Source organism: Komarekiella delphini-convector SJRDD-AB1, assembly GCF_014831675.1.
GTDB lineage: Bacteria > Cyanobacteriota > Cyanobacteriia > Cyanobacteriales > Nostocaceae > Komarekiella.
The window spans coordinates 57,672-115,342 of record NZ_VJXY01000020.1; the positions used below are offsets into that span (position 1 = coordinate 57,672).

General features: G+C 41.8%; 43 protein-coding genes, 1 tRNA gene and 1 pseudogene (2 of these 45 cut by a window edge). 23 read left to right on the forward strand and 22 right to left on the reverse strand.

Features of this window, described 5'->3' with window-relative positions; genetic code table 11:
* A protein-coding gene (locus FNW02_RS18800) for an RNA-guided endonuclease InsQ/TnpB family protein (protein ID WP_225225758.1) crosses the window boundary here: on the reverse strand, positions 1 to 1,225 show its 5' portion. 11 nt of this gene lie to the left of the window's left edge; only the first 1,225 of its 1,236 coding nucleotides appear in the window; its start codon is at positions 1,223 to 1,225; the stop codon falls past the left edge of the window.
* 40 nt (positions 1,226 to 1,265) lie between these two features.
* On the opposite strand from FNW02_RS18800, the gene tnpA reads away from it, so the two are divergent.
* On the forward strand, positions 1,266 to 1,673 hold the full coding sequence (gene tnpA / locus FNW02_RS18805) for an IS200/IS605 family transposase (RefSeq protein WP_191759031.1): 408 nt from the start codon (positions 1,266 to 1,268) through the stop codon (positions 1,671 to 1,673).
* Between the two features lie 268 nt (positions 1,674 to 1,941).
* On the opposite strand, the gene FNW02_RS18810 is transcribed toward tnpA, so the two are convergent.
* Positions 1,942 to 2,820, reverse strand: coding sequence for a shikimate dehydrogenase (locus FNW02_RS18810; RefSeq protein WP_191759032.1), 879 nt, complete (start codon positions 2,818 to 2,820; stop codon positions 1,942 to 1,944).
* Positions 2,821 to 3,018: 198 nt separating this feature from the next.
* Here FNW02_RS18810 and FNW02_RS18815 point away from each other — a divergent pair, with 198 nt between their 5' ends.
* Positions 3,019 to 3,957: an alpha/beta fold hydrolase gene (locus FNW02_RS18815; RefSeq protein ID WP_191759033.1), complete on the forward strand. Its 939-nt coding sequence runs from the start codon at positions 3,019 to 3,021 to the stop codon at positions 3,955 to 3,957.
* 76 nt (positions 3,958 to 4,033) lie between these two features.
* Here FNW02_RS18815 and FNW02_RS18820 read toward each other — a convergent pair whose 3' ends face one another.
* On the reverse strand, positions 4,034 to 6,307 hold the full coding sequence (locus FNW02_RS18820) for an IMS domain-containing protein (protein WP_191759034.1): 2,274 nt from the start codon (positions 6,305 to 6,307) through the stop codon (positions 4,034 to 4,036).
* Positions 6,308 to 7,066: 759 nt separating this feature from the next.
* On the opposite strand from FNW02_RS18820, the gene pdhA reads away from it, so the two are divergent.
* From pdhA to fba, 5 genes are all read left to right on the forward strand, one after another.
* Positions 7,067 to 8,101, forward strand: a complete 1,035-nt coding sequence (pdhA, locus tag FNW02_RS18825) for a pyruvate dehydrogenase (acetyl-transferring) E1 component subunit alpha (RefSeq protein WP_191759035.1) — start codon at positions 7,067 to 7,069, stop codon at positions 8,099 to 8,101.
* A gap of 356 nt (positions 8,102 to 8,457) precedes the next feature.
* On the forward strand, positions 8,458 to 9,327 hold the full coding sequence (locus FNW02_RS18830) for an aldose epimerase family protein (protein WP_191759036.1): 870 nt from the start codon (positions 8,458 to 8,460) through the stop codon (positions 9,325 to 9,327).
* Positions 9,328 to 9,388: 61 nt separating this feature from the next.
* A tRNA-Lys gene (locus FNW02_RS18835) sits at positions 9,389 to 9,460 on the forward strand.
* A gap of 210 nt (positions 9,461 to 9,670) precedes the next feature.
* Complete coding sequence (locus FNW02_RS18840) at positions 9,671 to 10,363, forward strand: Uma2 family endonuclease (RefSeq protein ID WP_191759037.1); 693 nt, start codon at positions 9,671 to 9,673, stop codon at positions 10,361 to 10,363.
* A 235-nt stretch (positions 10,364 to 10,598) separates the two neighbouring features.
* Positions 10,599 to 11,678, forward strand: a complete 1,080-nt coding sequence (gene fba, locus FNW02_RS18845) for a class II fructose-bisphosphate aldolase (RefSeq protein ID WP_191759038.1) — start codon at positions 10,599 to 10,601, stop codon at positions 11,676 to 11,678.
* Positions 11,679 to 11,921: 243 nt separating this feature from the next.
* Here the strand turns inward: fba and FNW02_RS18850 are convergent, their stop codons facing one another.
* Complete coding sequence (locus tag FNW02_RS18850) at positions 11,922 to 12,734, reverse strand: carbon-nitrogen hydrolase family protein (protein ID WP_191759039.1); 813 nt, start codon at positions 12,732 to 12,734, stop codon at positions 11,922 to 11,924.
* Positions 12,735 to 13,085: 351 nt separating this feature from the next.
* Here FNW02_RS18850 and FNW02_RS18855 point away from each other — a divergent pair, with 351 nt between their 5' ends.
* Positions 13,086 to 13,679, forward strand: coding sequence for a MarC family protein (locus FNW02_RS18855; RefSeq protein WP_162399294.1), 594 nt, complete (start codon positions 13,086 to 13,088; stop codon positions 13,677 to 13,679).
* A 661-nt stretch (positions 13,680 to 14,340) separates the two neighbouring features.
* Here FNW02_RS18855 and FNW02_RS39610 read toward each other — a convergent pair.
* Positions 14,341 to 17,289: a pentapeptide repeat-containing protein gene (locus tag FNW02_RS39610; protein WP_191759040.1), complete on the reverse strand. Its 2,949-nt coding sequence runs from the start codon at positions 17,287 to 17,289 to the stop codon at positions 14,341 to 14,343.
* Between the two features lie 358 nt (positions 17,290 to 17,647).
* Positions 17,648 to 19,408, reverse strand: a complete 1,761-nt coding sequence (locus FNW02_RS18865) for a pentapeptide repeat-containing protein (RefSeq protein WP_191759041.1) — start codon at positions 19,406 to 19,408, stop codon at positions 17,648 to 17,650.
* Between the two features lie 556 nt (positions 19,409 to 19,964).
* On the opposite strand from FNW02_RS18865, the gene FNW02_RS18870 reads away from it, so the two are divergent.
* The 4 genes and pseudogenes from FNW02_RS18870 to FNW02_RS18885 all read left to right on the forward strand — a co-directional run bounded on the left by FNW02_RS18870 (position 19,965) and on the right by FNW02_RS18885 (position 24,997).
* The gene (locus tag FNW02_RS18870) at positions 19,965 to 22,967 is read left to right on the forward strand and encodes a zinc-dependent metalloprotease (RefSeq protein WP_191759042.1); all 3,003 of its coding nucleotides are present in this window, start codon (positions 19,965 to 19,967) and stop codon (positions 22,965 to 22,967) included.
* A 124-nt stretch (positions 22,968 to 23,091) separates the two neighbouring features.
* Positions 23,092 to 23,511 (forward strand): annotated as a pseudogene (locus FNW02_RS18875) (XisH family protein).
* Positions 23,499 to 23,834, forward strand: a complete 336-nt coding sequence (locus FNW02_RS18880) for a XisI protein (protein WP_191759043.1) — start codon at positions 23,499 to 23,501, stop codon at positions 23,832 to 23,834. Before FNW02_RS18875 ends, FNW02_RS18880 begins: the two are co-directional and overlap by 13 nt.
* Before the next feature lie 521 nt (positions 23,835 to 24,355).
* On the forward strand, positions 24,356 to 24,997 hold the full coding sequence (locus FNW02_RS18885) for a glutathione S-transferase family protein (protein ID WP_191759044.1): 642 nt from the start codon (positions 24,356 to 24,358) through the stop codon (positions 24,995 to 24,997).
* Positions 24,998 to 25,154: 157 nt separating this feature from the next.
* Here FNW02_RS18885 and FNW02_RS18890 read toward each other — a convergent pair whose 3' ends face one another.
* Complete coding sequence (locus FNW02_RS18890; RefSeq protein WP_191759045.1) at positions 25,155 to 25,886, reverse strand: DUF1995 family protein; 732 nt, start codon at positions 25,884 to 25,886, stop codon at positions 25,155 to 25,157.
* Positions 25,887 to 25,930: 44 nt separating this feature from the next.
* Positions 25,931 to 27,343, reverse strand: coding sequence for an isochorismate synthase (locus FNW02_RS18895; protein WP_191759046.1), 1,413 nt, complete (start codon positions 27,341 to 27,343; stop codon positions 25,931 to 25,933).
* Positions 27,344 to 27,649: 306 nt separating this feature from the next.
* On the opposite strand from FNW02_RS18895, the gene menA reads away from it, so the two are divergent.
* The 3 genes from menA to FNW02_RS18910 all read left to right on the forward strand — a co-directional run bounded on the left by menA (position 27,650) and on the right by FNW02_RS18910 (position 31,134).
* Entirely contained in the window at positions 27,650 to 28,546 is an 897-nt protein-coding gene (gene menA, locus FNW02_RS18900) for a 2-carboxy-1,4-naphthoquinone phytyltransferase (RefSeq protein WP_191759047.1), read from the forward strand.
* A gap of 108 nt (positions 28,547 to 28,654) precedes the next feature.
* On the forward strand, positions 28,655 to 29,692 hold the full coding sequence (locus FNW02_RS18905) for an o-succinylbenzoate synthase (protein ID WP_191759048.1): 1,038 nt from the start codon (positions 28,655 to 28,657) through the stop codon (positions 29,690 to 29,692).
* Positions 29,677 to 31,134, forward strand: coding sequence for a 2-succinylbenzoate--CoA ligase (locus tag FNW02_RS18910; protein ID WP_191759049.1), 1,458 nt, complete (start codon positions 29,677 to 29,679; stop codon positions 31,132 to 31,134). Before FNW02_RS18905 ends, FNW02_RS18910 begins: the two co-directional genes overlap by 16 nt.
* On the opposite strand, the gene FNW02_RS18915 is transcribed toward FNW02_RS18910, so the two are convergent.
* The 4 genes from FNW02_RS18915 to FNW02_RS18930 form a co-directional block, all read right to left on the reverse strand.
* Entirely contained in the window at positions 31,117 to 31,563 is a 447-nt protein-coding gene (locus tag FNW02_RS18915; RefSeq protein WP_191759050.1) for an acyl-CoA thioesterase, read from the reverse strand. The genes FNW02_RS18910 and FNW02_RS18915 overlap by 18 nt on opposite strands.
* Before the next feature lie 264 nt (positions 31,564 to 31,827).
* Positions 31,828 to 32,916: a T3SS effector HopA1 family protein gene (locus FNW02_RS18920; RefSeq protein WP_191759051.1), complete on the reverse strand. Its 1,089-nt coding sequence runs from the start codon at positions 32,914 to 32,916 to the stop codon at positions 31,828 to 31,830.
* 263 nt (positions 32,917 to 33,179) lie between these two features.
* Positions 33,180 to 34,412, reverse strand: a complete 1,233-nt coding sequence (locus tag FNW02_RS18925; RefSeq protein ID WP_191759052.1) for a phosphotransferase family protein — start codon at positions 34,410 to 34,412, stop codon at positions 33,180 to 33,182.
* A gap of 894 nt (positions 34,413 to 35,306) precedes the next feature.
* A complete protein-coding gene (locus FNW02_RS18930; RefSeq protein ID WP_191759053.1) occupies positions 35,307 to 35,627 on the reverse strand; it encodes a TMEM14 family protein in 321 nt (106 codons plus the stop codon).
* Positions 35,628 to 35,714: 87 nt separating this feature from the next.
* Here FNW02_RS18930 and FNW02_RS18935 point away from each other — a divergent pair, with 87 nt between their 5' ends.
* The 6 genes from FNW02_RS18935 (at position 35,715) to FNW02_RS18960 (ending at position 43,858) form a co-directional block, all read left to right on the forward strand.
* Positions 35,715 to 37,076 carry an ATP-binding protein gene (locus tag FNW02_RS18935; protein WP_191759054.1) on the forward strand — a complete coding sequence of 454 codons (1,362 nt, stop codon included), beginning with the start codon at positions 35,715 to 35,717 and terminating at the stop codon, positions 37,074 to 37,076.
* 147 nt (positions 37,077 to 37,223) lie between these two features.
* Complete coding sequence (locus tag FNW02_RS18940; protein WP_191759055.1) at positions 37,224 to 38,513, forward strand: tellurite resistance TerB C-terminal domain-containing protein; 1,290 nt, start codon at positions 37,224 to 37,226, stop codon at positions 38,511 to 38,513.
* Positions 38,514 to 38,609: 96 nt separating this feature from the next.
* Positions 38,610 to 39,932: an ATP-binding protein gene (locus tag FNW02_RS18945; RefSeq protein ID WP_191759056.1), complete on the forward strand. Its 1,323-nt coding sequence runs from the start codon at positions 38,610 to 38,612 to the stop codon at positions 39,930 to 39,932.
* 195 nt (positions 39,933 to 40,127) lie between these two features.
* Positions 40,128 to 41,099 (forward strand): phosphate/phosphite/phosphonate ABC transporter substrate-binding protein, encoded by a 972-nt coding sequence (gene phnD, locus FNW02_RS18950; RefSeq protein WP_191759057.1) that lies wholly within the window; start codon positions 40,128 to 40,130, stop codon positions 41,097 to 41,099.
* The gene (locus FNW02_RS18955; RefSeq protein ID WP_191759058.1) at positions 41,096 to 42,874 is read left to right on the forward strand and encodes a sensor histidine kinase; all 1,779 of its coding nucleotides are present in this window, start codon (positions 41,096 to 41,098) and stop codon (positions 42,872 to 42,874) included. Before phnD ends, FNW02_RS18955 begins: the two co-directional genes overlap by 4 nt.
* Before the next feature lie 210 nt (positions 42,875 to 43,084).
* A complete protein-coding gene (locus FNW02_RS18960) occupies positions 43,085 to 43,858 on the forward strand; it encodes an FHA domain-containing protein (RefSeq protein WP_191759059.1) in 774 nt (257 codons plus the stop codon).
* Between the two features lie 33 nt (positions 43,859 to 43,891).
* On the opposite strand, the gene dacB is transcribed toward FNW02_RS18960, so the two are convergent.
* Positions 43,892 to 45,364, reverse strand: a complete 1,473-nt coding sequence (gene dacB / locus FNW02_RS18965) for a D-alanyl-D-alanine carboxypeptidase/D-alanyl-D-alanine endopeptidase (protein ID WP_348535419.1) — start codon at positions 45,362 to 45,364, stop codon at positions 43,892 to 43,894.
* Between the two features lie 192 nt (positions 45,365 to 45,556).
* Between dacB and FNW02_RS18970 the strand changes: the two genes are divergently transcribed.
* Positions 45,557 to 46,174 (forward strand): hypothetical protein, encoded by a 618-nt coding sequence (locus FNW02_RS18970; protein ID WP_191759060.1) that lies wholly within the window; start codon positions 45,557 to 45,559, stop codon positions 46,172 to 46,174.
* Between the two features lie 58 nt (positions 46,175 to 46,232).
* Here the strand turns inward: FNW02_RS18970 and FNW02_RS18975 are convergent, their stop codons facing one another.
* The 9 genes from FNW02_RS18975 to FNW02_RS19020 form a co-directional block, all read right to left on the reverse strand.
* Positions 46,233 to 46,517, reverse strand: coding sequence for a tellurite resistance TerB family protein (locus FNW02_RS18975; protein WP_191759061.1), 285 nt, complete (start codon positions 46,515 to 46,517; stop codon positions 46,233 to 46,235).
* Positions 46,518 to 46,793: 276 nt separating this feature from the next.
* Positions 46,794 to 49,334, reverse strand: a complete 2,541-nt coding sequence (locus tag FNW02_RS18980; RefSeq protein WP_191759062.1) for a penicillin acylase family protein — start codon at positions 49,332 to 49,334, stop codon at positions 46,794 to 46,796.
* A 287-nt stretch (positions 49,335 to 49,621) separates the two neighbouring features.
* Entirely contained in the window at positions 49,622 to 50,032 is a 411-nt protein-coding gene (locus tag FNW02_RS18985; RefSeq protein ID WP_191759063.1) for a response regulator, read from the reverse strand.
* A 153-nt stretch (positions 50,033 to 50,185) separates the two neighbouring features.
* Positions 50,186 to 50,920 carry a Crp/Fnr family transcriptional regulator gene (locus FNW02_RS18990; protein WP_191759064.1) on the reverse strand — a complete coding sequence of 245 codons (735 nt, stop codon included), beginning with the start codon at positions 50,918 to 50,920 and terminating at the stop codon, positions 50,186 to 50,188.
* A 283-nt stretch (positions 50,921 to 51,203) separates the two neighbouring features.
* The gene (locus FNW02_RS18995) at positions 51,204 to 52,217 is read right to left on the reverse strand and encodes a zinc-dependent alcohol dehydrogenase family protein (protein WP_191759065.1); all 1,014 of its coding nucleotides are present in this window, start codon (positions 52,215 to 52,217) and stop codon (positions 51,204 to 51,206) included.
* A gap of 97 nt (positions 52,218 to 52,314) precedes the next feature.
* Entirely contained in the window at positions 52,315 to 53,337 is a 1,023-nt protein-coding gene (locus FNW02_RS19000; RefSeq protein ID WP_191759066.1) for a tetratricopeptide repeat protein, read from the reverse strand.
* Between the two features lie 438 nt (positions 53,338 to 53,775).
* Positions 53,776 to 54,528 (reverse strand): PEP-CTERM sorting domain-containing protein, encoded by a 753-nt coding sequence (locus FNW02_RS19005; RefSeq protein WP_225225760.1) that lies wholly within the window; start codon positions 54,526 to 54,528, stop codon positions 53,776 to 53,778.
* A gap of 1,057 nt (positions 54,529 to 55,585) precedes the next feature.
* Positions 55,586 to 56,122 carry a GNAT family N-acetyltransferase gene (locus FNW02_RS19015; RefSeq protein ID WP_191759068.1) on the reverse strand — a complete coding sequence of 179 codons (537 nt, stop codon included), beginning with the start codon at positions 56,120 to 56,122 and terminating at the stop codon, positions 55,586 to 55,588.
* Between the two features lie 18 nt (positions 56,123 to 56,140).
* Positions 56,141 to 56,692, reverse strand: a complete 552-nt coding sequence (locus FNW02_RS19020) for a GNAT family N-acetyltransferase (protein ID WP_191759069.1) — start codon at positions 56,690 to 56,692, stop codon at positions 56,141 to 56,143.
* 105 nt (positions 56,693 to 56,797) lie between these two features.
* Between FNW02_RS19020 and FNW02_RS19025 the strand changes: the two genes are divergently transcribed.
* Positions 56,798 to 57,671 carry the start of an ABC transporter ATP-binding protein gene (locus tag FNW02_RS19025; RefSeq protein ID WP_191759070.1) on the forward strand. It continues 1,007 nt past the right edge of the window, so the window shows 874 of its 1,881 coding nt (coding positions 1–874); it begins with the start codon at positions 56,798 to 56,800; its stop codon lies off the right edge, out of view.

Below are 57,671 nucleotides of genomic sequence, written 5' to 3' on the forward strand. Positions count from 1 at the left end.
AACCCCAAGACCGGACTGGCTCCCCAAGACCGCACTGCCTCTTTTTGGCACAAGTACCAACGAGTCTTACTGCTTCTCCACAAGCTTGGATTTCTGCGTGTCCCGCAGTATTTGTTGACAGTATTCTTATCCCCTCTGACCTCAAGTTCCGTGAAGCATTTTCATCTCTGTCATGGGGTGTTTGACAACTCGGACAAATCCACTCACGGATGCTTAAATTCAGAAAATCGTTTTTATGACCGCAAAACGAACAAAGCTTTGAACTGGGAAAGAATCTGTCAACTTGAACAAATTTCCCTGCTTCTGTCTCCAGTTTGTAGCTGATGAAATTAAGCAGCATACCAAAACCAGCATCATGTATTGACTTGGCTAACTTGGTACGAGCTAATCCCCTAACGCAAAGGTTTTCAGCTACTATGACTTGGTTATCATCACATAACTTTCGTGAGAGTTTATGGAGAAAATCTGTACGAGTGTTTGATATTTTTTCGTGAACTTTAGCAACTACTCTAACTGCTTTACGTCTATTGTTAGACCCCTTAACTTTACGAGATAAAGCTTTCTGCCTAATTCGTAGTCGTTTAGCATATTTTCTAGTAGGTTTGATTGGGTCAACCTTGTAACAGATTTCACCATCAAACACAGTTACTAGACTATTTAACCCTAAATCAATTCCTGATATTTTTCCTTGCTTAGTGTTTGTTAAATCTTTTGTCTCAAATAAGATTGCAGCAAAATATTTATCTGTACTTGTCTTAGAAACAGTTACAGATTTAATCTTGTCATTAATATTTTTTGAAAGACTAGCTTTAACAATGCCGAGCTGAGGTAGTTTTAATCCACTATCTTTAATAGAACAACTTTCAGGGAATCGGATTGACTGTTTGGAGTGCTTACTTTTGAATTTGGGGAATCCAGTACGTTTAGAAAAAAAGTTTTTAAACGCAGATTCCAAATTCTTGAGTGACTGTTGTAGAACAGCAGCAGTTGGTTCTTGTAGCCATTCATAATTAGTTAGTTTCTTCAATTGGGTAAGGTCTTTAGCCATCTGACAGTAAGTCATACCTTTACCCGTTTCTTCGTATTGAGTATTAGTTTTATTGAGGTAGAAATTCCAAACAAAACGAGAACATCCAAAGCTTTTAGTTAAGGATATCTCTTGCTCTTTGTTGGGATAAATTCTGACCTTCAGGACATCCAACATCAATACGACATTGAGAAACAACTATGGTAATATACTACTTACCGCTATTTATTGTCAATCCATGTATAATCATGGTTTTAGGTCTGTTTACAGACTTAACGCTCATATCGTCTTCGTTGTAAAGTACCGCAGAAAAGCTATTAATGCAGAAATACTAAACAGGCTAAAAGAAATAATCACAGACACCCTAAAAAAATGGGACTGTGAATTACTGGAGTTCAATGGGGAAGTAGACCATGTACATCTATTAATTGACTACAAACCAGATAAAACACTCTCAACACTGATTGGAAATATCAAGACAGTGAGTAGTAGATTGATTCGCAAAGAGTTCCCTTGGTTAGCTAAAAAATACTTTTACAACAAGCCTTACTTTTGGACTGGTGCATATTTTGTTGCTAGTTGTGGAGGTGTCACAGTTGAGCAACTAAAAAATTACGTTGACAACCAAGAACAACCAAAACAATGATTCGCTGCACTCAGTTTTATTTGGTCGCAATTCATCATCCCGTTACAGTCGCAGACTTAACGGGAGTCCTCTTGCTCCATTTAAGATAGACCTCTTGCACGAATATTTGAAAATAATAATTTTAACTAGTTCCGTGGGTTTAAGTCCCCCGGTTCTATAACCAGCAAGCTTTGTATTAGGGTTAAATCCCCATTACAAAACTTAATTACGAATTACGAATTACGAATTACGAATTTTTTAACAGACACATCTGTATCCTGAGTTCCCATCACCTTAAGCCTAGGTGATTTTGCAATGCTTGGCGCATTACTTCCACAGGCAAAGTTTCTGACTGCAACCAGATTTTTAATGCTGCTACTCCTTGTTGAACGAGCATTTCTAATCCATCGATCGCAATTGCGCCTTGTGATTGTGCTTGTTGAAGAAATTGTGTCGGTTTAGGAATATATATTAAATCATAGGCGATCGCACCCGATGCTAAATTTGTTATTTCCTCTACACTCAAAGGTGACTCATTTATCTTGGGATACATCCCAATGGGAGTTGTATTTACCAACAAATTAGCTTGCGGAATGAGTTTTATGAGTGTGTCCCATGTATGGACTTGCAAACTCTCAGCTAGTGGTGAATTACCCCAACTATTGCGGAATTCTTGTAATTTGTGCATGTTGCGCCCAACAACATGAATTTTGGCAAAACCTAGTTGATGACAACCTGCAACAACAGCCCTCGCAGCGCCACCATTACCTAAAATTACCGCCGTTTTCTGACTCCAATCCTGTTTATACGTTGTTTGCAAAGGGGCAATAAATCCTTCTATATCTGTATTTGTACCCACCCATCGATGATTTTGACGGCTAACAGTATTCACTGCTCCTATAGCTTGAGCGATGGGCGTAATTTCGGATAATAAGGGCAATATTGTCTGTTTGTGAGGGATTGTCACACTAAAGCCGACAACATCAATGGCGGCAAATCCGGCGATTGCTATCTCTAAATTCTCTGGTTTTATCGGAAAGGGGAGATAAATATAATCTAAGCCCAATTGAGCGATCGCAGCATTATGCATCACTGGTGAGAGCGAATGTTCCACCGGATGTCCAATGACTCCTAGCAGTTTAGTTTTGCCTGTAATTTCATTAGTCATTAGTCATTAGTCATTAGTCATTAGTCATTAGTCAAGAGTCAATAGTCAATAGTCAGTATTTATTGCCCCTCTGCCCCTCTGCTCCCCTGCTCCCCCTGCTTCCCTGCTCCCCCATTCCCCTATTCTGAATCAGTCGAGTGTTCGTAATTTGACGGCTAGCCTACAATTATTAGAAGTTACTTAATATTTCTTTATATCATGCAGGCAACCACAGCTCCCTCTACAAGCCCAATCCCTGGCAAATATTGGCAGTGGCGAGGACACAACATTTATTATGTGCGTGCGGGAGAGAGACAATCACAACGTCCACCTTTGCTACTAGTACATGGATTTGGTGCTTCCACAGACCACTGGCGCAAGAATATCACAGGATTGTGCCAAGATTTTGAAGTATTTGCGATCGACCTTTTGGGGTTCGGACGCTCAGCAAAAGCGAAATTGCAGTACAGCGGTGACTTGTGGCGCGACCAGCTCAACGATTTTATCAGTGAAGTCATTGGTCAAAAAGCAGTCTTAGCAGGAAACTCCCTTGGTGGCTATGCTTGCTTGTGTGTTGCAGCACAACATCCTGACAGTGTAGCTGGTTTAGTTTTGCTCAATAGTGCAGGGCCCTTTAGCGAAAGTCAGGCTATACCTGAACCTGAAGCTTTACAATCAGAAATTCAGGCTCCCAAACAACCTGATCCTTTGCAGAAACTCCTAGGTGATAGTGTTAAGTGGATTTTGCAACAACCTTTAGCTCAATTTTTGTTATTTCAATACGTGCGACAGCGTTGGGTAATTCGCCAAACTTTAGAGAAAGTTTATCTTGACAAGAGCGCGATTACAGACCAATTGGTAGAGGAAATTTATCGCCCTGCTTACGATTCGGGTGCAATGGAAGTGTTTGTTTCGGTCTTTAGCACTCCTCAAGGAGAAAAAGTTGATGTGCTACTAAAGCAATTAACTTGTCCTCTATTAATTTTGTGGGGAGAAGCTGACCCTTGGATGAATGCTAGAGAACGTTCCCAGAAATTTCGACAATATTATCCTGAACTCACAGAACATTTCCTAACGGCGGGTCATTGTCCTCATGACGAAGTACCCCATAGAGTTAACCCACTTTTACGTGATTGGGTTTTGTCTATTGCTCTGTAATATAGCCCTAAATACCAAGATTCCCGACTTCTTTAAAGAAGTCGGGAATCTGAGGCCTTTCAATTACAAACAGGTTCTAACTAATAACTGACATATTCTGGATTCGCCACGCACCTTTTAGACGAATCAAATTATACCGAACTCGCAAACTTTCCTCAGAAGACTTTTTAAACTGACCATTTTCATAGAACTGGGTAACTTCCTTCACTGTAGCTACTACAGCAGCACGATCCGGGTCAAACTCAATGTTATTTACAGATTCTACCTTGAGGTTATGGTTGTACTTACGGTAGCGGTTATCTAACCTATCCTGCTGGGTAACTAGTCGCCATTGAGTTAGAGCTGAACCAACTAAAATCTGGTCTAAATTACTAATCTCATGATTTGGCCCTAAAGCTGCGGCCTTGGTAGAGAGCCAAGCCTGAATAACTTCCTGTGCCGTTGTATCTGTGAGAGTTCCTTCTGGCGGTTGGGGGTTGCTGTTTTTGTCAGGAATCGGTATTGGTGGTTGATTGAGTTGGACAAATAATTGTTGACCTTGTAAAGACGGTGTAGGGAAAAATAGATTTTTTAGCCATCCAAAAGCTGTTGTAACTACCACCCAGAAAACTAATAGACCCACTAGAGAAATAAATACCCTCCACACAAGCCGCGTTTTCCCTTCTAGGGTGCTAGCAAAAGTTCGCCGCCGCCGCCGAGGATAAGGATGATTATCTAATACACGCTCACGAGGCGGCACTTGAGTCGGCTTTCGCCTCCTTCGCTTTCGATTCTGACCCGTTGTAGCAGCCTTAGCTGAACCATTTAAGTTGCTATTAGGGCCTCTGGCTATTCGTTCAGCAGTAGGAATCTGTGCCCCAGGTACTTCTGATTTTGAACTCCCAGATGTATTCCATGTAGGTGGCGAGAATGCATATTCAGATCTTTCTCTTATGAGTGTTTCTGGTAACTCTGGGTCAGGTGTTATGTTGTAATTGAATTGCCGAGACCCAGTTGAATTACTGTGGCGACGGGAATTATTTGTCTGTGCCTGGGGAAAGGGTTGGCGGTTAATTACAGCCCATTCATCAGTTGTTTCTGCATCCGTTGGTAGTGCTTCTAGATAAGCTTGAACCTGTTGGTCGGCAAAGTAATTTTTTAGGGAAGCTTGCTGTTTTGCCAAATCTCGGAAGTGCGGAAACACCTCATGTTGTAACCATTGTTCTCCATATAGACACAGCCCTGGTAATAAGTCTGGAGAATCTTGAGATTTTTCTCGAATAAAAGCCAGGGCTTCGTACTCTTGACTGAGTTCTAAAACACGGGTTGCTTCTTCGGTTTGCCCCAGTAGTAATGCACATAGCGATTGTTCTAAATGTACATCTTGGCGCTTGCCCAGACGGATCAGCATTTGCCTTGCTTGACTAATTAAAGCTGGTTGACGCTGAGCAAATCCTCGTGCTATCAAGGCATAGACAGCCAAGTAGGTAGCAACAGCAGAGGGACGTTTACTTTCAGCTTCAAATAGCTTGTGCTGTTCTGCAACTGTTAAGTGGTTGCGTAACTGCTGGATGAATCGCAGAAAATCATCTATGTTTAAACCAGATAGATCATTGCCAGTACCATCAATACCACCACGGTCTTCTAAGATATTTTGCAATAATCCTAAACCTTGACGCCGTTCGGTGGTTTTCTCTAGAGGTAGTGCCAGTAACTCTAAAATTCTATATGGTCGCAATTTGCAAAGATCCGCCTGAATTTCAACCTGGACGCTGGGGAATAAGCTTTCGCGTGATAGCAACTCCTCACCTGTTTCTAGGGATATGGCAGCATTTTCGTAGTGGCCTTGCTGCCATTGCTCGCGTCCTAATTCTAAGCAGGCAAGAGCAACGGTGAGAATAACATCTGGACGTTCTGCACTTTCGTGGATTTCTTCGCTTGCGAGATTATTGTCTTTGCTGCCACTATTTTTCACCAGGTACGGACGACCCAGTTTCAGTACGAGTTCGTATTCTCCTAGCTCTTGCAGAATCAATAAAGCGCCAACTAATTCGTCTTGGACAATTTCGATGCTAAGACTTTGCGCGTCAAAACCCTTTTTGTGGCTTTCCGTGCGGTTTTCCACTGCGGCGGCGCTATCAGGGTCATAGGCGTGAGCAAGATAAAGCTGATCGTAGGTGCTACGTTCTTTTTGATCTGATAAAACCACGTAAGCTTCTTCTATGAGTTGTTTGCGAGAAGAAATTGCTGCCTGAGAATACTCGCGTCGCGGCAATTGTACAATGCGATCACTATATGCTTGCCGCAATTGTTCATTACTTGCCGCTAACGGTAGTCCTAAAATTCGGTAGTAATCTAGTGGAATTCGCACAGCCTACTTCCCCTGCACCGTGATCAGCGTAATTTACCTAGAGCGTTCCAGGCATGTAAAACCGTGCCATAATAATGCCGTGTAGAATTTACACTACAAGTGTATATTGCAACAACTTGTTTTGTACCTTCCCGAAATTTTGAGTCACATTCTAGTATTAATTTCTGCCTTCGCCTAGAAAGCGTCAGCTTTTTGTCTTAATTCTTAGTATTTTTCGTTTAACACAACTGCTATTTGCATTCGATACCGTAATGTAAAACTACCACTTTTAGTGACGGCATAAATGTTGTACTTGCAAGAATCTATATTATTTTCCTTTAAGTACACCCTGCGTATGCGGTAATAGAAATACTGCTTTCGAGGGTTGAACCTGATAACGATACGGGAGAAGAATATCATATCATGGTTAGATTTTAATTACAATTACTTAACTAGGTATATGATTTTGAAGTCCATTTTTCCTAAATTGTTAATGGATATGCAGAAAGCAGTCTATCCTGATTGCTAGCCTATGAGGGGGAGTAAGCAGAGAGTGCTGAGTAGGGAGTGCTGAGTCGTGAGTAACTAAGAATAATACTCATGACGCAAAACCGAGAACTCAGAACTAATGAACTATTCCATAAAATCCTTTTTGGTGCATAAATAAATTTGATTGTTGACTCTTGCAAACGCCAGCTTGCTATGAAGCTAAAGCGTTCTGAGAGCAACTTAATTTAAGACCGTAACTTTTAAGTTGTACAACAGGGACACTCAAAAATCATGGTTCACGAACGCACATTACCCAAATTTAATGCTGCTACTACCCACATCACCAAAGAAGAAGGATTGCGGTTGTACGAAGACATGGTACTGGGGCGCTTGTTTGAAGACAAGTGTGCCGAAATGTACTACAGGGGTAAAATGTTTGGCTTTGTCCACCTGTACAACGGTCAAGAAGCCGTTTCCACTGGTGTTATCCAAGCAATGCGACCGGGTGAAGATTTTGTTTCTAGCACCTACCGCGACCACGTTCATGCTCTGAGTGCAGGCGTACCAGCAAGAGAGGTAATGGCAGAGTTATTTGGTAAAGCCACAGGTTGCAGCAAAGGGCGTGGTGGTTCCATGCACATGTTTTCTGCTGAACATCGCTTGCTAGGTGGCTATGCTTTTGTGGCTGAGGGAATTCCTGTAGCAGCTGGAGCAGCTTTTCAAAGCAAATATCGCCGCGAAGTGCTGGGAGATAACAGCGCTGACCAAGTGACAGCTTGCTTTTTTGGCGATGGTGCTGCTAACAATGGTCAGTTTTTTGAGACGTTGAACATGGCAGCTTTATGGAAACTGCCAATTATTTTTGTGGTAGAAAATAACAAGTGGGCAATTGGTATGGCTCACGAGCGAGCAACTTCCCAGCCAGAGATTTATAAAAAAGCCAGTGTATTTAACATGGTGGGTGTGGAAGTAGATGGTATGGATGTATTAGCGGTGCGAGCCGTAGCACAAGAAGCTGTAAGTCGCGCTCGTGCAGGTGAAGGCCCGACATTAATTGAAGCACTTACTTACCGCTTCCGTGGTCACTCTCTGGCAGACCCAGATGAAATGCGAAGCAAAGCTGAGAAAGAATTTTGGTTTGCTCGTGACCCAATTAAGAAGTTGGCAGCTTATTTAGTTGAGCAAAACTTGGCAGACCAGCAAGAACTCAAAGCCATTGATCGTAAAATTCAGGATGTAATCGACGAAGCAGTTAAGTTCGCCGAAAGCAGCCCTGAACCAGACCCCAGCGAGTTATATCGCTTTGTGTTTGCAGAAGACGAGTAAGTTAGGGACTGGGGACTGGGGACTGGGGAACAGGAAAAGAATAACAATGCCCCATGCCCAATACTTCTCTACGAGAGGCTGCGCCCTAAGAGGTTGTTTGAAAAGTAGTTACCTGTGATTTTAGGCACTTGTTGATCCCCCCTAGCCCCCCTTAAAAAGGGGGGAAACCGGAATTAAAGTCCCCCTTTTTAAGGGGGATTTAGGAGGATCTAGAACGTTTTGCTACCAACAAGAGGACTTTTCAAACATCCTCTAAGCGTAGCTATGCCGCAGGCTTTACAGCTACGCTCAGTACAAATGCCCCATGCCCCATACCCCAGTCCCCAATGCCCAATTCCCCATTAGGACTAAAATTTGTGTTTAACATTACAGTTCAAGAGCAACAGTATAAGACCTACATTCTTTCAGATGAAACCGCTGGTTCTCAACTGGAAGTCGTACCAGAACGCGGTGGGATTATCACCCGTTGGCGCATTCAAGGGCAAGAAATTTTCTACCTGGATACTGAACGCTTTACTCATCCTGATTTGAGTGTCAGGGGTGGAAATCCAATTTTGTTTCCTATTTGTGGCAATCTACCAGATAATACTTATACTCACAACGGGCAAAAATATACTCTCAAACAACACGGTTTTGCCCGTGAATTGCCGTGGAAAGCAACAGAACAAAAAACTGAACATAAAGCTAGTCTGACTGTCGTTCTTGATAGCAATGAGCAAACCAAGGCAGTTTATCCTTTTGATTTTCAGCTGACTTTCACCTACGAACTTCAAGGTAATACCCTAGAAGTCCGTCAGCAGTATAAAAACTTGTCATCCACACCAATGCCCTTTTCGGCTGGTTTCCATCCCTACTTTCTGTGCGGTGATAAAACTCAGTTAGAGTTTGAAATTCCCTCTAAGCAGTATCAAGACAATCAAACTAAGGAAATTCACTCTTTTGATGGCAATTTTGACTTTAGCCGTGATGAAATTGATTTTGCCTTTGGACAGTTAACGAGCAAATCGGCTACTGCGATAGATCGCAGCCGTAAGTTAAAACTCACCTTGGATTATGATGATTTCTTTACCTGGCTGGTGTTTTGGACAGTCAAAGGCAAGGAATTCTACTGTCTAGAACCGTGGAGTGCCACCCGTAACTCTCTTAATACTGGCGATAACCTGACTGTGCTAGCACCAGGAGCTAGCCACTCAGCATCCGTAAGATTGACTGCTAATTTTTTCTAAACCTGTTTACAAATCTACAGATATCTATGCTATGATGGCAAAGTTGCGAAATACAGCGAAAGGGTCGCTAACTCAACGGTAGAGTACTCGGCTTTTAACCGATTAGTTCCGGGTTCGAATCCCGGGCGACCCATATCAAAGAAAAAACCTTGCTGATGCTTTAGAAATAGAAAGTTGAGGCGAGGTTGATTTTTAATGGAAAATTTGCGGACGCGATCGCCCTGGAACATAAAATACTCTAGAGCGATGGCTTATCGTTGAGAAAATGCGATCGCCAATTCCCTTACAATAAATATCCTCAATTCGGTAGGATAGGCACAGGCTGATCCCAGATGCGATCGTTATGGTAAAAACACCCCCGCAGCATTTAACAATTCCCCGTTTGGAAAATGGCGACAAACTCACCCGTTATGAATTTGAGCGGCGCTACAACGCCATGCCCAACTTGAAAAAAGCCGAATTGATCGAAGGAATTGTCTATATCATGCCTGCTGCTTTGCGTTTTAGAAGTCACGGTCAACCTCATGGATGGATTCTCACATGGCTTGGTACGTATGAAGCCGCTACACCAGGAGTCGCTTTAGGAGTTGAACCGACTGTACGCCTAGACTTAGATAACGAACCTCAACCGGATGCCGTTCTTCTCATCGCACCAGAAGCAGGTGGTCAAGCAAAGCTAAGTGATGATGATTACATCGAAGGAGCGCCTGAGCTAGTTGTCGAAATTGCTGCTAGTAGCGCCGCCATTGACCTTCATGCCAAAAAGCAAGCCTATCGCCGGAATGGAGTCAAAGAATATATTGTCTGGCAAGTTCTCGATCAGAAATTGACTTGGTATTATCTGGAACAAGGTGATTATCTAGAATTAGCCACTGATAGTAATGGAATTGGGCGAAGTCTAGTTTTTCCTGGGTTGTGGTTAGGGGTAACAGAGTTATTAGCGGGAAATATGCAATCCGTGTTGACTATTTTACAGGCAGGTTTGCAATCTTCTGAACACACAGCATTTGTTCAGAAATTAGCCAGTAAATCATAGCTCTAAACTATTTGGGATACAAAGCTACCAAAGCCTCTAAATGTCGAGTAGCTTACCCTACAGTAGAATAGGTCAAGTGTAAGGCATGTTTATGAATGATGGCATAAACTTTTTCAACATAGACACACGACAGTAGTTATAATTTCCTATAAGTTGAAAAAACTCTTAAGATTTAGCGTAAATATTACGCTTCTCTCACACAGACTAGCTGATAACCACATTAGGAGGACTATCTATGGCGCTTGTACCATTGCGGCTGCTGTTGGATCACGCGGCTGAAAACGGTTATGGCATCCCAGCTTTCAATGTTAACAATTTGGAGCAGATTCAGGCGATCCTGAAAGCTGCTGTAGAAACAGATAGCCCCGTAATTTTGCAAGCTTCTCGTGGCGCTCGTAATTATGCAGGAGAAAATTTCTTGCGCCACCTGATTTTGGCAGCGGTAGAAACCTATCCTCAGATTCCCATTGTCATGCACCAAGATCATGGGAATGCGCCTGCTACCTGCTACTCAGCAATTAAGAACAACTTCACCAGCGTGATGATGGATGGTTCTTTAGAAGCTGATGCTAAGACCCCTGCTAGCTTCGAGTACAACGTTAATGTCACTCGCGAAGTGGTGAATGTAGCTCATGCTCTGGGCGTCAGCGTTGAAGGTGAACTCGGCTGCTTGGGTTCTTTAGAAACTGGTGCTGGTGAAGCTGAAGATGGTCACGGGTTTGAGGGTACACTCGACCACTCTCAACTACTGACTGACCCAGATCAAGCAGTTGACTTCGTAGAACAAACCCAAGTAGATGCTTTGGCAGTTGCCATTGGTACTAGCCACGGTGCTTACAAGTTTACCCGCAAGCCGACTGGGGAAATTTTGGCAATCAGCCGGATTGAAGAAATTCACCGCCGTTTACCTAACACCCACTTGGTAATGCATGGTTCTTCTTCTGTGCCAGAAGATTTACTGGCGCTAATTAACCAATATGGTGGCGCAATTCCAGAAACCTACGGTGTACCTGTAGAAGAAATTCAAAAAGGCATCAAGAGCGGTGTACGTAAAGTAAATATTGACACCGATAACCGTTTGGCTATTACCGCTGCGGTACGTGAAGCTTTAGCAAAAAATCCCAAGGAATTTGACCCCCGTCACTTCCTCAAGCCTTCTATTACATACATGCAGAAGGTTTGTGCTGATCGCTATAAGCAATTTGGCACAGCTGGCAATGCTAGCAAGATTAAGCAGATTTCTCTGGAAGATTTTGCAGCTAAGTACGCAAAAGGCGAACTCAATGTTGTCACCAAGAAAACTGCTAACGTTTAATTTTGCCAGTGAATAAATAGGGGCACGGTACTGCTATGCTCCTAAAAGACTAAGAATTCTAAATATTTGGATAAATAAACCGGGTAGCTTTTAATCTACTCGGTTTTTTGTTTTGTTCATGAGGTTGGAACTGGGGATTGAGGCATTGAGCATTATTATTCTTTTCCCGTTTCCCAGTCCCCAGTCCCCAGTCCCCAGTCCCCAGTCCCCAGTCCCCAGTCCCCAGTCCCCAGTCCCCAGTCCCTAAAATACTCGGTGTTGCAGCGAGGGCATTTGACGGCGGACTTGTTCGAGCCTGGTAGGTTTGATTTCAGCGATCGCAATTCCCGGTTGTTCGCCAGCATCGGCTAAAATTACACCCCAAGGGTCGATAATCATGGCGTGTCCGTGGGTTTGGCGACGGGCGTAGTTAGTGCCGGTTTGGGCAGCAGCAATAATATAGCAGGTATTCTCAATGGCTCTTGCTTGTAGTAGTACTTGCCAGTGGTCTTTGCCTGTAAAGGCGGTGAAGGCGGCGGGAATAAATACGACATCGGCTCCTTTATCTGCTAGATGACGATATAGTTCGGGGAAGCGGACATCGTAGCAAACAGAGAGTCCTAAATTACCGAGTGTTTCTGAGAAATATACGGGAGGTAGTTGCTTACCAGCTAGGACAGTACTGGATTCTCTATAGGTATTGCCGTCGGGGACGTTGACATCAAATAGATGCACTTTGTAGTAACGGGCAAGTTCTTGACCATTGGGGTCAATGAGGATGGTGGTGTTGTAAACTTTGCCTGTATTGTCTACAGGAATGGGAAAACTGCCGCCCAGAATCGTAATTTGAAAGCGCTGAGCCATTTTTTTGAGAAACTTTTCCGTTTCACGGGCAATCACTTCGGCTTGGCCGAGTTTGTCTTTTTCTTCTCCCATAAAAGAAAAGTTTTCTGGTAAACTTACCAATTCAGCACCTTGACGTACGGCAAGATCTATTAATTCTTCTGCCTGTGCCAAATTTTTTTGGAGATCGGGCACACTGGTCAATTGAATAGCGGCGGCTAAATAAGACTTCATAGATTCAATAAGGAGCAGTCGAGTTAAGCAAGATAGATTCTCAAAATATATCGCTAGTTCAACCCCAGTGGGATTAATTAGAAATATCTAAACGTTGCTTTTCTTTAACAGTTATCAGTTATCAGTTAGCAGTTATCAGTTTTTTAGTAGCAAGTGAGAGTCTGCGACGAATCTAAGTGAGCGGTGTAGATGGGGGCTAAATTCCTGCCGGAAATCTTAGTAACTGTTGACTGTTCACTGATTTCAGGGTTAGCTATCCTTATTAGTCTATTTTAATATTCCTATGGATTCTGGAAAACGAAACCAGATTCAGATTAGGTTGTTATCAAACCCTGATAAAAGCTGTCTGTTGTGGATACTTCTGTTCTGATTCAAACGTTTATCGCGGTGTTTGTCCTGGCGGATGCTGTGGGCAATATACCAATTGTTTTAATTTTGACTAAAGGCAAGACGCCAGAGGAAAGAAATAAAGTCATAGATAAAGCGATTATCGTAGCGATCGCAGTTCTATTACTTTTTGCCTTTACTGGTCAAATAATTTTGAATTATTTGGAAATCAGCATGGGGTCTTTACGAGTAGCTGGGGGACTTTTGTTGCTGTTAATTGCTTTACAAATGCTCCGTGGAGAATTAGACACGCCCATTATTGAGGAAGGACGGGATGTCGCAATTACTCCACTAGCTTTACCGCTACTAGCTGGGCCAGGTACGCTCACGACAGTGATGTTATTAATGTCAAAAACTCAAAGTCCGCATATTAGCGTATTGGTAGGCATTGTGGGGGCTATGCTCGTCACATGGTTGATTTTACGCTTCTGCAACTACATCGACAAGTGGATTGGTGCAGAAGGTGAAGTGATTATTACCCAGCTTTTGGGTTTTATATTAGCGGCGCTGGCGGTGGAAATTGGTAGTGTGGGAATTCGGGAATTGTTTTTGCGGTAGGAGGGGCTGGGGAATTCGGGGCCCCCTTTGGGGATAAAGGGCAATGGGGACTAGAGCATCAATTCAGTAATCGCAAAAACCCAATTTCTTTTCGGTAAAACGACCAATTTTCGTTAACTGTAAAGACGTTGCAATGCAACGTCTTTACGAAATAATCGGTTTTTTTCGCCCCCATCTTGAATACTGATACTATTTAACTTTAAAAATAATACAAATACGTTGGTAGGGGCACGGCAATGCCATGCCCCTACGAGAAATCTATATGTATCAAGATTTTCGTGAATTGGTATGAATTGGTGTTCTAGGGAATGGGGAATGGGGAACACGTGGCGCTCTCTGGGGATAAGGGGCAATGGGGATTGGGTAAAAACGGAAAAATTATGGAATTGGTTCTAAACCACTAGTTTTAACAACCGCCTCAGAATTCATTCTGAGGCTTATAGCTAAAGTCTTTTAAAAAAGACTGAGTAAAGGTTGTATGTAGTCCGCTTGAGTAGACTTGCGCTATTAACTAGAGAATTTGTTCTATGGTTGAATATTGGGCAGGTGCAAGATATAGCTTAATGAGTATTTGATATTCGTAAACAAATATTGAAACCTCGCCTTTAAAAAAATTACCAATTATATTTACAAATTATTCTCTTTCATGCTCCTTATTTATTCAACTCAGCCCCAACTGTTGCTTTAAGGCTTCTGGCACATTCTTTGCTGTATCCAACCCTTGCACATTCTCCCAGTTTGTATTTTCATCCCAGTGAATATCTCCAAAAACTTCATCACTGAGGTGTGCGCCGCTGAGGTGTGCGCCGCTGAGGTCTGCGCCGCTAAGGTTAGTACCACTGAGGTATGCGCCCCTGAGGTCTGCGCGGCTGAGGTCTGCGCACTTGAGGTATGCGCCGCAGAGGACTGCGCCCCTGAGGTATGCGCCCCTGAGGTCTGCGCGGCTGAGGTCTGCGCGCTTGAGGTCTGCGCCCCTGAGGTCTGCGCGGCCGAGGTCTGCGCCGCTGAGGTCTGCGCGGGTGAGGTCTGCGTCGCTGAGGTCTGCGCGGCTGAGGTCTGCGTCGCTGAGGTCTGCGCGGGTGAGGTATGCGCGGGTGAGGTCTGCGCGGCTGAGGACTGCGCGGCTGAGGTCTGCGCCGCTAAGGTTAGTACCACTGAGGTCTGCGCCCCTAAGGAATTGCCCAACTACATTATTAAAAGTCCCAAACTGAAAACAATCACTGTAATTGATAATGCGAAGCAGTTGGGTTGAGGAGATGGAATTTTCTTCTGATTTACCAGATGGATAGAAGATAATTTGTTTTTTGAGATCATCTCGCTGTTGAGCATAGCGGTGCAACTCTAAGAGCAAAATCATCACATTCAACCCAGCATAAATATCTACCTGACGCTGACCCTGTTTAATTCCTTGCTCTTGCAGTAACCGCATCTTTTTCTGGGGAAAGTTTTCTGGCGGGGTGTCCATAAATTCCCCATCGCACCAACGAAGATAGAAACTTTCTAGCCGCTGAAATAACTCAACTGGTGGAAATTCAGCACTGGTAACTAGCAAGCCCATGAGATATTCGACAATTTCTGGTGTTAATCCGCCATATCCGAATAAATCATAAATGTCCCAGTGTAGTTGCTGCTCATCAACATTGAAAGTTTTACCCCGTCTACCTGGTTCCGTCCATTCCTCCAAGCTTTGTTTGAGTCGTTCAGCACAGAGAAATTCACGAAAACTCTTGTGGAAAAACTCAACACCACCATCATCATTAGACTTGAGGTAAAAAGCACTTAATGCCGTTTTTAGTGATTCTTCTCTCAGTTCTTTCTCAGCTTTGGCTATGAGTTCTTTCGCTTCATCATCTTGCTGTAAGCGTGCTTTCACCATCTGCATCGAAGCACTTTCTCCCCCTGACTGCACTACGCACACCGCTGCTTCTGCTAATATTCGCTGTAATGCTTCTGGGTTTTGTCGAGTAAGTTCGTAATTTAAATCTGGGTGACGAGAGTCGGAACGCTGTTTGGTGAGTACCCAATCTAATGCTTGTTCGTAAACTAAAATTTTTGCTGCTGTCCCAGTGGCTTGCTCAAATTTGCTAATGTCTAACTTGTCGTCTCGGTGCATTGCTGTCAACATATACAGCAATAGTGGCTCTTTAGCTAACTCCTTAACTTGGTATGGACAGGATTGAGCATTTTGCAAAAACTCTTGAAATGCTGTTGTTTTATCAGTGGGAAATTGCTGACGCCAATTATTAAACCATTGGTTTTGCAATTCGGTATCCATTTCGGCAATTTCCACCCTTTCCAGATTCGCTGGTAGACGGTCAATGCCATGCAAAGCCATTGCTCGTCCTGTGATTATTACTCGATGTTTTTGAGCATAGTCTTCTTGAAATGTCCCTACTTGTCTAATAAATCTTTCTACACTTGGGTTATTGCTGCGCTCAATTCGTAACTCATCAAAGCCATCTAAAATAAACAAGAACCGTATATGAGGATCAATCAGCCAGTCATCTCTTAAGGCAAAATGGCACTTTGACTTCAACCTAGAGCGTAAAGTTTCTTCTAAACTCGGCTGAAATACCTCAATATCCCGCAGGCGAATTAAGATAGGTGTCCACCTGCGATATAAATCCAGGCGCACCAAATCAGCAAACATCCGACAAAAAATACTTTTACCTCTTCCTGGGCCTCCTTGAATAAATATCACTTTTCTTTGTATATTAAGATCTTTGTCAAAAAGAGTGTTTTTAACCCAATTCTCCAAATCTATTAATTTTGATGAATCATTAATATTTCCATTAGGATCTATTTTCCTCGCTTGGGGCTTTACATAAATATCTTTATATGTAAAAGATTCACTAAATACATTTTCTTTAGGTTTGGATTCGATTTCTTGTTCTAGATAATCTTGAATACTTCCATATTTTTTTATTACTTCTATCCCCCCATTGCTATACAAGTCAGCTAGAGGTTGGACAGAATTACGAGCCGCTGCTAAGGCTTGCAAAAAGTAGATTTCGGTATTCCGAGCGACTGATGCTGTAAAATCCTCGGCTTCTGGTTGAGTCAGTCCTGCTTGTTGTAATCTTGCCGATAATACTTTATTAAAGTGTTTAACTAACTGTGACTCAGGAAAAGATGCGATGGCTCTTTTTGCCGCATCAGCATCTAATTCAAAATCGTCTAGTTCTTTGAGTGCCTTTTTGAGTGCTTGATCACTATGCTGTTGACTATTCCAACTAGCCAATAATTGCTGGTGGTCAGCGATGATTTCTGTAAAACTTTCTAGATATGCTGCTTGGCTAATGAGCACTACACAATCTTCTAAGGTTGGTTCAGTGTGAGTCTTTTCGCGGTAAAACTTGAGAAGTGCGATCGCAATTGATACAAAAGGCAACCCTGCACCCACAACTTGCGCTACAGGTGAACACAACACATCTAACAGCGAGTCTGACTGTTCTACCAGAGGTTTCAAAAGTTCTAGTTTTGTACCTTGTTCTTGCAAGGTTGTTCCCAATTCCAAGACTGCTTTGCTAGACTCAGCTGTTGTTTCCAGCATCTCTGATGAAAAGGGGGCGACCAAACGCTTCCAAAATTGCGATAAGGGCTTGTTCATTCGCCTAGACTCGTTTAATTACTGGTAATTTAGAGCATAACGCCAAATTTACGCGTCTACAGTCGTTTTCAATTGAATAGACCACACACGTAGAGACGTTACATGTAACGTCTCTACAGGATTTCGGGTTTTATTTATTTACTGACATACCCGTTAGTTGATGTTCGGAATGCGTTAGTTGATGTTCGGCACGCGTTAGTTGATGTTCGGAATGCGTTAGTTAATGTCCGGCATGCGTTAGTTAATGTCCGGCACGCGTTAGTTGATGTTCGGCATGCGTTAGTTGATGTCCGGCATGCGTTAGTTAATGTTTTGAATACTACATCCAGTCTTTGCACATACTCCCAAGCTTCCCTTCCTAATTTAGTCCGAGTTGTTCTTTTAAAGCTTCTGGCACATTAACTGCTGTCTCTAATCCTCGTACTCCTTCCCACTGCTGCTTTTCACCCCAAGTCATTTCTTCTAAATTGGCATCGCTGAGGTCAGCACCACTAAGAATGGCGTAGCTAAGGTTACTGTGGCTGAGATCCGCACCATTGAGGATAGCACCGCTGAGGTTACTGCCACAGAGGTTGGTATTATTGAGGTTGGCATAGCTGAGGTCTGTGCCGAAAAGTACAGCATCGGAGAGGTCAGCACCGCTAAGGTCGGCATCGTTGAGAGTTACCCCGCTGAGATCGGCATCGTTGAGAGATACTCTGCTGAGGTCTGTGCCGCTTAGGTCAGCGCCTAGGAACATTGCACCGTTGAGTCTGGCGTCGTTGAGCTTTGCGCCGTTGAGTTTGGCGTAACTAAGGTCTGCTGCGACCAGGATGGCGTCGCTGAGGTTGGTACTAAAAAGAATTGTGTCACTGAGGTTAGTGCCGTTGAGGATAGCGTGGCACAATTCAGCACCGCTGAGGTCGGCGCGGCAAAGATCGGCATGACTAAAGTTAACGCTGATGAGGTTGGCGTCGCTGAGATTAGCACCGAAAAGGATAGCGTTGCTGAGGTCGGCGCGACTGAGTTCGCTATTTTTGAGGTTAGCGCTGCTGAGGTCAGCGTGGCTGAGGTTAGCATTGCTGAGGTTGGTGCTGTTGAGGTCAGCATGGGTGAGATTGGCACGACTAAGGTTAGCACCGATCAGATTAGCGCCGCTGAGGTTGGTACTACCAAGATCAGTACGGCTGAGGTTAGCACCCCTGAGATTAGCGCCGCTGAGATTAGCATCACCGAGGTTAGCACCGCTGAGGTTAGCACTGCTGAAGTTGACGCCAGTAAGGTTGGCATCACCGAGATAAACACCGCTAAGGTCAGCACCGCTGAAGTTGACGCCAGTGAGATTCGCATCACCTAGATAAGCACCTCTAAAGTTGCCACCTCTGAGAAATTCCCCAACAATAGTACTAAAATTGCCAATTTCCAGAGCATCACTATAGTTAATAATCTGAAGCAATTGGCATGTGAAAAAATTTTCTGTATCTGGTTGAGCAGATGGATAAAAAGTAATTTGTTGCTTGAGTTCATCTTGCTCTTGTGCGTAGCGATGTAACTCTAAGAGTAAAATCAGTACGTTAAGCCCTGTATATATATCTACTTGTCTGAGTCCGATGGTAATATTTTGTGCTGCCAGCTTTAACATTTTTTGCTGAGGCAGGTTAGATTCCGGTGTAGCGTCAATAAATTCTCCCTGACACCAGCGACGATAAAAATCTTCTAGCCGCTGAAAAAGCATTTCTGGGCGAATTTTTTGACTAGCTACAAGGAATTCCATTAATTGCTCGACTATTTCTGGTTTCAGCGCACCGTTGCCTAGTAAATCGTAAATCTCTTCATACAATTGGCGATCGCCTAGATTTCCTCCAGGCGACTTCTCGTAAAGCAGTGTGTCTGGCTTCAATGTCAAGCTGCTGCCTGATATTGTCCATTCTTCCAAGCTTTTTTGCAGTCTTTGAAACCATAAATAATCCTGTAAATGATCTGGAGCAAATTTAACACTTTTGTCTAATTCTTTAATTATTTTTCCGGGAGGCACAGCCGCTTCAGCTTCCAGAGATGTTGTCTTTGGCATCTGTTTTAACCTTGTACCCCTCACATAATTTCTCAACAGCTTCCAGACCTGAGATAAATATGTTGACATTGTTGTGCCTGTTAATACTACAAAATTACTGCTGTGATAAACTGTATGTAAAGATATTTCCTTGGTAGTAAGCTTTTCAATCAAAAAATATATTCGTAAAATAAATACTAAGTAACTAAGTAATAGTGCGTTAGCGATCGCGTTACTCGAAGGAGTTGCCAGTTAAGGGTAGCGTGTCAGATGGCATCTCGCTAAACCTTGAGGAACCTGGCGCTTTTGCTCACAATGGAGCTAAAGTGTCAGATCTAAAACTCTTTTATTTCTGAGAGAGCTCTAACATTTTGCTTAAGTTGTTCTACTTCTGTTCCAGCATCTTCACTAGTCTGAGGCAAAAATAATACGTACTGTTTGCTACAGACGTAGTTATTAGGAAGAATACTACAGTAAAACAGTTCAACAAAGCTAAAAATTAGAGATGAAACCTAAACTGAAATGTTAGTTGCTTGATAACAGATAGCTAGAAGAATTTTTAGATTGACTCAATTAGTAGAGGTAAGACTGGGTAGCTTTGCATAAATTAAAAATTAACTGGTCATAGTTGTCAGGGATGAATTAGATGAACAGATTAACCTTTTGTATAATTTTGTTAAATGGTTTGTTTTTAGGAATAGCAACTACTAACGCTAAGTCACTGCCTGTTACTGGAGTTGATCAAAAGGTGGGTATAGCAACTCAGGACTTGTATATAGATGAGCGTCGCTCCACTACTACAGGAATTAAAAACAGTCGGCAGGAAAATTCTTCGACTCTGCTTTCAGCTTCATCTCCAAACGCCAAGATCTCTGAGAAAGTAAGGCTGCCATCAAACCAAGTTTGGGTAGTTAATCAGAACAAAGATGCACAGCGTCAACCTTTTATTTGGGTAGTTAAAGATCTTAAAAAAACAGGACAGCAGCCATTTTTGCAAGTACAAAAAACTCCAGAGAAGCCGAATGAAAAGCCTAATTCTAGTACTAAACCCCCAAAAAAGGATGACTTAGAACCATTTGATGAAGTAGTCAAGGACACTAAAAAATCAGGGGGATTATTCACCCTTTATCGGAATCAAGAAAAGAATAAAATCTATCTAGAAATTAAACCAGAGCAACTAAATAAAAATTACTTAGCTACGGCAACTTTGGAATCAGGCATTGGGGAAAGAGGCATTTATAGTGGTATGCCTTTGCAAGATTTTTTGTTTTATTTCCAGCGAGTAGGTAAAAATCTACACTTTGTTGTTCGTAATGTCAATTTTCGGACTCGTGATGGAGATCCCCAGGCGCGATCGCTTGCCCGGTCTTTCAGCGACTCTGTTCTTTATACCATCACTATTAAAAGTATTCATCCAGAACGTAAAACTATTCTGATTGATTTAGGAGATTTACTACTAACAGACTTAGCGGGATTATCTGTAAGTTTGGGATTACCCGGAAGCACAGACAAATCTTATTTTGGCACTGCTAAAGTCTTCCCGCAAAACTTAGAAATTGAGTCAGTTTTAAATTTCTCCAGTAGCGGTAAAAGCAGCGAAAATGAAATGCGGAATTTTACGGCGCTCCCTGACAACCGTGGCTTCACCCTCCGCGTCCACTATAGTCTGTCTCAACTACCAGACCAAAATTACCGACCACGTTTGGCTGACGAACGTGTAGGCTATTTCATCACCGCTTATCAAGACTTATCCAAAGACGATCGCGGCGATCCCTTTGTCCGCTACATCAATCGCTGGGATTTAGAAAAACAAGACCCCAAAGCAGCAATTTCTCCACCCAAAAAACCGATTGTCTTCTGGATTGATAATGCCACGCCCTTCGAGTATCGCGATGCCATTAAAGAAGGCGTATTAATGTGGAACAAGGCCTTTTTAAAAGCAGGATTTAAGGATGCAATTGAAGTACGGCAAATGCCAGATGATGCCACATGGGATCCAGCAGATATTCGCTACAACACGATTCGCTGGATTAATACGGTAGATGGATATTTTGCGCTGGGGCCATCCCGCGTTAACCCGCTGACTGGGGAAATTTTGGATGCAGATATTTTGGTAGATGCTAGCTTTGTACGGGCACTCAAGAATGATTATCGCAAAATCGTCCAACCCAGCCAAACAGAACGTACTTCTTTATCAGCATTGATGCAAAATCGCCTACTTTGCGCCAACGGTTTAAATGCCAACAACGATGATCCTACGCAGATGCAGGGAAAACAAGAGTTTTTGAATCGTTTATCTAAACTCGCAGGCGAATACGATCTGTGTTATGGCATGGAAGCTGCTAACCAGTTTGCCTTTGGTTCACTGGCGATGTCACTGCTGCAAGATACTGTACCTAATCAAGATCAACTCAAAGAATATACCAATCAATATTTACGTTTAATCATTGCTCACGAAGTTGGACATACTCTTGGTTTGCGTCACAACTTCCGTGGTAGTACCCTGCTACCAGCAGAAGAGATGAATAATACGGAAATCACCCGCACCAAAGGTTTGACAGCATCGGTGATGGATTATGTTCCCCCAAACATCGCCCCTCAAGGCACAAAGCAGGGAGATTATTTCCCTACTATGGTGGGCCCGTATGATGAATGGGCAATTAAATACGGCTATACACAAATTCAGGCAGCATCTCCCATAGCGGAAAAGCCGATTTTAGAGGAAATTGCTCAGCAATCCTATAAACCGGAGTTAAGTTATTCCACAGATGAGGATGTGTATGGCCTCGACCCCACTGCCGATGCTTGGGACAACAGCAGCGATGTGTTACTTTATTCACAGTGGCAGTTGAATAATTCTCGTGTAATGTGGGAGCGTCTCAATAAGCGTTACCCAATGGATGGAGAGAGTTACAGCGATTTGAGTGAACGTTTTAGTACAGTCTTAGGTAACTATTTTCAGCAAGTATATTATACAAGTAAGTATATTGGTGGACAGTCTTTCTACAGAGTTAAAGCAAGCGAAACGCTAGCCGATCGCGATCGCCGCTTACCATTTGCACCAGTGCCAGTTGCACAACAACGGCAAGCATTAGAAACGCTACAAAAGTACGTATTCGCAGAGGATGCCCTTAGCTTCTCACCAGAACTGTTGAATAAATTAGCACCTTCACGTTGGCGACATTGGGGTAGTAATCCGCTGGTTGGCCGTTTGGATTATCCAATTCATGACTCGGTTTTGTTCATGCAAAGTGCGGTATTGCGGGATTTACTTTCACGCGATCGCCTCTCGCGCCTCAAAGACATCGAACTCAAAACCCAGGCAGGAGAAGCACTGACTCTACCAGAATTATTTGATACTTTACAAACAGGTGTCTGGACGGAAGTATTAAAACCAGCAAGCAAACCGTTAAAGATTGCCAGTTTGCGGCGAGGCTTACAGCGGGAGTATTTAAACATTTTGACTGCTATGGTGTTGCGGAAAGAATATGTACCTGAAGATGCTCGTACTCTAGCTTGGTATAAACTCAGACAATTAAACGACGAACTTAAGCAGGTGAATTCCAACGATGAATACACCAAAGCGCACATCCTAGAAACACGCGATCGGATCGAAAAAGTCTTAAATGCCCCGTTGCAAGGGAATTAGTAGAAGAAATGGGGAGTGGAAGAATAATTTTGAATCGTTATTTCCCCTCTCCTTATCCTCCTTTTCCACCAGCACTTTGGCAAAATATATTTAGAATGCTTATGCAGGCTGGGAAAACAGTCTTATGTCAGCTAAAGATAAATTTCACAATGTTGTGAAATCGGCATTATAAAAGGACGGGTGGCGAATTACTCATGATCCCTTACTAATTCGCATAGAAGGCATTACTGATATGTACATTGACTTGGGAGCAGAGAGAATGATTGCCGCAGAAAGAGAGGGACAAACAATAGCAATTGAAGTTAAAAGTTTCATCGGCACTTCAACTATTTCCGAGTTTCATACTGCCGTTGGGCAGTTTATTAATTATCGCTATGCTTTAGAAGAAATAGGTTCTGAGTGAGTTTTGTATTTAGCAGTACCATTAAACACTTATAACGATTTTTTAATTAAACCGTTTATTCAAACTATTATCCAGCGTAATCAAATCAATCTCATAGTTTATGACGTAGAAACGGAGGAAATTATCCGATGGCAGATTTAAAGAAATATCGAGAGTGTATTCGGCAATTAATTACAGAATATGCTGAGCGTGTCGCATCTAATAATGAAATTGAAGCCCAAACAATTTTTGATGTAGAAAAAGATCATTATCAACTGATATATATTGGTTGGCAAAATAAACGTAGGGTTTTTGGCCCTGTAATGCATTTTGATATCAAAGACGGTAAGATTTGGATTCAATGGAATGGTACAGAAGAGGATGTAGGTGAGCAACTAGTAGCGATGGGAGTACCAAAACAGGATATCGTAGTTGGGTTTCATCCACCCTATGTGCGACAGTATACAGATTATGCTGTGGGTTAAAAAAAGTTTGAGGCCAGTCTAGAATTGCTGGATCATCTACTTCTCGTAAACCAACATCCTGAACGCGAAGTAAGTCAAGATTTGGTTGACGCAGAAATAACTAATTTCTGCTGGAGTAACAACAATCGTAACTGAACTCAAATGCGATCGCATCAAAGGTTATGGGTCGCGCAAATTGTCTTAATGGTTTTTTACGCGCCCTATATGCGGCAATATACAGATTATGCTGTGGGTTAAAGACCGAAGAACGTTTATCTATAAAAATAGGACTTACGCATTGACAGGAAAGCTCAAACATGGATGATTTGAAAAACCACATCTGTCGTAGGGGCAATACCCTGCGGGAAGCCGCTTTGCGTCTACATGAATTGCCCCTACAGTAATGGTCTATTTACCATCAAAGAATGATTGTTATTTACGTTGATACACAACATAATTCTTTTGTGCAGTGTGTAAGTCCTAAAAAAGTTAAAGACTAGTTGAGTTCGGATAACAATGAGCCGCCAGAGGAGAAAATTTTTATGATCGTTGTGCATCATCTTAACAACTCGCGATCGCAGCGCGTGCTATGGCTGCTTGAGGAATTGGGTATCGAATACGAGATCAAGTACTACGAACGCGATGCGAAGACGATGCTAGCACCGGAGTCGCTGCGCCAAGTTCATCCGCTCGGCAAGTCACCGGTGATCACAGATGCAGATCTTACGGTGGCGGAGTCGGGCGCGATTATTGAATACATAATAGATCGCTACGGTAATGGTCGGCTAGTCCCGCCATCGGGTACACCAGAGCGTCTGCGTTACACGTATTGGCTGCATTACGCCGAAGGTTCTGCAATGCCACTGCTGGTGATGAACCTCATTTTCAACCGTTTTGGAATAGCGGATAGCAGCGCGATGGATGCATTCATCGCGCCCCAGATTAAGCTTCACTTTGACTACATAGAAAGCGAACTTGGTAAGAGTACGTGGTTTGTAGGCGAAGAATTCACCGCCGCCGATATCCAAATGAGCTTTCCTCTCGAAATGATCGCCACGCTTCCCGAACAGATTGAGAGCCGACCAAAAATCAAGGAATTTTTAGAGCGCATTCATGCACGCCCTGCTTACAAACGCGCCCTCGAACGTGGAGGTAAATACGACTTCGCTAACAGTATTCAATAATTCTTGTACCCTGATTTTAGATTTCAGATTCAATAGCCTATAACCTCGCTCCGAGACGTTGCATTGCAACGTCTCTACACGTATGAAATCTGTGCTTCTGCCGGCATCAAATGAGGTAGCAGATGACAAAATCTCTCCCTGCTACCTCTGCTTTCTTCTAACTACTCAATGCCTTAAAAAACCTTTGCAAACTCTTGAACACATTGGGTTTTTTCGCAGGTACAGCGTCGGTTGTTTGTGATTGTCCCTTCGTAAGGATGATATCTAACTCATCACCTGATGGTTTTTTGGGTAATTCGGCAATTCTTTGATATTCGCCGTTGGTTTCCAGCCAAACTTCCCACTGTCCTGGATAGCAGCGATATACGGCAGTTTCATCGTCTACCGGGCGGAGGTAATAGGCGGATTCAATAGTACTAATAAAACGATCGCGGATTTTTCTGGCTGCATAACCAATACCCACAACTCCAGAATCTTCTAGGCGAGGATTTAACATGACTAAAGGCCGTGAGCCGATGACTTCACACAACTTTTCTAGCTGTGGTACTTCCACGGAAGTAGGGGCAATAAATAAAAAGATTTCATCCTCTGGCTGAATTTTTGCCTCTAAGGAGGCAGCCCTACCTGTACCAATATCCTCAATTTTAAATGGTGCATCTGCCCAATCACGGCGGGCTAGAGCAGCACCACCAGCATCGGCAAAGAAAATTTTCAAGCGGGAATCATAAGCTGTAAAAACTGGCAGAAATTGCTCTGCTACTGTCATGGGTTTGAGTTCTGGGAATAGGAACTCAACTTGTAGGCGAGTCTGCCCATCTGCCAAGGCTGCTTGGGTAGCTACACGAGATTGGGCGATCGCATCTTCAAGACTGTTGGGAAGTTCACTCATATTCTGTATCATACTGAAGTGTCTACTCCCATTGTTTCAGTAGTTCACACTAATGCTTTCAGTAAAGCCTGAAGTTTGAGTTGCACCTCTGCAAACTCTTTATCAGGATCAGAACCGGCAACGATACCAGCACCTGCGTAAAGTCTAGCGCGATCGCCATCTATCAGTGCTGAACGAATTCCGACAATAAACTCGCAGTTCCCCTCAGAGTCTATCCAACCTAGAGGCGCGGCATATAAACCCCTCTCAAAGCTTTCATAGCGCCGAATTTCGGCACAGGCAACATCTCGTGCTGCACCAGCAACGGCTGGTGTAGGATGCAGTTGAGCGACAATCTTTAACGGGTGTACGTTGGCAGGAACAATGGCGCTGATTGGTGTCCATAAATGCTGAATATTAGATAATTGTCGCAAGCGCGGGGCTAATACTTGAGGTAATACACCCAGTTGGGATAAGCGCTGAGTAATGAAATCAATTACTAGCAAATGTTCATGTCTTTCTTTTTCACTATTTAATAAACGATTGGCATTGGCAGCATCTTCAGCGGGTGTTTTACCTCGTGGTGCAGAACCAGCCAAAGCATCGGTGATTAACTGTTGATTATTAATACTAATTAATCGTTCTGGACTTGCACCAATAAAATTTTGCCCTTTACCATTACTTGTGGAAAAAATATAACAATTAGGATGTATTTGCCTGAGATTATTTAATGATTTGAATAAGTTAAAATTACTACTTGATCTCACATCTAGCGTATCTGCTAGTACAATCTTACTTAAATGACTAGAACGGATTTTTTCCAAAGCAGAAAATACTGAACGTTTAAATTGAGTTGCATTTGTGACGGATTTCTTACGGAAGTTTGCCGGAAAACAATCAATATGGGGATAAGATTCTAAAGACTGGAGAAATTCAATTTTTCCCCGCATAGTCTGCAATACTCTTTGAATATTTACGCTGGCATTGATAATTGTATTCGTTACTAATATACAACGCTGATTTTTCACAGCTACTTGCCAGCGTGGTAAGAAAACGGTAGCAGATGGAAATGGATAATCTGCTTGGGTATTTTTGTCAAAAAAGCTGAAATAACAAAAAAAGTGAGGCCCAGAAAAAGGTTGATTAGCGTTACCAAAGTTAATTATATTTTTTAGACAAGATTTGATAAAATACTCAGCTTTAGTAAAACGTTCTATGCCATCAATTTGTAATTTTGTTACAGTATCAATTGCCGCGATCGCTTCTCCTTTACCTTTATGCTCAAAGTAAAAATTTATTTCATTTACTTGTGTAAGTTTATTTAATACAACTAAAGGGTCAACCAAGTCAATCTCTTGAGAGATACTGACAATTTGCCTGCTATTATTTTTGAGGCACTTTTCTTGCACTGCTAACAGAAATTGATATAAATCTTTGTGCTCTACAAAGGAGTTACTACGACATGGTGAAACTGTCATGGATCTAAAGTAAATTTTTTTTAAGTTAACTTCCTAAAGTGTAATTAATCGTGGTCGTATTTCTACAGGTAACATATTAAGTCGCCATTTCACCAGCGTGTGGTTTGCCTTGTTTGTGGTGTTCCCAGACCATGACAAGCCAAGCTCAGTTTTGATCTGCAACATGAGGGTGAGTGTTAGTAACGCCAGGTTAAACAGCCATGATAAAATTAGCAGTTTTTTGTACCTCATTAGTATCTAGCGTCTCTGTAAATCATAAAATCTAACATGTGAGTAATATTCGGGTAATTTAATTAATCACGACTGATGACTACCAAGCAGATTTTATATCCCAACACTAAGTTATGGATGGCGGCGATTAAACCGCCGATGTACAGCGTTGCCATCATGCCCATTTGGGTAGGAACAGCAGTAGCATTTGCCGAAACTAAAATTTTTAATGGTGCAGTATTTTCTACTTTTGTAACTGCGGCAATTTTAATTCTGGCGTGGGAAAATATTAGTAATGATGTCTTTGATTCAGAAACAGGGATTGATCAAAATAAACACCATTCTCTGGTGAACTTAACCGGCAATAAATCATTAATATTTTGGTTAGGAAACTTGTGTTTAGGTTTGGGATTGCTGTGCATATTAGCGATCGCAACTTGGCAACAAGACCCAACTATCATTGGCATAATTCTGCTTTGCTGTGCATTGGGCTACACATACCAAGGGCCGCCCTTTCGCTTAGGATATCAAGGTTTAGGCGAGATTATTTGCTTTTTCGCCTTTGGCCCCTTGGCAGTAGCAGCAGCATATTACAGCCAAACCCAAACTTGGTCAATCACGAGTTTAGCAGCCTCAATAATTGTCGGCATTGTCACAAGTTTAATTTTATTTTGCTCACACTTTCACCAAGTAAAGGATGATATAGCCGCCGGCAAGCGATCGCCTATCGTTCGTCTAGGAACTGCAAAAGCTGCTCAACTCCTAATTTGGTTTACTGCTAGTATTTATCCCCTCACCTTACTGTTTGTACTATGGGGATTTTTTCCAGTTTGGACGTTGCTAAGTTGGTTGAGTTTACCCTTTGCCATCAAACTATGCCGTCATGTCCAAAAAAATCATCACCAGCCAGAAAAAGTTAGTAACTGTAAATTCATCGCCGTAGGCGTGCATTTCTGGAGTTGCTTACTATTAGGTTTGGGATTTATGCTTTAGCAACTTTAGAAATTGTGAGATTTATCTTGGTGGATGTCCTTAGTCATTAGTCCTTGGTTATTTGTAATTACAAAGGACAAATGACAAACAAATAACAAATGACATTTAGTGACTTACAGATTTAAATTTCGTCCCTATAGACGTAGGTTTGTGCAATCTTTAACTACTAGTCACGGCATTTGGGATATTCGGGATGGGATTATCCTCCAGCTTACCGATGAAACAGGTAGAGACAGTTGGGGAGAAATTGCCCCCATTAGCTGGTTTGGTTCCGAAACCATAGAACAAGCTTTAGATTTTTGTCGCCAATTACCAGAGGAAATTACAGACGAGACAATTTTCTCCATTCCAGATGAGTTACCCGCTTGTCAATTTGGCTTTGAGTCAGCGCGGGAGATGGGGAGCACAGGAGATGGGGAGCACAGGAGATGGGGAGCACAGGAGAATCCCGATTTCCCCTCTGCCCCTCTGCCCCTCTGCCCCCCTGCTTCTACCTCCCTCACCTACAGTGCCTTATTGCCCGCTGGGGAAGCGGCTTTAAGTCAATGGGAAATGTTATGGCAGCAGGGATATCGCACGTTTAAATGGAAAATTGGTGTGTATGCGATCGCTCATGAACTAGAAATTTTTAACATACTTACGCATAGCTTACCAGCTTCTACAAAACTACGATTAGATGCTAACGGCGGACTCAGTTATGAAGAGGCTAACTTATGGCTGTGGACTTGCGACAATCTCAAAGCAAATGAAGAAATATCCCTAGAAATTGAATTTATCGAACAACCGCTACCTGTTGAGCAATTTCAGGGAATGCTGGAATTGAGTATGTTTTATGGGACTGCGATCGCTTTAGATGAGTCTGTCGCCACATTTAACCAACTCGTCACCTGTTATCAACAAGGTTGGCGAGATATTTTTGTTATTAAGCCTGCGATAGTCGGTTCACCATCGCGGCTACGACAATTTTGCCAACAGCATAAAATTGATGCTGTATTTTCATCAGTCTTTGAAACTGCGATCGCAAGACAAGCAGCACTCCAACTAGCAGCAGAATTATCCCAACATAACAGAGCAGTTGGTTTTGGCATTAACCACTTTTTTGAACACAAAGAAACCTGGCTTCAAAGTCTATGGAACGACCTTTAGACTATCTTAAAAAACATGCTCATCACGATTGGCTGATTGGTCATCACAGCCTTCAGTTTCATAAAATAGCTGAAGAATTATATTTAGAACTAACACACTTATCAGCATGTGAAACGCCACCAAAAATTATCTTAGCTGAACGCGAACCAATAAAGTTTTTAGCAAGTTTTATTGCTGCTTGTGCAGCTCATTGTCCAGTTTTTCTCTGTAACCCCGACTGGGGAAAACAAGAATTGCAACAAGTCTTTGATTTAGTACAGCCAGACATTATTTGGGGACTGGGGACTAGGGACTGGGGACTAGGGACTGGGGACTGGGAAGAAAAGACTACCCCTTCTCACCTATCTCCCACTCCCCCACTCCCCCACTCAGCACGGGCTAAACGCCCCGCTACCGTTAACATCACTCAGCACTCATCACTCATCATGATTCCCACAGGTGGCTCATCTGGAGAGATTAAATTTGCCATCCATACTTGGGAAACTCTGATGGCATCTGTCCAAGGATTTACAGAATATTTTCAGCTAAAACAAGTCAACTCCTTTTGTGTATTACCGCTATATCACGTCAGTGGTTTGATGCAATTTATGCGCTCCTTCACAACCGGAGGACAGCTAGTTATTCTGCCATTCAAAACACTAGAATCTGGTCAAATACTCAATATTGAACAATCAAAGTTTTTCCTATCTTTAGTACCTACCCAGTTACAACGTCTTCTACAAAACTCAGAATTAACTGAGTGGCTAACCCAATTTCAAACTGTACTTTTGGGAGGTGCGCCAGCATGGAATGAACTGTTAGAAAAGGCGAGATTCCATTGCATCCGCTTAGCACCTACATACGGTATGACAGAAACAGCTTCCCAAATTGCCACCCTCAAACCTGATGATTTTCTCAAAGGTCAAATAAGCAGTGGTCAGATTCTCCCTCATGCTCATGTAACAATTTGCAATCAGCAAGGCGAAATTTTAAATTCAAATCAAATAGGAAATATTATTATTCAAGCTAAATCCTTAGCTATTGGTTATTATCAAACTGATAAAATACAAGATTATTTTCAAGTAGATGACTTAGGTTTTTTAGATAACCAAGGTTATTTAAATATTGTTGGGCGTAGTAGTGATAAAATTATTACAGGTGGTGAAAACATTTACCCAACAGAAATTGAATCAGCGATATTAGCAACTAAAACGGTTGCTGATATTTGTATTATTGGCATACCAGATAAACACTGGGGTCAAGCATTAACAGCTATTTATACACCTCAAAATCCAAATATCTCTACCTTAGAAATCCAAATCCTACTCAAAGACAAACTCAGCAAATTTAAAATCCCCAAACATTGGATTTCCTTGCAAAGCTTACCCCGCAACTCCCAAGGTAAAATCAACCGCCAGCAGCTACAGCAAATAGCCACAAAATTTCTAAATAACCTCTCTTGATTTTCTTCTCTCTGCGCCCTCAGCGTCTCTGCGGTTCGTTTCTAACCACCGAATAATCTCATTTGGCAATTCCTGCTTACTTCTACTACTCACCTCAATACAAACGTGTCTAGTAATTGCCTTAGCAACAACTACATCATCAACTGAAATTTCGTAAGCAATTTCAAACTTATCAATACCTAATTTTTGGGGCATTAAGCTAACGGCTAACTTATCACCGCAAAACATTGGGCGCAAAAAATCAACATTAGCATGAACAATTGGAAAAGCTACAGATGAGCCAGTGAAAAAACCTTTGATATTAATACCTGATGTTTCTAGAGATTCTTCGTAAGCTTCATGACAAATACCCAAAACATTAGCAAAATAAACTACCCCAGCAGCATCAGTATCTTGAAAGTGAACTGTTCGATTATGAGTGAAAGGCATCTTTCAAAATTTAAAGCATAAAAATAGCAGATAATAAACCTGCTCTACAATTTTACTGTAACTACAGTTATTAATTTAACGGTTATCAGTCAAGATAATTGGGTTTAAGGAGAACCACTAAGGGGGCGAGTACTTCCAACTGAAAACTAATAATCCAAAGCCGATTAGTGGCAGGTGCTATCTGGCAAGTTTAAATCCCCCACCATCCGCCTTGGTAACTGTTTACTGTTTACTGTTTACTGTTTACTGTTTACTGTTTACTGTTTACTGATTTAAAGGGTAATATATATCTTCAGAACTGGGATTTAGATAAGGATGCTGCAAATCAATTGAGTGCTGGGCAAAGTGTTGGTCAATTACCCTCATCCGCTCCTCCATTGCATTCTTACCTTTTTGCCAAGCCTCCAACAAAGCATTAGCGACAATTTGACAACGGTTCATCCCAAAACTCTCTTGCGCCGCAAATTTTTGGGTTGGTTCCTCAGCTAAACTCAATCCTGGTGCTAAAAACTTTGTGAACAAGGGTATATCGGTTTGAAAATAGGATTGATGTTCAGCATAAACAGCCTGTAGAATTTCGCGGATGGCTGGATAGTCGTGGAGTTCAAAGAAGAGTACCCCTGAGTCATAGCGTTCGTATGCAGAAGGATTGTAAAGAACCTGAAAGCTAAAAGGAATAGCAGCAGCATTTAGTTGCTGAGTTAGGCTTTTCATGAGCGCGATCGCACCAAATGGTGTGAAATTAAAATAGATTCTCCCTGCTCCCAAATCCGCATCTGGGTTTTGCCGTTCTTGTCCAACATTGCTAACCGCTACATAACAACCGTTTTGCAGTCGATTTTTGGGCATCCAGATGGCTACTAACTCGCCTGGTTTAGCAGATTTAATATTAGGTTTTAAATGGCAGTCTGGCTCAACATAAAGTGTCAAACCGCCTTTAGTCACAGCCATACTCCCATCAGGTTCTTGCCGCAACACCCGCCAACTAGGGTCAAAATAACCGATACCATGATTACACTCGTGCAGTTGCTCGTAAAATTCCCAATCAATTCCCAAGGCAGAATCGTTTTCTAAATTATGGCACTGCTTGTGATTTGTAATTTCCTTATTGACTGCCAAAGTAGTTTGCAGCGAGCCATTGTAATAAATTCCATAGAGAAAGTTTCGCAATAGCAGAGTGAGATACTTATGCTGCAAAGCCGAGGGGGTTTGCTGAAATCTGTCAGCTACTTTAGTCGGCAGAGCAAAGGGTTGGTAGTTGGGATGGTAAATACAAAAATTTGACTCAATCTGGATATTGGTAACAATGTCGAATAGTGTAGTTAGCAGTTGATTGGTGGAAGAATCTAGCATTAATAAATTCAGAACTCAAAACTCATAATTTATAATCAAACAACCACTCTGTGGCAAATATATTTGTTGTTTAACAGATTACTTAAAAAAGTATAATCTAGGATTTACACCACAGATAAATTATTAATATTTATTTGGATAAGCCTATTGTTTTATTATTGGAAAACATTTTAATTTTTCCTGAAGTTTAATTTCCTTAAAAATAGCATACAGAACAATTCAAAATATCCAAATTATCTTTTAAATTGTTCTGCTATATGCTATTAGCAACCACGCAGCCGAGTTTTTTCATAATAAATGCGAAGTACTTGCTGCTCTTTTTCTGGCTGAGGAACTTTATGAAAGTTTCCCACAGTTTTGAATATTTCTGACTCGGAAATACCAAAAATAGTCAGTACAGATTGCTCAGGCATAGTGAGCAAACTTTTCGCGACTTGAAGCATACAGATGTCAGCATTATCAAAGTATTTGCGGCACGTAATCATGTCTTGAATTTGATGAATCAGTGCCAGTCCAGCAAATTGAATAACGCGCAAAATAAAATCACGACGGTACTCCAAAATCATGGGAAAAGCATTGAGATAAGCTCTAATTAGAGCAACTATTGAAGGTTGTAGAACCTCTAGAGGTGTCATCGCCAAATGCAAAGATTCTTCTAATTCAATGGTAGGGTCTACCACGAGACTAGATAACCAAATTTCTAAATAGCTTGCTAGTAAAGTTCCTAAATCAAATGCCGGATCTCCCCAAGAGCAGGCTTCCCAGTCAATTAGTCGCACCAGGCAATTGTCTAGCTGCTCCCACCTGGAATGAACCAAAATGTTATTTAACTTTAGATCGTTATGTGTTAAGCAGCAAGGCTGCCACTCATTTGCTAAATCAGCAATTGCTGATTCTAAACTCTCGTAGCGCTGATAGAGAACATAAAATTTCAGCGCATCAGTGGGAACTGTACCAAAAATCTCTGGACTAATTGACCCTATTCCTTGCGCTGGATTGTAATAGCCATAGCGAAACTGTCCTTGAGGAGCAGTTGCCATGAAATCACTATATTCTCGGCGGTTGAAGGTTGCGCGATGCAGCCCAGCCAGAGTAGTGCCAATAGCGGAGGCAATTTCTAGTGGAAAAATATCATTTCTGTGATATACTCTCCCAAGTTCCAGATAGTCATTGAGGTAATTGCGGACAAGGATAGAATTTTCCTCATCAAAGTGCAGCACTAGTGATGCGATCGCAGAAATGTTGCCTAAAACCGGAAACTGTTGAAGTAACTGATGAAATAGCCACTCATTAAAAAACTCGTGGGGCATTCCATCATTGTTAATGCTACGTTCTTGTTTAACCAGCAGTTTACGGTTATCTGCCAGAGTCACCAGTAAATTGCAATTCTTACTATCTGGTAACTCAGATTCATTTGCTGCTCCATCTTCTGAGCTACACAGACCTGCATCTTGCAAATACTGGATAACGTTATGAGAAGACAGTGATAATACCATGTATTATTTCCTAGTTCCTAAAATAGCGGAGAGAATCACCTATATCGGGATTGGCTTAGCTTTAGCCGTTTTCGGTAGATAGCAACTAGTGTGTGAATAACAATAACGATTGGTACGATCTACTAATATCCCATCTGTCTGATAAAAACCTGCCAAAATGGCACGAAACCCTTCACTTTACCTTTAAAATTTGCTCAAAGATACCATCAATTCTTTACATTTTTCAGCATAGTTACTTGTATCCATCTAGAGTAGAGTTTTATCAGATATTAACGTCACCACAAACAAAATTATTAGCAGTAAGTGTTATTTGTTATTAGGTATTCATTGGCAAATGAAGATATTTGCTTTTCTTGAACTGATGAAAACATGTAGTACTAATAACAATTATGTCAGCTTATAAACAGCGAAAAATCTCAGAGTTCCTTCGCATCAAAAAGCATGACATTTAACCCTATTATTTTTATTGATCATCACAAAGCTAAGAAAACCGGATATTTTAGCCAGAGAATAATTAATTTTTTTTCATATTTTACTATTTGCTACCTTGACGCCTCAGTAATATAGCCAAGTGCTGAAGTGCGGTAGCAGGGCATTTAGCCCGTGCTGAGTCCAAAGCCGATTAGTGGCAGGCACTATCTGGCGGGTTTAAATCCCCCACTATACGCCGTCAAGACTGTTGACTGTTTACTGTTGACTGTTGACTGTTAAGGGAAACCACTAAGGGGGCGCTCACTTGCAACTGAAAACTAATAACCCAAAGCCGATTATCTAGCGGGTTTAAATCCCCCACTATACACCGTCAAGACTGTTGACTGTTGACTGTTTACTGTTCTGACTCCTTTCTACTTCTTTATCAAACAAAAGCAGGATAGCTGTTACCGCAAACTGATGCTACCTTAAGACAACAATTTGATTTAACATTACCGCCAGTGTCAGCATACCCAAAATAGTCATCAATCCCGCAGGCATAAACTTACGTGTTTTAATCAGCCTAAAAGCAAAAACAACTACTAAAACACTAGTAACTAATACTGCTAAAATTAAAGCCCAAGGTTGTCCTTGGAGTTGAAAATAAGCGGCAAAAATTAGTAATAATCCACTAATGCTGCCACTGATGAGCGAAACTTGACTATTAGCCTGAATGTAACCAATAATGCCACCAGTGATCGCTAAAATACCGTAAGCAAGAGTAGCAATTATACCTAAATACATTGTTAAAACCTATGTAGACTTTGACTTTACTGCCAGGGTCAGCAGACAATTTACCATAGCTGTTTAGCTAAATCACCCAGTTGATTGATGGATAATCAAGCGATGCCAACGGCAAGTACTTCCTCCTACACAAAGGTTCAATTTCTCCAGCGCCAAGCAGCGTCACTTTTACTGTACCAATCTGTCCTCCAAGGCGAAGTAGGGGTGGCATTTCTTGACCTGTTGCAAGCTATACGTTACACTGATGCCGATGCGCGGGGTTGCCTGCAAGCCTACGGTACTTACTTCCACGCTTTGGCTGCTAGAAATCAAAATTGGGAGGACTACCTAATTACTCAAATTCTCATCTCAGAGAACCCTTTTACAAGGATGTCTCAACAGCGAGAATTTGAAGATTTGCCCCCAGCTTTAGTAACAGCTGTTCAACATGATTTACAAATATTGCAGAGTCTTTATGAATGTAGCAGCGCTGCTTTGAGTGAGTGGGTACAAATCGTAGCTCATCTGCCAATTTCACCAGTTGTTTGGTATCAAGACTTGAAAGAGGTAGGAGTAGGCACAAAATTCATTGCATCTCTACAACATTTAGAAAATTGGGGTAATGCTGTAGAAGATTTAGCAGCTTATTATCGGCAATTTGGCTCAGGTTTATTTGCTGAATATCGCGCTCTCCGCTGGCAATCTGGGCAGTTTATCGGTATTCCGTATTACGATCCAGTTAAAGTTACTACACTTGTAGGTTACGAATCTCAGCGAGATGCTTTGCTCAAAAATACAGAGTTTTTATTATCAGGAGAAATGGCACTGCATGTATTACTTTACGGTAGTCGCGGTTCGGGAAAATCTTCTTTGGTGAAAGCTTTATTGAATGAATATAGCCATCGCAACCTCCGCTTATTGGAAGTGACAAAATCTGATTTAAAAGATTTACCAAAAATTGTAGAACATCTGCGGGGAGTGTCACAAAAATTTATCATTTTTGTCGATGACCTTTCTTTTGAAGAAGATGATGATGCTTTTAAAGCCCTCAAAGTAGTTTTAGAAGGTAATTTAACAGCGCGACCTCAAAACGCAGTTGTGTACGCCACCTCCAACCGTCGTCACTTGATTCGAGAGTTTTTTGTCGATAGACCTGCTCCTAAAGATCACGAAGAAATCCATGCATGGGATACTATGCAAGAGAAGCTTTCATTTAGCGATCGCTTCGGTTTAACCTTAACCTTTGAACCAGCTGATCAGAAAACTTATTTAAAAATTGTCAGGCATCTAGTAGCACAAGCTGAAATTAATATTAAACCAGAAGATTTAGAATATCAAGCATTACAATGGGCAACTCGTCACAACGGTCGTTCTGGTCGCACAGCACGGCAATTTGTTGATTTTTTAAAAGCAGACTTAGCACTATCTAGTGCAAATAAAAATACATCTGATACACAAACTGAAAATTAATTTGCTGGTGATTTAAATTTTTTGTTATTTATAAAACAGTCTTATGCACAAATACTTAAAATCGGAGATTTCAAAACAACTATGTAAGGAATAATGACCTTAATAACTACTTATTCTGATAACTTAAATACCTTAAAAATAAGCAATATGCAATCAGTAATGGTAAGCAATCGATTTATCCTAGGCATAGTAGCCTTCAGTGTGAGTTTTGGACTCAGCCTCGTCCCAAGCTGGGATTTCAATAAAGCCTTTATCACAGGTGTAATTACAGTACTCGCTACATATACAGCAGCGTTATTTGTAGACAAGCGACGTAGAAATCATGAAATGCTTGTTTTAGGTTCTCTCCGCAAACGAATTAAGGAGATGGAGGGATTGAAGTTCCGTATTGTCAGAGAAATCAACCAAATAGAAGAACATCGTAGTTTATTATACGCAGAATCGAAGCAACTGCAAAATCAAGTCACAGAATGCCGTAATCAAAGGGATAGTCTCAATCGAGAGTTAAGCACTTTTGCAGGACAAAGAAAGCAGTTAGATGCTGAAATCAACAACCTGAAAACTGAACTTTATAATCTTGATAAAAGTAAAATAGAACTGAACAATTCTTTTTCTACTCTTACAGCTGAAAAACGTCGTTTAGAGTTGAATTATAATACATCTCGTGCTGAAATCACTCAGTTACAAACTCAAATTTGTGAACTCCAGCAAGAAAAACGAGAACTTGAAAGCAATTTAACTCTGCTAGGTAGACTCAAACCTCAATTAGAAGAAAAATTACACGAACTGCGAATCAAAATTCAAGAGCTAGAAACTGAGGCCACTAAAGAAAATCAATTATTAGTAGCTACAACCAATGCTAGAGCAAATATAGAAGCTAGCCTGAATTCTTTTCAAACTCAAATTGTGTCTCAGAAAGTTGAACTCAATCATTTACAAGAGCAAATCACATTATTGCAAGAAGAACGAGATCTTTTGCAAAATCAAGTTTGGGAATTACTCCAACAAGTAGAAACAATTAATCCGCCGGAAACTTTGCCTGAAGACGCACAACGAGATAATCTTGAATTGTTTACTTTTTCTGAATTAATTGAACCCTTAGAACTAATAAATACTCAAGTCGATATCTCAGAAAATTTACCTGATGAATGGAATAATTTTCTAGAAAAACTACCAGGGCATGAAATGCAAGTATTAAAAGCTATAGTCGAGCAAGATAATCCCAAAATAGCTATTAAGCAAATTGCCGAAGCAAATATTACCATGCCAAATCTATTAATCGATTCTATAAACGAGCGGGCAAGTGATACTATTGGTGAATTAATAATTGAGCCTAATTTGGACATTCCAGAAGTTTATCAAGAGCATATCACAAATGTTAGAAAAATGATCGAAATGTATGAAATTCTCGTGGCTAGACATGCCTCATCAAATTAAATTATTCTTGCCGTTGTTAGATTATTAGTGAGGTGAGCATAAGCCCTAACTTCTGGCTAAGCGCCTCTGCGTTTTAAATAAAGTGAGATGTAATAAATGGCAAAGCTCAAACTCTCGAAAAAAATATCTACTGCCTTAATAAATTCTCTTGGTGCGGGGGTAGTGCCAAGAGTGGGAGTTGAACATATAGCAGTAGGTCGAGAAAAGGAGCTTCAAAGCCTATTACAAAATCTTGACGACATTGCAGAAGGTGTAGCGTCATTTCGTTTTATAATTGGTAACTACGGTTCAGGCAAAAGCTTTCTGCTGCAAATGATTCGTAACCGTGCTATGGAGCAAGGGTTTGTAGTAGCTGATGCTGATTTATCTTCCGAACGCCGATTGGCAGGAAGTAATAATGAAGGTGTAGCAACCTATCGAGAACTAATGAGCCGCCTAGCTACAAAAACTCGTCCTGATGGTGGTGCTTTAGTCTCGATTTTGGAAGGATGGATTAATAAAATTCAACAAGAAGTAGTTCAAGAAACTGGAATGCGTCCCAATGATGATGGTTTTGATGACCGAGTTGAAGCCAAAATTAGGGAAGTAGTCCAGTATATTGAAGACTTAGTTCACGGGTTTGATTTTGGCAGCGTTATTATTGCGTATTGGCGTGGCTATCGGTCAGATGATGATGAATTGAAAAACGCTGCAATGCGCTGGTTTCGTGGAGAATTTAGTACTAAAACTGAGGCAAAAGCAGCCTTGGGAGTACGAGTCATTATTGATGATGATAGTTGGTATGACTACATTAAATTATTCGCTAAATTTGTGGCTGAGATTGGTTATAAAGGACTTTTAGTGTTACTTGATGAAGCCGTACATATATACCAAATATCAACTACAGTTACTCGTGAAAAAAACTATAACAGACTTCTAGCAATGTTTAATGACACTATGCAGTGCAAAGCAGAACATCTTGGCATTGTTATCGGTGGAACAACTAAATTTTTAGAAGACCCCAAACGAGGACTTTTTGCAGACCAAGCTTGGCAAAGGCGTACAAAAGAAAGCCGTTTTGTCACACAAGCTGGTGTTCAAGAATATTTAGGGCCAGTAATTCGGCTAAACCCGTTAAGCGAAGTAGAAATCCTCACGCTTTTGCAGCGTCTAACTGAGATTCATGCTGTCAATTTTGGGTATGACAAAGTTTTGACAAATCCTGAGTTAAAGGAGTTTGTCCAAGAAATTGTCAATCGCTTGGGTGCAGAAGCATTACTTACGCCAGGGGAAATTGTACGGGATTTTATGAGTTTGTTGAATATTATTCATCAAAATCCAGGAATTTCGTTTGGTGAATTAATTCATGGCTCTAAATTTAAACCTACTGCTGCGGGGAAAGATGTGGATGAAGATAATGCAGCGGAGTTTAGTTTGTGATTAATTGTTATTTTTTATAAATTATTATTGAAGACCTTTTAGATTTGCCATTTGACCAGTTGATCCCCTCAAAACTGTGATTTTGATATTGCTTTAGGGAAAAATATATTTAGTCAAGGACTGAGTAAACAGGCAGCTGAGCGGTCATGTACAGTCCTGGAATTTTTGAGCTGTCTATACTTTGAATTTAATTTTATGCAGAAGTGCCTAGCAGCGCAGTGGCTCATCGCCAGACATTGCCTATTCCGCAAAAGCAGAGTTTTGACTTTAGCAGTGGTTGTAGCGCTACTAGGCGCAGGCTGTACTGGGAAAATATCTAGCAATCATCAGTCTATTGGCGATCGCGTCTCAGTTAGTAACACAAATAACTTATCTACCTTAAAAATTGGCGTGTTGCCTACGCAAAGTCAGGTAGAGCAAGAACGGATGATTAAACCGTTGGATGAATACCTGGAAAAAGCGCTAAAGCGACGTGTGGATTTCCAAGTTGCTAAGGATTATAAAGAAGTCGTTGATTGGCTAGTAGAAGAAAAAGTAGATATGGCTTATGTCGGAGCTGTGTCTTACTTTGAGGCTTTGGAGCGTGGTGCTGAAGTTGAACCGTTAATTGCGCCAATTGATAAGTACACAGGACGACCGTGGTATCGGGCTGCAATTATCGTGGAAGCTAACAGTTCCATCAAGAAGTTGCAAGACTTAAAGGGTAAGCGAATTGCTTTTGTCAGCAAATCATCTACCTCTGGCTATCTCATGCCGATCGCAGCATTTAAAAAGCTTAAGATTAACCCTGAGCAGGACTTTGCCCAAGTCATTTATCCTGGTAGCCACGCTAAAAGCGAAGCGGCGCTGGAAAATGGACTTGTCGATGCAGTCGCCACAAATATCCCGTCCTACATGAAACGGCAAAAAATCGGCAAGCTCACATCTGCTAACTCCAGAGTCCTTTGGGAGTCTGCTCCTGTTCCCCATTCGCCAATGCTGGTTTCCAAGAAACTCTCTCCTGAGTTGATCCAAGATTTAAAATGGGCATTCCTCAACATACCCGATGGCATTGAGGATATTGTAGGGACTGAAGTAGGCGGATATACCTTAGTTGGGGATGCAGACTATGCACCTATTAAGCAACTTCGAGTAGAACTTAACTTGAACTTCGAGGCGGCGAAATGAAAATCTCAACTAAGTTTATTGCTTCTTCTGCTGTAGTTACTGCCTTAATGACTGTCGTTGTGGGTGGGAGTACCGTCTTACGAAATCAAGCTGATAAATCTATCCACCAAAAGTTTGAGAAAAGCAGTCGCATGATTGAAGTGGCACTTCAATCAGAGATTGATTTAACAAATGAAATTATTATACTCAAAGACTATGTGTTACTAAAAGACCGATATTTAGATATAGAAAAATATCAAACTAAGTTTCTGGCTGACATCAACGAGCTAGAACGTTTGATGCCCCAGGCTCCAGAGCTAGACGCAATTGTTCGTCGTCATCAGTTTCTTGTTCGCTTAGCAAGTGAGCTAGCTGATCCAATTGATACTTTATCTGAAACTTATTTAGCTGATTCTCAACAGGATTTCAGAGCAATCAATGCTTTTAACAGAGATATTGACTTCTTTTTAACTAAGCTGATTGATCGCGCCCGTCAGCAAGAGTTCCTAGCCGAGCAGGAATTGGCACAACTTCAACGAACTTCACAAATGGTGTCCTATGCGATCGTGATTTTTATCCTTCTTGTTCCTGTCGGTAATTTTGTGCTGATTTTGCTTCCGGTGATCAGATCTCTAGGAAAGTTACAGCGAGGAGCTCAAACAATTAGTGCAGGTAACTTGGACTACTGCTTGAACTTGCAAACAGGTGATGAAATTGAGCAACTGTCGCATGAATTCAGCCGCATGGTAGCAAAACTGGCTAAATCCCACAGCGTATTAGTGGAGCGCAGCAGTGAATTGACTAAATTAAACCACAGCTTAGAAAACGAAATTAGCGATCGCGAACGCGCACTTCGTGAACGCAAACAAGCACAAACAGAACTCCAGCAAACCCTGCATGAACTCCAAAGCACCCAATCGCAACTAATCCAAACTGAAAAGATGTCCAGTCTAGGTCAGCTTGTAGCAGGGGTGGCACACGAAATTAATAACCCCGTTAACTTTATTCATGGCAACATCACTCACGCTAGTCAATACACACAAGATTTACTAGAGCTATTGCACCTTTACCAAGTAGAGTTTCCCAATCCAGGGGATGAAATTCAGGAAAAGCTTAAGGACATTGACTTCGAGTTTTTACTAGATGACCTGCCCAAAATTCTCAGTTCCATGAAAATGGGATCTGTGCGAATCCAACAGATTGTCTTGTCTTTACGCACCTTCTCTCGTCTGGATGAAGCAGATATGAAAGAGGTCGATATTCACGAAGGTATTGATAGTACCCTGCTGATTTTGCAAAATCGACTCAGAGCTAAGCCGGAGCATCCCCAGATTCAAATTATCAAAGAATATGGGCAGTTGCCTTTGGTAGAGTGTTACGCAGGGCAGTTAAATCAGGTGTTTATGAATATTATTAATAATGCGATCGATGCCCTTGAGAGTCACAATGATCAGCGTTCTCTCGAAGACATTCACACTCATCCCAGCAAGATTACAATTTGCACCCAACTTATCAGCAATAATCAAGTGTTAGTACGAATTGCTGACAATGGCCCAGGTATAACTGGAGAGGTTCAGCAGAAGTTGTTTGATCCATTTTTCACAACTAAAGCTGTCGGTCAGGGAACAGGTTTGGGCTTATCCATTAGCTACCAGATTATTGTGCAGAGACACTCTGGAGTGCTGGGGTGTGAGTCAGAACTGGGGAAAGGAACCGAGTTTTGGATTAATATTCCCTTGCATCAGCAAAAGAAACAGCAAATCTGCAAAACTGAATTGGAAACAGTGCAAGCGTAGACATGGTAAACGTTAGAGGCGGATTATTGGAGAGTAGTCCTTGTTGTCAGACATCGCTAGATTTGGTAGATTTATCTTCTTCACCTGTTGGTAATTTCTAATTATGCTAAGTTTGAGACATTAAGTCGAGATTTACCCGGTTATTGTCAAAACAACGATATTACCTAAGCACAAATCAAACTTGAGAAATTGCTCCTCAAAAAACAAGCCATGCAAAATTTCAATACATTCAACACTACAAGGCTGAGTTTAGAGCTGTTTCATGTGCAGACTAACACTGCTTTTGATTTACCACCGAATCTTGCTGTAATCCGCGTTGGTAAACCAAATGATCCAATTTTCCCAGATATTGATATTTCCAGTTTGCCAAATGCTGATTTAGTTTCTCGTATTCATGCACAGATTCAGCTAGATGGAAGTAATTACTTCATTGAAGACTTGGAAAGCTCCAATGGCACATTTCTCAACAACACTAGGCTAAAGCCTAGAACTCCTTATCAAGTGAATTTAGGAGATAGAATAGACCTCGGTCAAGGAGGTAAAGTAACATTTATACTTCAAGCTAAGCCACAATATCAACAAAATCTTTCGTCTACTACAATTCAGTTTCAAGACGCTGAAAACCAAAGAAAAACTTCAGTGGATAAGACAACCAAGCTTGTAGGTTTAGCTTTGATGGTTGCAGGAATTGTGATTTTAACTGCAAGTATTCGAGTTGGGATATTTTTTCGTATTCCTGGTATCTTGCTATGTTGTGCCGGGGTTTTTGTTCTTTTACAACGACGTATTAACCCTAACTTAGGATGGATTTTAATAGCCCTAGGAATTGCTGTAATAGCTTTTACTGGTAATGTATTCGCGTCGGTTAATCTTTTTGTGATTTTGGTATCATCTGCTTTATTATTTGCTGGATATCAATTTTTTACGACTGGGAAAATCTTGGATTATGATTTGCGATCGCTCCAGGGTTTAATTAAGAAGTAGCTCGTTTAGCGATTAATTTGCTCAAATTGAGTATTAACAACGCTGCAACTGCGTTAATAACACAACAATTTCATCAATTGCTTGCCGTACAACTGTTGCTGGCTGTTCCGATTGATTGACAATAATACTGAAAACCAACGGCTCATACCTCAGCGCATTTACATATCCAGATAGGGAAACCACACCCGTCATAGTGCCTGTTTTTGCTTGCACAATGCCTTCAGCAGGTGTATTACGAAAGCGATTTTTCAGAGTACCGCTTTTACCTGCAACAGGTAAAGATGCACGATACACAAATGCTGCTGGTGTTCTCGCTATTCCTCGCAAAGTTTGTACAAAAGCTTCTGGAGTCGCTAAGTCACGACGTGATAACCCCGAACCATCCACCAAAACATAATTTGCTGGATCAACTCCCAATTGAGTTAAACTCGCCTTAACAACTTCTAACCCGACATCAGCACTAGTTTGATTTTGCACTCTTGGTTTTCTCACAGCTAATGCTCTCAGTAATGCCTCAGCATAAAGATTATTACTATTTACATTCGTCTCTAATAACAATTCAGATAAAGGTGGCGACTCTACAGCTGCAATTTCCTGTTTATTAGTACCACCAGTTAGTACGAATGTTTGCCCCAAGGTAATTTTTTCTGTTACCAAAGCATTACGAAAGCGCCGTAAGAAGTAATAATTAGGGTCAACTATAGGCAGATTGAGTAAATATGGTTCAGAATTTGCTGTTAGTTGTCCTTGAATTCGCAATACTGTTCCTGATAAATCACGGGTAAAATTGATATTAGTTGGTTGATTTTGTTCAACTGTAACTGACTGATTAATTGTCCGCCATTGTTTCGCCTCGTTAACATCATCCCACACAATTTTTGATACTTTACCTACAGTTTGCGGTACAAGCTTCAAGCTAAAAATATTTTGATTTAGAATAAAACTGCTGACTGGTGCGCCATAATCTGACTGCAAATCTTCCCATTGCCAAGTAGGGTTAACAATTTCTCCTTGAATATAACTATCATCGGCAATCAACTGTTTAATTTGAATAATACCTTTCTGTTTCAACTGCTTTGCTAAATCTTGTAAGTGAGTATCATTTAAACTGGGATCTCCCCTACCAATAACACGCAAAATACCATTGCCATTGTCATAAATTGAGGTACGAAAACGAAAATTGCCACCAAGCTGTTGCAATGCGGCAGCTGTTGTCAGCAGCTTGGCATTAGAAGCTGGAGTAAAATATTTCTGAGCATCTCGATTGTAAAGAGTTTGCGCGGTTGTAAGTGGTTGTACTAAAATACCCCAACGGGCCCGACTAAATAGAGGACGATTGATTACAGCATCTATAGCTGTTCCCAGTTGGGCAGAGCAAATTGATTTTGTGGGAGTTGTCGGCGCGATTTGAGTTTGTGCTTTGGCAATTCTAGAACTAAATGCTATTTGAGTAGACAAGAATAACAGTAAAAAACTCAGTGGTTTTTTAAATGCATTAAATTTCACTAAATACCCCTTCTGCCCATGATAGATTTTCTCAGCTTAACCTTGACTTCTTTGTTAAAACAGAAGTTGCTAAGTATACTGACTCAATTTGTCTAGAAAAGATGCCGATATATTTGAATACTTAAGCAGTCCATTATAAAATTAAAAGGTAACAAACCTGCATTTATAAAAATACGAAATCGAGGCAACGGTGTGAGTACATTTCTGTCTGGTGTGGCTGTATTACTATCTAGTTTAGCTTTAGTATGTGGTGGCTATGCAGCTTACGAAGTTTTTGCACTGCGACAGACGCTAAATACTATTAACAATAACATAGGTAGTAATACTGCTCCCGCGCCAACTTCTACTGAAAAATCAATTTCCTCAGAACCAATAGCATCCCCATCCCCAGATCAAACGACATCAGCAACCGCTACTACTTCATCAATTCAGCCTGGTCAATTTGTACAGCCGGCTTTTGGCACTAAGGCAGAAGTGGAGTTACTTTCAGCAAAACGGATTAAAGATCCAGAATCTGGAAACCGTGATGTAGTAAATGTGCAAATGCGTATCCGTCGCAAGGCGACAGACAGAGTTAGTGGTAGTGATATTATATCGATCGCTAGTACGACAGCTCGTAATCCCGAAACTAGCGAAACCTACAAAGGAGTTGCCGCAGATCGCTCAACAGGAGGCGTTGCTTTGTATCCACTACGTCCAAATGCCTCGGCTGATGCTTATATTTGGGTAAGAGTTCCCGATGGTGTCAAAAACCTGGATATTTTTGTACCAGATACAGCCGCATTTAAAAATGTACCAATTTCTAACTAAACAATAGATTTCTTGCAAAAATCGGAATAAACAGATGAACATAGATAAATATCTGTGTTTATCCGTGTACCCTGCGGGAAGCCGCTGCGCGTCTACATCTGTGGTTAGATTTATCTTCTAGCAAGCTGGCGACTTTCTGTATCAATTCTTCAAAATCTTCATCAGAGTAATCCCCAAATTGGAAAACGCTACCTAGCATTTCACTTAAAGCATATTCTTCTTCTATGGTTATGCCTTCACCATCAGCAGTTGCAGACAACAGTCCAATAACTGCGATCGCAACTTCTGGTTCTAGAGCAACTGAACTAGTACTACGGCCTTTGAGCAAATTGCGTTTAGACATAATGAGTCTTTAAAAGTTACGTGATAGCTGAAGAAGTAATCCCTTGCGGTTTAGATAACTTCCTCGATTTAGGATTCCCAAAAAAATAGGGAAAAATACAAATGCTTTTGCTTGTTAATATGATTTTTTTACAAAAAAAACGCAGAGGATACGTACTTCTGTGGATAAAGTGGGAATGTTTCTTTAATTGGTACAATAAATATTGATGGACTAGTTGTTGCGATAAATGTGCCAGGAAGTACAAATAGCTCCCCTGCTCTCTTCGCTCACCGTGGTCTATTTACCTGAAAACTGCCGTAACTTGAGTGTTGCAGCAGTTCTTGCGACAATTGTCTTTTGTTTCCACAGCATAGGGTGATATTCAATCTTACCCCAAGGGTCAACCATATCAGCGTAGTGTTGATGGAACGCATGACCTGACTGTCCAGGGGTGTGAATAGCTAATGAGTTATCCAAATTGTCCAAATCTACAATCATCCGCATAGAAGGAATATCAGTCACTTCAAAGGATTTGTTTGCCCTCCAACGGTTAGCGTTCACAGTTTCCCCATTACCCGCAGTCGCAAAGGAACCACGATTAAACAAAGCTTCAATCGGTGCAACTCCAGATTTCCCTAACGTGCCATTGCGAAAGGTGATGGTATGTAATTTACTCCAGTTCCAATTTTTTGGGTCTTTGCTTTGAAGACGTTCAAGTTCGTCCACGGCTTCTGTGAAAGCTTGTCGGAGAATTTGGTCGCGGTTCTCCACTGTTGCGGTGTTGCGATTATCCCACCAAATACTATTAGGCTGTTTAGCAAGATTTTTGATCACAGCGTACCAGCGATCGCCACCATCGGGAAAGTACTCTTGAGGTAACTGATCGTGGAAGGTATCAGCTAGCAAGTACTTCCAGAATACCTCAAATAGGGCAGCAGCAGGCGATGTCATTCCTAGTTGCAAATCCCAATCTAGTAGTAGTTTCCGGGCTGCTTCCTGGCGGGGAGTATTCAGAGAAATAGTTTGCAGCAATGGCACTAGCATCTGTGCATTCAAATTTCGATTGTCGCCCTGCATCTGCTGCACATAGTCTAGAGAAATTGGCTGGCTTTGCTGTTCAATCATTTCGACAATGCGCTTTGCCCGGTAGCCATAAACCCAGTCTGTAGTAATTAGATAAGGATATTCACTTGCTACCAAATTATTGGCGGTAGCAATATAGCCTTGGGGTGGATTGAAACTTCTGGGTAACTGCTCAAAGTCAATATAGCCTTGCCACTCATATTCATCAGTCCAACCAGGAACGGGATAGCGTCCTTCTCCTTTTGCGCGGATGGGGAATTTCCCAGGCAATTGATAGCCAATATTGCCTTCGATGTCTGCATACACCAAATTCTGAGCAGGAACATCAAAGTTTTGAGCAGCGGCGCGGAACTCTTGCCAGTTTTGAGCGCGATTTATCTGCCCGATTGAATACGCCAGTTTAGATGGTTCTAATGCTGTCCAACGTAAAGCTACAGAATAGTTTTGGGGTAGTTTGACTCGCTGATTTTGATAAAACTGCTTCAAATCGGGTGAAACATCAGAGAGAATTGGCCCATGTCTGGTATAGCGGACTGTTTGGACAATCGGCTGACTCCCTGAAACTTGAATTGTCTCTTTCACCAATTGCATATCTACCCATTTGCCGTTAACCTCATACTGGTTAGGATTATTTGGGTTGATTTTCTCGATGTATAAATCCATTACATCAGATTGTACATTGGTGACACCCCAGGCAATGCGATCGCTATGACCGACAATCACTCCCAACATTCCCGCAAAGGAAAAGCCAGTAACGTTGTAAGGACATTCTGCATCCTTGGTTGTACAGTGCAAACCAACCTCATACCAGATAGAAGGTATCTGCACAGCCAAATGAGGGTCATTCGCCAAAATAGGCTTACCTGTAGCTGTACGCCCACCAGATATTACCCAGCTATTAGAGCCAATACCTACTCCCGTACTCCCTATAAGTTCTTCCAAAGCCATCATTGGCCTAGTAATTGACTTCAAGACTGTGGTAATTTCCTCCCCAGTCTCCCTAGCCTCCCCAGCCCCTCTACCCCTCTGCTCCCCAGCCCCTCCTCCTCGGAACCCAGGCAAAATCACTGGTAAATCTTCAGGATATGGCGGAAACAATTCTTCCACTTGAGCAGGAGTAAGAGTTTTGAGCAAAATCGTACGTTCAATTTCACTCTCAAAATTTCTACCCAAGTCGTAAGCCATCACTTTGCCCCAAGTCAGGGAATGTAGCGGTTGCCAAGGTTCTGGTTTATAACTAGGATTCAAGAATTGCAGTACAGCGTATTCCAGACTCAGGGCGCTACCTTGACGCTGCGCCAGATAAGCATTTACCCCGTCAGCATAGGATTGCAAATTTGCCTTCATCTCTGCATCCATTTGCTGGATTTCTTGCTGCGCCACCCTTGCCCAACCCATTGTCCGCAGATATCTGTCAGTTTCTACTTGGGAGGAACCAAACATTTCTGCCAGTCGCCCAGAACCGAGATGTCGCCAAAAATCCATTTGCCAGAAACGGTCTTGGGCATGGATGTAACCTTGCGCCATGAATAAATCGTGCGAGTTAGCAGCCCAAATATGAGGAATTCCCCAGTTGTCGCGCTGGACAGTTACTTCCGCTTTAATTCCAGGTATTTGAATCGTGCCACTCTCCACAGCAAAGGATTGGCGCACAGTATAGGTGGCAAATCCTACCAGTGAAAACCCCAGCACTAGTAGCACAATCGCGGTGATTTTGAGCCTTTTACGCAACCAACCTTTTCTGGAGCTTTTCATGTGTAGGTGTCGCAGCATCGTTATTGAAATCACGCGACATTATACCGCTTAAAGCAGCACAGGCTTGCTTTTTGGTGCTGGGGCTGGGGATTAGGTGAATAAATAATTAATACCTAATCTCAAATACTCATTAGCCAATATAGCGATTCTCATTTGAATAAGTACATGTGTAGGGACACGGCAATGCTGTGTCCCCACGAGTATCTGTGTTCATCTGTGGTTAATTATCTTTTTTCTGTACCTTAACCCATGCGGGAATCGCCGTAATACCCAATCCCCAGTCTCCTTTACGCGTATTGTTTGAGTCCAGCCAAATCAGCAACTACACAGGTTAACTTTTCCAAGTCAATTGGTTTAGATAAATATATTTGAAAACCTGCAACAAGTGCATGTATGCGATCTTCATCGCTAACAGATGCCGTCAGAGCAATAGCTGGAATCTTCCTTCCTCGCCCTGCTTCCAGATTTCTCACCTTCCTCAATAATGAGTAGCCATCTTCATCTGGTAAGCAAATATCACTTATCAGGATATCTGGTTTAAAAAATGACATGACTTCTAAAGCTTCACTTGCCGAAGCAGCTGTTACAATCTCTGCTCCGTCCAATTCAAATAGAAAGGTTAGTAGCGTCCTCGTATCAGGGTCGTCATCGACAACGAGCAGGCGTAGACCTTTAAAAAACATGGACTCGTTAGACATTTTCTTACGACCGTGTAGTTTTAATACTTGGAGTAGCAATTACATCACAATGCACACACTTAATAAATGGCATAATAATGTCACTTTGTTCTAGAGTAAATCTAATCACTTCCGTGAGTCTGTCCGGTTTCGTACATAGAGGTACAGAAAAATTTATTTAGAATTGTGCCCAGGTTTATTGTTGAGTAAGCGAGTAAATTCGCTTTGTATGACCCGATAACACTCACACGAGGTAGCTTCCAAATCTTCTCGATTCACTATGCTAATTTTACCACGGTTGTAACTGATCATGCCGGCGCGGCTAAGGGTGCTAGCTGCTACTGTGACACCAGAGCGACGTACACCGAGCATCTGAGCAATAAATTCTTGAGTGAGCGGAAAATTCTCTAATTGTAAACGGTCATTAACTGTCAGTAGCCAGCGAGCCAGTCGCTCCTCTAGTGTGTGAAGACGGTTGCAGGCAGCTCCTTGTGCAACTTCAGTGTATCTAGCTTGGACATAGCGCAGTAGGAGAGTTTGAAGGTATCCACCTCTATTGAACTCGCTTCTAAGTATATCTGCATCTATCCGCATAGCACTGTCTGCAATCTGCACGATCGCTGTTGTGGTTGTTGTGTTACCTCCTAAAATTATCGGGATACCCACCATGCCCTCATTACTTACTACACCGACTTCGACTGTAGAGCCATCTTCCATAGTGGTGACAATAGAAATCACTGTCTGATGCGGAAAATAGGCATGTGTAATTGGTTCTCCTGACTCATAAATTACTTGGTCAAGTGGGAGCGAAACCAACTTCAAGTGCGGGATAAGACGCTCATACTCAGAGTTAGGCAGAGCTGCAAGCAGCCTATTTACTGGCTTCTGAAGGGGATTATTTACTGACATTAGGATTCTCCTTAACGTAGTCACCTTGAGGCAACAAATATAGCCAACTTTAGAAAAGGCAGATCAAGGCAAAAGGAGAAAAATTAAGTATCTAATCCTGATGTCAAAAGGTGTATTCCCTAAAGAAATCATCCGATAAAAATTTATAATTTTATAGTTTTTTCTTTAATTTAACATACTCTACTGGCTTCTATGTCTTGAATACCAAAATTACCTGATTTATCAGTGTTCAATTTTCAGCCAATATATCAACAACTTGCCCTGAATTTTGGCAATACGATAATTATTCAAGCTGAATTACCACTTTACCGAAGTGAGCAGCACTTTTGAGATAACGATAAGCTTCCTGTGCTTCATTAAAGGGGAAAACTCTATCAATAATCGGCTTAATTTGATGCTTTTGCAGCACTTGATTCATCGCCTCAAACATTTCCCGACTGCCGACGTAAATACCTTGAACTGTTAAACTTTTGAAGAGTATTGGCATGGGGTCAATATCATTTCCTCTGTCTGATAATACACCAATCAAGCTAATACTTCCGCCAATGCGAACTGCTTGTAGTGATTTTGGTAAAGTGCCTGCACCGCCTACTTCTACAACATGATCTACACCCGTGCGATTAGTCAGTTGGTAAACTTGCTTTTCCCAATCTGGTGTTGTTTTATAGTTAATCGTCTCGTCAGCGCCAAGTTGTTGCGATCGCCTCAATTTCTCATCACTGCTGGAAGTAGCAATGATTCTAGCACCATGTATCTTGGCAAACTGGAGTGCAAAAGTTGAAACTCCCCCTGTACCGAGCAACAAAACACTATCACCTGTGCTAATATTGCCCTTTGTTACCAATGCATGCCAAGCTGTAACGGCTGCACAGGGCAAGGTTGCACCTTCTGCGTAGGATAGATAATCAGGTAATATTATTAAACCATCTTGGTGGAGTACAACATATTCAGCCAACATGCCATCGATACCGCCTCCCAAATCCGATTTTGTATGCTCTTTGGTTAAAGAGCCAGAAATCCAGTTTTGGAAGAAAATACCAGCAACGCGATCGCCTATTTTCACCCGTGTGACGCCTTCTCCTACTTCCACAACCTCCCCGACACCATCAGACATGGGAATCAGTGGATATTTCAGCCCAGAACCGTAGGCTCCCTCAGTCACAAGCAAATCGCGGTAATTCAGCGATGTTGCTTTTACTTTAATCAAAACTTGACCCGCAGTGGGTTTTGGTTCAGGGCGATCAACTGATACCAGAGCATCAATCCCTGTAGTACTCTGAACTTCGTAAGCTTTCATAGACAGGATTTACGCAACTAGTAGATATATAGCAGTTGGCATTTTCATGAATCACATGTAGAGACGTTACATGTAACGTCTCTACAGGGTTTCTATTTTACAAAGCATCCATGAACTGCCGTACCTTTTCCATAAATGGCTGATATTCAATTTGTTCGGCTAATTCTTGGGCATTTTGATAGCACGATCGCGCCAACTTTTTGCGCTTAGTTGTGGCGTAAAGGCTTCCCATATTCAGCAAAGTGGAAATTTCTCCAATACTATCGCCCAATTGTCGATAAATTGCAATGGCTTGTTTGTATAACTTCAATGCTTGCCGATTTTGTGCAAGGATAGCATGGGTAAAACCAATGTTGTGAAGAGTTGTTGCTTCACCAGAGCGATCGTTTAGAGAACGACGTGTCAAAAGAACTTGATAGTAGAGCAATAGTGCTTCTTTGGGTTTGCCTAAATCAGTATAGATAGAGGCAATATTGTTCAAGGTGGTTGCTTCACCAACCAAATTCTTCGCGGCTCGTTGAATTGGAATTGCTGCTTGTAAAAATTCTAGAGCTTGCTCAAACTTACCCAAGGCGCTGTAGGCAAAACCAATACCATTTAGCGTGGTTGCTTGGCCAGAAATATCGCCTAGCAATTGACGCATCGCCAAAATTTGGTGTTGTAGCAACAGCGCTCGTTTCGGTTCTCCCAACCTGGTATAGATCAGTGCCACATCATTGAGAGTCGAAACTTCACCTTGAGTATCTTGCAATTTCCTGAAGATTTGAACTGCTGTGTTCAAATACTCCAGCGCTTGCAAAAAGCGTCCAAGACGGCTGTAGGTAGAACCTAGATTGCTAAGTGCGATCGCTTCTGCTCGTGCGTTGCTTATTTCTTGAGCAACTGAAAGTGCTTGATGAAAATACTCTAATGCTCTTTGAGGTTGCCAGCAACCAAGGTGAGCTAAACCAATATCGTTCAATGCATAACCTTCTCTGGCTCGATCTGGAATTATTCTAGCTAAATGTAAGTTCTCGGTTGTTAGATCCAGGTATTCTTGAAAATTCCCTCGCTTGTAATAGCGGTTTGCTTCATTACGACGTTGTTCCCATTCTTTGACTTGATTTAAAGGTTGCGTCATCTGACCTCGGTTGCACTGGAGATAAATGGGCAGGATACCTCTTGGGAATGAACTTCTATAAGGTTTCCCAATTTAAGTTAATCACTATTCTCTATCTTTAGATATAAGACGTAAATAGAGAAGTGTAGTATTATTGCATACTCATAAGAACATTCGTGAAACAATCGCTACAAATTTCTTAGTTCAAAGGCTGAGCAGGGAGTTCCACATTGGAATAAATTTCGTAGGATGGGCAAGATGCCCGTCCTGTGAACTGGGCGGGCAAGATGCCTAGCCCTTATTTCGTAGAGACGTTGCATTGCAACGTCTCTACAGTCAATGAGAATTGGTCGTTTTACTGAAAAGAAATCGGGTTGTTGCAATTACTGAATCGATGTTCTAGGCGGGATGAGGGTTTACAGGGAAAATTTTTGACTTGTGTGTACACTGTAGGCTGCGCTAACGCAATGGGCTACGCCTCCCAGTCGCCAGTCCCTTATTTTGCTGACATTGCAGTCGCAAACCTATACCCATAGCCCCAACAGCAAACAAACCTAACAAACTAGAAGGTTCAGGAACAGACTGGCTGTTAGCCCGACCATACTGTAGATGGTCTACTTCCCAGTCCGTACTATCAAGCATTCGGATTTCAATTGCTGAAATGCCATCCAAATTGATTGCACCGAAAAACCTATCCTCTGCGGTCTGACCACGAAAATCGCCATCACCAACAATTGAGCCTAAGACTCCTAAAGAAGTGCCAAGGACGTCAAAAGCTTCGAGGTTAACTTGACCAAATCCTAAACCAGTATCAGAAAACCCAACATCAGTCCAAACAATGCCAACATTCGTAGGTAAAGCACCCAGAACACTGGCATTGAAAGTAAATCTGATAGTCGATTTATCGGCAGAATACCAACTGTAACCATTTAATCCACTGCCATCGATTACTCGATCATCGCTATCTACAGAATCAGTTGAGATGTTAAAAGGGCTAGGTAGATTTATAACACCACTAGACGCATTGACACCCGGTGTATTTAGAAAACCATCTTCAAAGTCTTCCAAATTGAAGTACGAATAGTTACCACCTTTGAAAGGACTGTCGTCAAAGCTATTGTAAGAACTAGGTTCTAAGTAGGTAGTAACAGCATTAGCAACTGGTGTCGTAGCAATTGAACTCAAAACCATAAATAGGACAGTAGCAGTCATCTTTGATAACTTTTTCATCATGATTATCAAATTGCCTCAATGATGCCCAGTATTAATACTGAAGTTTTGAATAGCCAAATCTTACGTTTTCATACTTTTAGTATTGAACGACTGTAAGTAACTATTCATCAGTGATGCTACGTATATAAATATAAATGAAGTCGCAAGTCGCGAGTTATGAACAGGTCGCCCACAAGCGAAAAGTTGGAGCGCCGGCGTCCGGCGCTCCAACTTTTCAAGACAGGAGCGAGGTTTTTACCTTTTTTTCTTCTTATAAAAAGGCGTCGAGAAAACCCATTCCTTCTCGGTAGGTGATGAAAGACACCCCGACGCCGTTGACAGTTGACAGTTGACGGTTGACGGTTAACAGTTAACAGTCAACAGTCAACGTGAAATTCCATCCCCTTTTAAGAGGTTGTTTGAAAAGTGGTTGGCTGTATCTTTGCACTTGTTGATCCCCCCTAACCCCCCTTGAAAAGCTACGGTGTACACAAGTCTTTGAGAGTGGCCTCACAAGCTTTTGATCCCCCCAACCCACGCCAGTCGCTCATGGGGAGCCACCCCCTTGCGGAGGTTCCCGACGCTCAATGACTCGCTCTAAGCGTTGGCGAAGCCTCTCGAAGAGAAGCCATGCCGTTGGCGAAGCCTCTCGTTCACGAAGTGTCTCCGATAGGAGAAGAGAAGGCTTTACGCTGCGCTATCCGTTGTGGGGAGTGGCGTGGAAACCCCCTTGGCGCTAGCCTCTCCCTTTGGGAGAAGACCGCGCTGGCTCCCCTTCAAAAGGGGGGCAAAAACTTCTCAAAGTCCTCCTTTTTAAGGGGGATTTAGGAGGATCTACACGATTTTGGTTTGGTACAGAGATGTGTGTACACCGTAGCTTTCCAAGGGGGGAATTTGATTCAAAGTCCCCCTTATCAAGGGGAGCCACTGTGTTGGGGAGACAGCGCCGTGGGCGGGTTTCCCGACTTGAGGCGACTGTCGTCGGGTTTCCCGACTTGTAGCAAGTGGCGGGGATTTAGGGGGATCTCAAAATATTTGATACATCACTAAGGACTTTTCAAACATCCTCTAAGGGTGGGATGAGCTTAATGAGTTGCCATTCTGAGCGCGAGATAGCGTAGTAAACTACATCATGACCGTAATAATAGGCATCCTTTTGATACTTCATCCCAACTTTTTGAATCACACGTACTGAAGCGATGTTTTCCGGTTTAGCAACTGCCACTATCTGCTCTAGCTTCACTTCCTCAAAACCATACTTTAAAGTAGCTTGAGAAGCTTCTGTCCCTAGCCCCATGTTCCAATAAGATTTGTCGAGTACATAGCCAAGCTCAACTTCTGGCGTATTTTCCAGGAAACCAAGTCCACAACGACCAATCATTTTGCCACTATCTTTGTGCATTACTGCCCACATGCCAAAGTTATGTTGTTGCCACTGTTGGATATGTTTGTGCAACCTTTCCTGTGTCTGTTCTCTTGTTTTGAGTGACAGATACCTCATGACTTCTGCATCACTATAGAGGCGAAACAGATCATCCAAGTCCTCTAAAGTGAATTGCCGTAGTTGTAGTCTTGCAGTTTCTATTTCAAGCATAGTAACTTAGATACCGATTTAAGTTTGCAATATATAAGGGGAATCATCTGGTTGCCATTGCGATCGCGAGATGGCATAGTACACTACATCTAAGTTGTAAAATTGGGCATTTTTCTCGTATTTCAACCCTGCTTTTTCCATTACACGACGCGAAGCAGTGTGTTCTGGTGCAGTGATGGCGACAATCTGATCTAGCTTGACTACCTCAAAGCCATACCTCAAACTTGCCTTTGTTGCTTCACTGACAATACCTTGATTCCAATAAGCTTGGTCTAAGCGATAGAGAACTTCAACTTCAGGGCTATTTGGTAAAAAATTCAGCCCACAATGACCAATTAATTTGACGGTGGCTTTTTCTACAACAGCCCAAACACCAAAACCATGCTGACGCCAGTGTGCTATAAAAAATTCTAATGTTTCTAAAGTTACTTCTTTGAGCTTCTCGGTTGGTATCGGCCCTCTGGGTGAATACTTCATTACCGCTGGATTGCTCAAAATGGGAGCAAGTTCATCCAGGTCGTTTGGGGTATATGGTCTGAGTTGTAGTCTTGCGGTTTCTATCTCAGGCATGGTATCAGAGAAGTTGTGCGTTAGCGTAGTCTCTCTTAGAGAAAGTATCGCTACTTTAAAATAGTGTGTTTTTCCGACTGTAAAAATTAATATAATGCTCCTATTATGAGCATCTCCCAATCCTTCCAAAAACCTTACACCCAAGACCGTCGGCGCGAAAATGACTGGCGGTTATTTTTGCGTTTAGTGCCTTATGCCCGTCGTAGTGGACGGCTGCTGGTGCTTTCAATGATCCTACTCGTGCCGATCGCATTAGCTAACGCTGTACAACCATTGTTGATTGGACAGGTAATTTCTCTGATTCGCAATGAACCCAGCACTTATGAGTTTCTCAGGAATCGCCCTTTCTTGCAAGGATTACATATCCTGGAAGGATTATTGCTACTTGCAATTCTTGTAAGACTCTCATTGACAGGTATTCAGGGTTATATAGTCCAAACGCTAGGGCAAAAAATCACCGCAGAAATTCGCCAAGACTTATTTCACCATGTGACATCTCTAGCAGTGCGTTTTTTTGACCGCACTCCTGTAGGTAAATTAATTACCAGACTCACCAGCGATGTGGAAGTTTTAGGAGATGTCTTTTCCACTGGGGCAATTGGCATTGTGTCCGATTTGTTTTCTATGCTGGTGATTACGGCTTTAATGTTTTCTATCCAATGGCAACTTGCTTGTTTGCTGCTGTTGATGCTGTTACCAGTTACTTGGGTAATTGTTTACTTTCAGCAACAGTACCGCAAAGCCAATTACAAAGTGCGAGAAGAACTTTCTATACTAAACTCACAACTTCAAGAAAATGTGGTTGGCATCAATGTAGTACAGTTGTTTCGCAGAGAAAAATTTAATGCTGAATTATTTCGGATCACCAACAAGAAGTACACAGCAGAAGTAGATCAAACCATATTTTATGACTCAGCTGTTTCAGCAACCTTAGAATGGATTGGACTGATTGCGATCGCAGGTGTGTTATGGGTAGGTG

What these genes read in the sequence shown, in the direction of transcription:
- tnpA (WP_191759031.1), top strand. Translation starts at nt 1,266, where the DNA reads ATGTATAATCATGGTTTTAGGTCTGTTTACAGACTTAACGCTCATATC.
- FNW02_RS18810 (WP_191759032.1), bottom strand. Translation starts at nt 2,820, where the DNA reads ATGACTAATGAAATTACAGGCAAAACTAAACTGCTAGGAGTCATTGGA.
- FNW02_RS18815 (WP_191759033.1), top strand. Translation starts at nt 3,019, where the DNA reads ATGCAGGCAACCACAGCTCCCTCTACAAGCCCAATCCCTGGCAAATAT.
- pdhA (WP_191759035.1), top strand. Translation starts at nt 7,067, where the DNA reads ATGGTTCACGAACGCACATTACCCAAATTTAATGCTGCTACTACCCAC.
- FNW02_RS18840 (WP_191759037.1), top strand. Translation starts at nt 9,671, where the DNA reads ATGGTAAAAACACCCCCGCAGCATTTAACAATTCCCCGTTTGGAAAAT.
- fba (WP_191759038.1), top strand. Translation starts at nt 10,599, where the DNA reads ATGGCGCTTGTACCATTGCGGCTGCTGTTGGATCACGCGGCTGAAAAC.
- FNW02_RS18850 (WP_191759039.1), bottom strand. Translation starts at nt 12,734, where the DNA reads ATGAAGTCTTATTTAGCCGCCGCTATTCAATTGACCAGTGTGCCCGAT.
- FNW02_RS39610 (WP_191759040.1), bottom strand. Translation starts at nt 17,289, where the DNA reads ATGAACAAGCCCTTATCGCAATTTTGGAAGCGTTTGGTCGCCCCCTTT.
- FNW02_RS18865 (WP_191759041.1), bottom strand. Translation starts at nt 19,408, where the DNA reads ATGTCAACATATTTATCTCAGGTCTGGAAGCTGTTGAGAAATTATGTG.
- FNW02_RS18870 (WP_191759042.1), top strand. Translation starts at nt 19,965, where the DNA reads ATGAACAGATTAACCTTTTGTATAATTTTGTTAAATGGTTTGTTTTTA.
- FNW02_RS18880 (WP_191759043.1), top strand. Translation starts at nt 23,499, where the DNA reads ATGGCAGATTTAAAGAAATATCGAGAGTGTATTCGGCAATTAATTACA.
- FNW02_RS18885 (WP_191759044.1), top strand. Translation starts at nt 24,356, where the DNA reads ATGATCGTTGTGCATCATCTTAACAACTCGCGATCGCAGCGCGTGCTA.
- FNW02_RS18890 (WP_191759045.1), bottom strand. Translation starts at nt 25,886, where the DNA reads ATGAGTGAACTTCCCAACAGTCTTGAAGATGCGATCGCCCAATCTCGT.
- FNW02_RS18895 (WP_191759046.1), bottom strand. Translation starts at nt 27,343, where the DNA reads ATGACAGTTTCACCATGTCGTAGTAACTCCTTTGTAGAGCACAAAGAT.
- menA (WP_191759047.1), top strand. Translation starts at nt 27,650, where the DNA reads ATGACTACCAAGCAGATTTTATATCCCAACACTAAGTTATGGATGGCG.
- FNW02_RS18910 (WP_191759049.1), top strand. Translation starts at nt 29,677, where the DNA reads ATGGAACGACCTTTAGACTATCTTAAAAAACATGCTCATCACGATTGG.
- FNW02_RS18915 (WP_191759050.1), bottom strand. Translation starts at nt 31,563, where the DNA reads ATGCCTTTCACTCATAATCGAACAGTTCACTTTCAAGATACTGATGCT.
- FNW02_RS18920 (WP_191759051.1), bottom strand. Translation starts at nt 32,916, where the DNA reads ATGCTAGATTCTTCCACCAATCAACTGCTAACTACACTATTCGACATT.
- FNW02_RS18925 (WP_191759052.1), bottom strand. Translation starts at nt 34,412, where the DNA reads ATGGTATTATCACTGTCTTCTCATAACGTTATCCAGTATTTGCAAGAT.
- FNW02_RS18930 (WP_191759053.1), bottom strand. Translation starts at nt 35,627, where the DNA reads ATGTATTTAGGTATAATTGCTACTCTTGCTTACGGTATTTTAGCGATC.
- FNW02_RS18935 (WP_191759054.1), top strand. Translation starts at nt 35,715, where the DNA reads ATGGATAATCAAGCGATGCCAACGGCAAGTACTTCCTCCTACACAAAG.
- FNW02_RS18940 (WP_191759055.1), top strand. Translation starts at nt 37,224, where the DNA reads ATGCAATCAGTAATGGTAAGCAATCGATTTATCCTAGGCATAGTAGCC.
- FNW02_RS18945 (WP_191759056.1), top strand. Translation starts at nt 38,610, where the DNA reads ATGGCAAAGCTCAAACTCTCGAAAAAAATATCTACTGCCTTAATAAAT.
- phnD (WP_191759057.1), top strand. Translation starts at nt 40,128, where the DNA reads ATGCAGAAGTGCCTAGCAGCGCAGTGGCTCATCGCCAGACATTGCCTA.
- FNW02_RS18955 (WP_191759058.1), top strand. Translation starts at nt 41,096, where the DNA reads ATGAAAATCTCAACTAAGTTTATTGCTTCTTCTGCTGTAGTTACTGCC.
- FNW02_RS18960 (WP_191759059.1), top strand. Translation starts at nt 43,085, where the DNA reads ATGCAAAATTTCAATACATTCAACACTACAAGGCTGAGTTTAGAGCTG.
- FNW02_RS18975 (WP_191759061.1), bottom strand. Translation starts at nt 46,517, where the DNA reads ATGTCTAAACGCAATTTGCTCAAAGGCCGTAGTACTAGTTCAGTTGCT.
- FNW02_RS18980 (WP_191759062.1), bottom strand. Translation starts at nt 49,334, where the DNA reads ATGAAAAGCTCCAGAAAAGGTTGGTTGCGTAAAAGGCTCAAAATCACC.
- FNW02_RS18985 (WP_191759063.1), bottom strand. Translation starts at nt 50,032, where the DNA reads ATGTCTAACGAGTCCATGTTTTTTAAAGGTCTACGCCTGCTCGTTGTC.
- FNW02_RS18990 (WP_191759064.1), bottom strand. Translation starts at nt 50,920, where the DNA reads ATGTCAGTAAATAATCCCCTTCAGAAGCCAGTAAATAGGCTGCTTGCA.
- FNW02_RS18995 (WP_191759065.1), bottom strand. Translation starts at nt 52,217, where the DNA reads ATGAAAGCTTACGAAGTTCAGAGTACTACAGGGATTGATGCTCTGGTA.
- FNW02_RS19000 (WP_191759066.1), bottom strand. Translation starts at nt 53,337, where the DNA reads ATGACGCAACCTTTAAATCAAGTCAAAGAATGGGAACAACGTCGTAAT.
- FNW02_RS19005 (WP_225225760.1), bottom strand. Translation starts at nt 54,528, where the DNA reads ATGACTGCTACTGTCCTATTTATGGTTTTGAGTTCAATTGCTACGACA.
- FNW02_RS19015 (WP_191759068.1), bottom strand. Translation starts at nt 56,122, where the DNA reads ATGCTTGAAATAGAAACTGCAAGACTACAACTACGGCAATTCACTTTA.
- FNW02_RS19020 (WP_191759069.1), bottom strand. Translation starts at nt 56,692, where the DNA reads ATGCCTGAGATAGAAACCGCAAGACTACAACTCAGACCATATACCCCA.